Source organism: Bradyrhizobium sp. S3.2.6 (assembly GCF_040546885.1).
Classification (GTDB): domain Bacteria; phylum Pseudomonadota; class Alphaproteobacteria; order Rhizobiales; family Xanthobacteraceae; genus Bradyrhizobium; species Bradyrhizobium cytisi.
The window spans coordinates 1-54,886 of record NZ_JBEPOS010000017.1 but is presented as its reverse complement, the minus strand read 5'-3'; the positions used below and the strand labels follow the sequence as shown (position 1 = coordinate 54,886).

Genomic DNA, 54,886 nt, shown 5'->3' with positions numbered 1-54,886 from the left:
AACGGGCCGCTAATCTGGTGGCTCTATCCCGTCTTCGGTCACGCGGGCGCCAGCTATTTCCTTGGCGCTTCGGAGTGGACGTTTGGGACGCTGTTGCTCGCCGGCTTCTGGAACACGCGGCTCGGTGTCCTCGGCGCCCTCGGCTCGACCGGTACCTTCATCGCGACGGTCACGATCATTCCGTTCATGCCGGATGGCTGGGACGTCGCTGCGGGAGGATTCCCCGCGATGACCGGCAACGTCCCCTTCCTGATGATGGACGTCGTCCTGCTGGCGGTGTCGTTCTATCTGCTGAGGCAGGATGTGGTGCGGCTGATGCGGCAATAGGGTTTGGGATCTATCATTCGGTGGCGGCGGTCCGTTCGCTCGGCGGGCCTGCCGTCACGGTAGACACTGCGCCGCGGCTCGACAAATTTTTCAAGACTGGCGCCGTGTTCCGGATGAACATTCAGACACGCTTCGATCTCGAAACCGCAGAAGACGCGCTCGCACGGCGAATCAAGAAGATCGCGGCTTACGGTTGATCGGGAGATTCTCACTCCGCGAATCGGTGAACAGCGCTTATCATGCGGAGCAATATTCCGCCTCCGGAGAGTTCCATGGCGTTGCTCCACACTCAACGGCAATTAACGCTACCCTGGGGCGGCGAATGTCGCTCGACACGCGATGATCTTCTCGCCCGCTATCTTCACCTGCGGGAAATCTCGAAACGCCTTCATGGCGAGGTGTTCAAGTCGATATCTGATGACACGCTGCTGGATCGTGCACGTCGCCTGGGATTGGCGCAAGGGAGGACATTGGCTCTCGAAGACCCGGACGAGACCTATTATATCTATGACTTGGCGATCTACACCGCACCGGCCGATCGTTCCCGCGCGATCGATCGCTATGCGAAATCGGCCAGGTTCGAAGCGCAGTCTGACGAGCGGCGAATGCTGGAGGCGATGCGCGCCTCGCAATTTGCGATACTCATGGTCGAGCGACGTCACGACACGATAGGCCTGATCGCAACCGATATCCTTCGGAATTCCAAGGTATGGCTGATCGACGTCGGGCTCGAGCATTCGATCGACGACGGACAATTATTCGCGACCCGGCTGCTCACCGTCGAGACGTTCTCGATGACCGCCGGCGTCTACGTACCCTTCGAGATCAATATGCTCGAACCGATCTGCATGATGCTGCCGCGGCGCGTGGCCGACACCAAGCTGAGCCAGGTCGCCGACGACAGACGTTTTGCGGAAGCCGTATACAAGGTGGGGTTGGCCGACGGCGTCATGGATCGCCTGGCCTACGTCGAGCCCGGCTGAGCTGGTTGATTCATTCAATGGCCTCTAGTCGAAGAACTCGCTGATCTGAGGCTCTCGGTTCACCCGGCGGAGCGATATTGCGGGGTCGCTCGGGCAGGATGTGTGAAGGCGTGCTCCATGGTCAATCCTCAGAGAAGTGTCGGACGAAACGACCCCTGCCCCTGCGGCAGCGGCATGAAATTCAAGAAGTGCTGCCTCAATTCACAACGCCTGGACGAGCCGTCGTCCGGATTGCAGCGAGCTGATCCGCAAGCGCGCGACGTTTCCCGAACAGCGATCGAGCAAGAGAAAGGCGCGACCTGGCGATATGATCCATTCGTGGAGCCACCCCCGGATCGGTGGCTTGCGCTGGAAGAAGAAGAGCGGATCGATCTCGTACTGGCGTATCATCGACATGCTGGCATCCGCCTCCCGCGGGAGAAATTGCACGCTGTCATTCACGCCGTTGTCGAGAGCCAGATTGCGGATGCCGAGCTGCCGGTGCGAGGAACCGCGCAGCGATTGATGTCCGAAGGGCTCGATCGTCACGAAGCCATACATGCGATCGGCTCTGTGCTTGCCGGACACATCAACGATCTGATGCGCGGCATCAAATCGGACGGCGACGACCTGGACACCACGTCCGGCCACGATCCGAATGAGGGCTATTTCGCTGAGCTCGAAGCTTTGACCGCAGAAGGGTGGCGCCGGTCGACCTGATCGGCGCGTCAACGCCTCGAAATGGCGCGCCCTCGAGGAATCGACTTCGGTCCCAACCTTCAGGGGACGAGGTGAACAACGTGCAGCTCCCCAGGTTCTCCGCGCAGTCAAAAGCTCCGGGCCAAGGCCCGGAGGTCGCGGGTCGTCGCGACGAGGGAAAAATTGTCGCCCGGTTGTGAGGCGACAACCAACTACTGCGCCAATCTCCGCTCGGCGACGATCCGTACAGGCGGAAACGCAACGCAATCCACCACGTCGAACATCACTTCGATGCTGCGATCGAACGCCTGAGCAAAGGCAATCGCATCGTTGCGCCGTTCGTCGGCGATATGCATGCCGAGCGTGCAGTGCGGGGTCCATGTTCCCGGCCGGTAATGCGGACGGCAATGCGCCGGGTCGATTGCGGCGCTGATGGAGCTGTGGATGCGGGTTAGCGCCGCATTGGAGATCGGCTCCGCCCAGAGAACGAACGGCGAGCCTTCGAACCAACGAAGTCGTTTGAACTCGATGCGCAACTGCGCCTCGTCGGCGACAGCGGCCCGCATCGCGCCCCATGCGGTTTTCTCGTCGATCTCAGGCGCATCGTAGATCGCAAATGTAAGATGCGGCCGGTAGCCGAGCGCACGCATCGACGGCTCGGCTTCGAACGCAGCGACGTGATCCCACAGCCGCTCGATCTCCCCGGCTGAACCGTTGTCGGCTCGGATGTTGATCGCTAACGCCACCGGCTTACCCGACGGGCGAAGCGGGGACGCAGAGTGCTGCCGGCCATCAGCCGCCTCCGGCCGCGGGAGTTGGTCGGGCCGCATCCGCTGCGGCCTGGGGCTCGACCAGCAGCCCCTGTCGTTCGTAGCGGCGGCGGGTCTTGCTGAAGCGTACGACGACGGCATATCGGGTGCTCCTCGCCTTGGCGCGCCGCGTCAGCAGAGCCTCGCCCGCGGGAAGAAATTCGAGATCGTCGAGGCCAGCGCAGCGCAAGCATGCCGGGCCGGGCGTCTCCATCATCAGGAGATCGCCGGTGCCGCCGCACCGATGGCATGTCCAGTCCGCTTTCAACGGTTGAACAACGACCAGCTCCGGGGCACGGCTCACCTTTTCCGCCAGGCGCTCGCGCTTCTTCTCGGAAAGCTCCGGCGACACCCAATGTGTGCGGTACGACTCCTCGAGAGCCGGATCACCGCTGCGGCTGAATCGGAGCGGTTGGCGACGCGGCGTACGCGCGACATATTCCGTCGGGTTTGCGAGCAGTCCCTGCGCGGTCGCCCAAGACCGGAACAGCCGCATGGCTTCCGAGACGCGCGCCGGATCGGTCGGGATAGCCTCCTCAAGGCAGTCGACCTGGCCACGGCGCCAACGCTCCGCCGCTCCAGGGTCAAGCCATCCGATCCCGACGAGAATATCGATGGCACTTGCAAAGTGCCGGGCGGCAAGCGAGGCCTCAGCCGACCTGACGACGCGATCAGCAAGGGGAACCTTATTCTTCCGGCTCATGGTGACTCAACCAAATCCGCTGCAAACCACGACCAGCCCGCCATTCCGGGAAAAACGAGCTACGAAAGCCCTGCCACACGCCATCTTGCCGGGATTCAAAGGCTGATGATCGGGAGTTTCAAGTGGAAATTTTCCGAGCCGCTCGTATCTCGGTCAGCCACTACGAAGGATCGGTTTCGAACCCATGCAACCTGCCGTGAAGCTGCTCCGCCGTCTTCTCGCCCCCATTGTCATTCAGTGAGCTAGGCGGGGTGGCGCTACGGTGGGCAAAGTTCCAAAGGTTCCGTGTGATCGTCCGACGTATTCTGCAACGCGACTCCTGTCATTCCATTTCGCGCCGCGCGCTCCTCGGCGGAATTTTGTCGGCGGGAAGCGCCCTCGCGCTCGGCGGATGCGCCGGCCTGAGTGCGGCCGGCGCGCGCTTCGACGCGTCGTCCCTCTCGGCTGACCCCACATTGCTTGTCACCACCACGCGCAAGCCCGTGAACGGCGGTCGCACGAAACCCTGGTTCGGGCCGGAGCGCGCCACGACCATGACAGTCGCGCGGGCGAAGCTGGTGGCGCCGGACGAGGGCCGTCTTTCTCTCGCGTCGGTTGGAATTGGCGATTGGCGCCTTGACCGGGTCGAACCGGTGTCGGCCGACGTTGGCGATCTCGTTGCGCAGGCCGGCGGAGGAGACGTGCTGATCTATGTGCACGGCTTCAAGCAGACATTCGAGACGGCGGTGCTGGATGGCGCCCATCTCTCCGATGGGATCAAGTTTCGCGGCCGGACCATGGTGTTCTCCTGGCCCTCCAAGGCAGGACTATTCGACTACGCCTACGACCGCGACAGCGCGATGTGGTCCCGCGACGATTTCGAACGCGTGCTCTCTGCGCTGGTGTCGGCGCCAGGCGGCGGCCGCGTGCACATCGTTGCGCACAGCATGGGAACCATGCTGACGCTCGAAAGCCTGCGTCAGCTCTATGCGCGATACGGCGACACAGTCACGGGCAAGATCGGCGCGGTCGTGTTTGCCGCGCCTGATATCGACATGGATGTGTTCTCGTCGGCGATCCAGCGCATCGGTCCGCTTGCCGGAAAGATTACCGTGATCGCCGCGACGAACGATCGCGCGCTGGCACTGTCGGGACAGATCGCAGGCGGAATGACCAGGGTCGGCGCCGCCGAGAAGGCCGCCATCGCGCGGCTCGGTGTGCGCGTGGTCGATGCCTCGCAGGAAGGCTGGGGCATCATCAACCACGATCTGTTTCTGTCCAATGCGGAAGTGCAGCGGGTGATCCGCCGCTCGATCGACGGCACGACCGCGTAAGAGAGCGCCTGGACGGCGAAAGCTCGTGGGCACGCTGGTTGCGGCTACAAGCGGAAAAACGGCTGGGTTTCGGAATGCCCGGTCTCGTACGCAAATGGCGCGCCATTCAGAATAAAACTACGAACTCTTATGTAATTGAAATCGCTACATAACCTCGACGCAAACCCTGCATGCGATGCTCGCATGTGCTCAAAGGACAGCAGCCAGAGCCCGTCAACGAATTGCGGCTTGCCGATGAAAGACCTATGTTGGATTCATAGTCAGGCAGCCGCCCATCGCGTGGTGAGAGTCTGCTGGGATGACCCTCACGGTGGATGGTTTGCATTCCGCATCGGAGGTGATGTCATGGCCATTGCTCCCACGCTCCAGAAATACCTAGCCGCTGAAAACATCCAATACGAGGTGATACCGCACGAGCTCAGCATGACGTCCGCTCGGACGGCCGAGGCATGCCATATCTCGGGCGACCGCCTCGCCAAGGGCATCGTATTGCGGCGCGACGGCGGATACATGCTGGCCATCTTGGCCGCATCGCATCATCTCCGCCTGTCGGACTTGAGGACAAGTCTCGGCGACAATCTCCACATGGCCGATGAAACCGAGATCAATCGGCTGTTCAGCGACTGTGCACACGGTGCGGTTCCTGCCGTCGGCAAATGCTACGGATTGGATATCATCGTGGACGACAGCATCGAGGCACAGCCGGACATCTATATCGAAGCCGGCGATCACGAGACGCTGCTTCATATGGGTCATGCGCAGTTCGCGCGCCTGACGGCCAATGCGCCGCACGGGCGGTTCAGCGCGCACGATTGAGCATTTCGCACACTGCCTGTTACGGTCGTACAATTCGGAAGATGGGGTTGGGGGCGCCGCTGCATTGCTTCAATGCACCTGAAACCCACGAACGGAGGTTCGCCATGAAAGTCAAGGACGTGATGCACAAGGGTGTCGACTGGGTCAGCCCCAACACCCCAATCACCGAGCTCGCCAAGTTGATGCGGACGCATGACATCGGCTGCATTCCGATTGGCGAGGACGACAAGCTGGTCGGGATGGTGACCGACCGCGATATCGTCTGCAAAGGGCTCGCGAGCCACAGCTTCGACGCCGGCCGCGCGACGGCGCGCGACGTGATGACCGAGGGCATCCATTGCTGCCGGGAGGACGATGACCTCGCAAAGGCGATGCATCATATGGAGAAGCTACAGGTCCGCAGGCTGCCGGTGATCAACAAGAGCAAGCGGATGGTCGGCATCATCAGTCTGGGTGACGTCGGCCATTCCGCGGCAGGTGATTTGCTGACCGAGACCGTCAGGAGCGTTTCGGCGCACCACTGAAATACGGCCAGGGCTCCGCTCGCGATCGCCGCTCGACCAGGCGTCGAGCTGGGCTGGAGCTATGCCTTCAAGGAGCTATGCCTTCAACATGCAACCATCGCGCGGCACAAAGGCGCCGGCGCGAAGCGCTTTCCATTACGCCGGCTTGAACGCAAGGCGATGTGGGTGGACGTCGATCTGGAATATCGCGGATTTGGCGCTCCCTAGGGGAATTGAACCCCTGTTTCAGCCTTGAGAGGGCCGCGTCCTAACCGCTAGACGAAGGGAGCGTGAGGGCTAGCCAATAACCTCGAAATTTGTCCGCCGCAAGGACCCGAACGGGCCTTTTACGGCTCATTGGCAAATTTCAGCTTTCCGGCCGGCTTGAGCGTGTGGGCATCGAAGGTGCGGATCTCGATGACCCCACCGATATCCAGCGTGACCACGAGACGGTCGCCGGCGACCCCGGTGGAAACGATCTTGGCGCCCTTCGGCAGGGTGGCGGTGATGTCGCTCACGGGATCAGTCGCCCTTCCCTCCGACTTGAAAAGGCGGTAGCCCACCGCGATCAGGACGGCGCAGATGGCCAGCGCCGAGGTCAACCCCGCGATCAGCATCATCCGCCGCACCCGTGCAAACAGCGCGGCCTGCTCGGGGGTCGGTTCGGGAACAGCGGTATCAGACGTCGTCATGGATAGCTCAGGCTCAGCGCAAAGGTTGGAGGTCACGGTCGAAGGCGACGAGGGCTCGGCCCGGCTCGACCGCGTGCTGGCGGCGCGCCGTCCCGACCTGTCGCGATCAAGGCTCAAAACCCTGATTCTGGCGGGTGCCGTGAGCTTGAAGGCCACCGCGGTCCGCGACCCCGCTTATCACGTCGCATCCGGCGATACGATCATAATCGACGTGCCGGAGGCGGCCCCACCGGAGCCCAAGGGCGAGGATATCGCCCTCGATATCGTGTTCGAGGACGACGACATCATCGTCATCAACAAGCCTAGGGGGTTGGTGGTGCACCCCGCGGCCGGGCACGAGACCGGCACTTTGGTGAACGCGCTGATCGCCCATTGCGGCACCTCGCTATCGGGGATCGGCGGAGTGCGCCGGCCCGGCATCGTGCACCGGCTCGACAAGGACACGACCGGACTGATGGTGATCGCCAAGAACGACCTGGCGCACGCCTCGCTCACCGCCCAATTCGCCGACCATGGCCGCACCGGGCCGATGCGGCGCGGCTACATGGCGTTCGCCTGGGGGCTACCCGGCCGCCATCGCGGTACCGTCGACGCGCCAATCGACCGCCACCCGTATGCGCGGGAGAAGATGGCGGTGCGCCAGGGCGGCCGCGAGGCGGTGACGCATTGGGAGCTGCTCGAGAGTTTTACAGGGCGCGACGGCAAGCCGATCGCGGGGCTGCTGGCCTGCGAGCTCGAGACCGGACGTACTCACCAGATCCGCGTCCACCTCGCCCATATCGGCCACCCCCTGATGGGCGACGCGGTCTATGGCCCGCATTTCAAGACCAAGGCGAACCAGCTCGGACCGGAGTCGCAAGGCGCTTTGACGGCGCTTGGCCGTCAGGCCCTGCATGCTTATTTGCTGGTACTTGAGCACCCCCGGACCGGAGAACTTCTTCACTGGGAGGCCGGCCTGCCGGAGGATTTGCTTCTCCTGGAGCGCGCTTTAAAAGCGGCGCTATGACGCAGGGGTTTTGAGAAAACCGTTACCTTACAAAAAGTTATAGCTGCCACACGGGGACGTGACGTCAGCAATCCTTCCCTTTTTGACCCCCGATAGGGTATATTGCGCCTGCGTTGGAAATGACCAACGTGGAACATCGCAGCTACGACCGGCTTTAACCAAGCGGTCGTCTGCCTGGCCCGCCGCTATCGGGGGCCTGAACCTCTGGAGGGCTTCACAATGGCCCGTACCGCTGCTTTGCCGGTCCTCAATGGAGAATCCGGCCTCTCTCGCTACCTCGCCGAGATCCGCAAGTTCCCGATGCTGGAACCCCAGCAGGAATACATGCTCGCCAAACGTTGGCGCGAGCATGACGATCGCGACGCGGCGCACCAACTCGTGACCAGCCATCTCCGGCTCGTCGCCAAGATCGCCATGGGCTATCGCGGCTACGGCTTGCCGATCTCCGAGGTCGTCTCGGAAGGCAACGTCGGCCTGATGCAGGCGGTCAAGCGCTTCGAGCCCGAGAAGGGCTTCCGTCTCGCCACCTATGCGATGTGGTGGATCAAGGCGTCGATTCAAGAGTACATCCTGCGTTCCTGGTCGCTCGTGAAGATGGGCACCACCGCGAACCAGAAGAAGCTGTTCTTCAACCTTCGCAAGGCGAAGAGCAAGATCAACGCGCTGGACGAAGGCGATCTCCGCCCCGACCAGGTGAAGATCATCGCCAAGCGCCTCGGCGTCACCGATCAGGACGTGATCGACATGAACCGCCGCCTCGGTGGCGACGCGTCGCTCAACGCTCCGATCCGCGACGACGGCGAAGCCGGCGAATGGCAGGACTGGCTGGTCGACAATACGCCCAACCAGGAAGCCATGCTGGCCGAGCACGAGGAGTATGATCACCGCCGTGACGCGCTGAACGGCGCCATGGGCGTGCTCAACCCGCGCGAACGCCGCATCTTCGAGGCCCGTCGCCTCGCCGATGAGCCGATGACGCTGGAAGACCTTGCCGCCGAGTTCGGCGTGTCGCGCGAGCGCGTCCGCCAGATCGAGGTCCGCGCCTTCGAGAAGGTGCAGTCCGCGGTCAAGGGCACGATCGCAAGGGCCGAACAGGCCGCGCTGGAAGCCGCGCACTAAGCGCAGGCTTCCGCGACCCACGAATTGGCGGATCGAGACAAGACGAAAAGCCGGCGGCAACGCCGGCTTTTCTATTGTGTGTGAGCTGCAGCATGTTCGCGGGAGGCGCCGGCGGGGCATATTGAACGCACGCGACGGGTCAGACGACCAATATGACCGGGCCACATCCAGAGAACGGGCACACATCGTGTCGATCATCCTGCAATCCACCGTCGGCGGCTTCTCCGCCCAGTTCATGCGCAAGCTGCCGCTGGTCGAACAGGCCATGCGCGACCACGGGCTCGATCCATCGGAATTCGTGATCTCCAAGGACTATGCCTCGACCGCGACGATCCCGATCATCGGGCCGTTCTTCTTTAACTACAGCGTGTATTTCGGCGAGGAGACATTCACCGTCACTGAGCCGAATGACATGGTGTTCCTCGACTACTTCCTCAAGCGCGTGCTGGCCGCAGACGGGCCGCCGGAATTGCCGGAGCAGCCGGGACTGATCCGGCGCTTGTTCGGCTGGATGACGCAGCCGGTGTAGTCTCGACCGTCACTCCCCCCACGTCCGCGCCAGCGTCGCGAGCCAGCAACCTTCGCAATAGCGCGCGTCCTTGAAGTCGATCCAGTTGTGGGCATAGACGTGGTCGAGCGGGATGCCGTAACGCGCGCGCAGGACCTGGACCAGGATCTTCCAGGCAGCGACCTGCGCCGCCGTCGGACCGATCGTGACATCGGGATAATTGCCGGCGAACTCGACGCCGATCGAATTGTCGCGAACGACCTGATGATAGGTGGCCGTGTTATCGACGTACTTGTTGTCGTTGCGATTGGCGCCGTCGGTGTGGGTCGGCACCAGATTGTCCGCGACCGACCAGTATACCGTGCCGTCGGTCTCGACCCAGACCATCACGCCGCGCCGGGTGGGATTCTTCGACTGCGCCTCGGCGCCGCCGTGCGCTGACCCCGTTGGCCCTTCGGTCTGGTGCACGATGATGTTGCGCCAGGCATGAGCATCACGGACATCGCCCCATGGCGCGAGCCAGACGATCTTCAGCCCGGGAATGTCGGGCGTGCCGGAGCTGCGCGCGAGCTTTGTGAGCTCGGCGTCCATTGCGGCGGCGGGAGCGATCAGAAGCGCGGCGAGAATAGCCGCGACAAGGCGGGACAGCATATCGGGATCCAACAACGGACCCGAGCCTAGCAGGGTTCAAGCGAATTTGCGCGCGGCTTCGACCGGCTCGGGCGAGAGCGGCGGCGCCGGATCAAAGACCGCAAAGTCGTTCTTGCCGTTCTTCTTGGCGGCATAGAGGGCGTGGTCGGCATGGGCGATCAGCCGGTCCGGGAATTGGCCGATGCCGCGATCCCATTCCGCAACGCCGATCGAGATCGCGATCGGGATGTCGTTGCCGGAGCAGGCGGCGGCATCCTGGCGGCAGACCTCGAGCACGCGGCGGGCGATCAGCGCGCCTTCGCGCAAGGAGGAGGACGGCAGAACGACGCAGAACTCGTCGCCGCCGGTGCGGGCCAGCATGTCGCCAGGCCTCAAGCGCGTCTGCGCCATCAGGGTGAAGTGCTGGAGGCAGGCATCGCCCGCGGCATGGCCATGGGTATCGTTGATGGTCTTGAAGCCGTCGAGATCGATCACCAGCAGCGAGAACGGCTCGCCGCTGCGCTCCGAGCGGGCGCATTCTTCCGACAGCCGCTGCAACAGATGGCGGCGGTTGGCTACTCCGGTGAGATCGTCGAGCAGCGCGAGGTCGGCGACCTCGTTGCGCAAGCGGTCCATCGCCATCAGCAGGAAGCCGAAATTGAGCGTCATCGACAGGAACATGAGCCCCAGCACCATGATGGCATGGGACTGGCTGCCGGCGATCGACGAGAAGTCGCCCCCAAGCAGATTGCCGACCGTGCGCGCCACGAAGATCGCGATCATGGTGATGATGACGATGCCGGACAGCCGGGCCCCCGGGCTGGCGCGGCCTTCCGGCGGCGACAGCAGCAGATTGAGCGTCAGCAACAGCGGCAGGGCCTGACCGATCGTGTAGCAGAGCATGCGCAGCGGCATGTGGTCGAAGACGAACCTGAAGAACACGACGCCGCAGATGCTCAAGACACCGGTCGCGGCCATGACGCGCCAGGACACCGGCCGATCGTAGAAGCGCTGGATGCCCATCGCGGCGAAGCAGGTCGCCGCGATGATGCCGACGCCCCCGATCAGAAGCGGCAGAGGAGACATCACGAACAGGCGGACCAGCGCCGTCGACGCCCCCGCCGCGCCGACGAAGGCCGATGCCATCCAGAACCGCGCGGCCTCGAATTTGGGATAGGAGCGGATCACGTAGGCCCAGATCAGGCCCAGCGCCAGGAAGTTGACGACGAACACCGTCCAGAGTGTCGGCACGTTCAGCATGACGCCCGCGATACGCGCAGCGTCCCGCCCCCTGTCTCTGGCAGAAGTTCGTCCATGACCCGTCCCCGTGTTCTTGCGGAGGATCATGCGCGGGTGCGCTTAACGGAACCTCACTGCGATCGTCGAAAGCGCGCCCTTGGTTTTGGATTCATGAACGCCGCGTCTCGATTATCAGATCGTTAGGTACGTCACCGGCGCATCGCGCGATCAGTCGATCGCGCTTCGCGAAGCGGATTCGCGGACCAAAATCACCCAAAAATGCATCTGAGCTGTGGATAACGGGATGACACGGATGTGACAGCGCGAGGCAGCGCCCCGCGAATCTGCTGAGCTTGTCGTCGAGGATGTTGCGAGGCTGGCCCTCCGCCGAGCGTTCCTCGTGTCGCGTTTCACCATTAACCCTTAAGAGGATCCTATGGCTAAGAAAGCGAAGAAGGCGAAGAAGGCGACGAAGAAAAAGGCCAAGAAGGCGAAGAAGAAGTAACGCAGCTTCTTTTCATTTCGCCCGGGTGGAGCCTCGCTCCGCCCGGGCTCCGGGTGAGGCTGAAGGTAGCGGGCGCGAGGCCCGCTTTTTTATTGGCTACCGCTCGGCGAACGCGAGCTTGGCGCCCAACAGGGCAAAGCCAGCCGCAAAGGAGCGGCGCAGCCAGGCCATCACACCTGGACGGGAGATGACGCGCTCGCGCACCGACGCCGCGCAGAAGCCGTAGACGACGAACACCGCAAAGGTCATCGCCATGAACGCGCCGCTCAACTCCAGCATCCGCGCCAGCACGGAAGCCTCGTCCGCCGCAATGAATTGCGGCAGGAAGGCGAGGAAGAAGATCGAGAGCTTTGGGTTGAGGATGTTGACCATGAATCCGGTGACGATGATCCGGCCGCTGGAGCGCTCCTTGATCCCATCGTCGACGGCAAGCGCGCCGGTTTCGCGCAGCGCCTGCCAGGACATATAGAGCAGATAGGCCACGCCGCACCATTTCAGGGCGGCAAAGGCGAGCGCGCTGGTGTGCAGCAAGGCGGCGAGGCCAAGCATCGCCGCAATCATGTGCGGCACGATCCCCAGCGTGCAACCGAAGGCCGCCGCGACGCTGGCGCGCGAGCCGTGCGTGAGTGCGGCCGCCAGCGTGTAGAGCACGCCGGTGCCGGGCGAGGCGACAACGATGAGCGAGGTGAGCAGGAAGGACCAGGACATACCTCGTCCCTACCACCCCTGACGCTTGCCGAGAAGTCACGACACGGTCAGCAGCGCCGCCAGACAGGAAGCCAAAGCGCGAATGTGTCTCAGTTCAGCTGGGCGATCTCGGCTTCGCGCAGGACGTCGAGCGGCGCCCATGGCTTGGCCCAGAACTTTGCGCCGTCAGGCAGGGGCTGCATCAGGGGGCGGCCCGAAGTGACGACGACGTCGAGCTTCGGATTGCGGTCCTTGGCGACGTGCGCGAGCTCAACGCCGTTCATACGGCCGGCGAGCTGCACGTCGGTCAGCATCAGGCAGAGCGCACCGGCACTCTTGTCAAGCACAAGCTCGGCCGCTTCCGCGCTTTCGCATTGGATGACCTGGTACCCGCTTTCTTCCAGCAGGAGACAGAGCATCTCCCGCTGCATGGCGTCGTCCTCAACGATCAATGCGGTCGCTTGATATGGCTGGGCCTGTGCCATTTGGCTGCTCCATGCTCGCATCCGCTCTAACTAACCTGGGTTAAGAACGCGAGAGGCGATATGGTTCGGTTCCATACTGAAAATATGTACATTGAAGTTGCATCTGGGATTGCAGCGCTTCCGCCCGGGGACGCGCCGACCGCGCCACAAGCTCGTCATTGCGAGCGGAGCGAAGCAATCCAGACTGTCTCCGCGGAGGGATTCTGGATTGCTTCGCTGCGCTCGCAATGACGATGGTTAGCAGCGTGCCCGCCCTACTGCCCGACCAGCCGGTCCGCAAAGTACCCGATCGTCTTGCGGTAGATCACCGCCCTGTTCCACTCACGCATCGCGTCGAAATTGGCCGAGCCTTCGTCATAGGGCTGGCCCATCTTGAAGCCGCTGGTGTGCAGCAGGTTCGCGGTCGAGGCGAGCACGTCGGCGACGCTGTGGCGGAGGTCGACGTGGCCGTCGCCGTCGAAATCGACGCCGTACTTGATGTAGGACGACGGCAGGAACTGGGTCTGGCCGATCTCGCCGGCATAGGCGCCGATGAGGTCGCGCAGCGGCAGGTCGCCGCGCTGCACGATCTTGAGGGCTGCGAGCAGCTCCCCCTGGAACAGCTCGGTGCGTCGGCAATCATGCGCGAGCGTTGCAAGCGTGCGGATCACCGGCAGCTTGCCCATGTCGCCCTTGCCGAAATCGCTCTCCAGCCCCCAGATCGCGACCAGGATCTGCCGGGGCACACCGAACTGCTGCTCGATACGCGAGAGCAGCGCGGCATGACGCTGCAGCAGCGCGCGGCCGCCATTGATGCGGCCAGGGCCGACGCGGGTCGAAACATACTGCTCGAAGCTCTTGTTGAAGGTGTAGCGCTGGCGCCGGTCGAAGGCGAGCACGGCACCATCCTGGGTGATGCCGCCAAACGCCGCGCTGGTCACGCCCGCCGAGACGCCGGCTCCTTGCGCTTCCGCCGTCATGCCGGCGACAAAGCTGTTGAAGTCGCCACCACAACGCGCGGCCTCGGCCGGCCCGCCCGCCAGACAAACGATGGATGCGACGGCAAGAGCGTATCTCAACATGCGGGAAAATCCTTAGAAGCCATGCGCGGAAAGCGGCGGGCGATCATGCCCGGGAACTGGATTCGCGTCAAAGCGGACGCGGACCCGATCATATCGGTGCCCGCGATCAACTGCGCCGAAACAAAAATCGAAAAACAACCCCATGCACAGTAGGAGCAGAGCACCGATCGTCTACGATTTTTCCGAATCTGAGTTGACCCGTCGGGCAAAACAGGGGTATGGTGCCAGCATCGCAGACTCCAGACCTCGGCCCTTTCCCGCGCCGCGTCCGGAGAACGCAGTGCGATCCACCATCATGCCCGACAGCACGGACATCCCACTGCGCATGGTCGCAGGCCCCTGCAGCTCAATCCCGGCCACCGCGCGCGAGCTCGCTGCGTTGCGATAGCGCGGTGAGATGAACAAACTACTTTGGGGATCCACGCATGCGCTTTTCGAAACTGCAGGAACCCGTGATGCCATCAGCCGCATATCCGATGCGCTTGCTGCGACATCAGCGCGACGACAATTTATCTTGCCATCGCAGGGCGCAAGCTATAACGTTCTATCTCAGGTTGTTGCCCCGCCAGCCCCGGGCGACGCTGAAGACCAACAATAAGCGGCGGGCTTATCGGCCCGCCGTTTATTGAGGTGAAGGTCGCATCGGACCTTACGGGACGCCTGGCGCCCCGGTCGGGCAAACAGATCGCCAAGCGATTGCACAGAAAGCTGCTGGATTGATGCCGGCGGCCGTCAAAGTCATTTGACTGCGGCGCCCTGATCGACGAAAAGCCCGCCATGGCCAAAAAACCCGGAACCAATCCCAAAGGCGAATTCGCCTTTTTCAACGTCTTCTACGAAGACGGCTCCCAACGCTCCAACCGGCGCGTGCCCTCGGAGCTGCTCGGCGGCCTCGATGGCGATGAGCCCGCCCGCGCCTTCATCATGGAGCAGGACCGCGAGATCGCCGAAAAATCCGGCCGCCCGCCGCTCGAGATCAAGAGTCTCGATCGGGTCGGGGCGAAGAAGAAGTAGGCGCCGCGCGCGAGCGCACGAAGCGACAGCGCAAACAAAAACGGCGGGCTTTCGGCCCGCCACCTTTCGGAGCAACCCGACCGAGAATAAATGGACGGGCATTGCGGACAGCCGTTATTGAATACCGCTTTCAGCGACTGCTTCACACCAACCCAATTAGGGCCGATGAAAACTCCGCTTATTATTGAAGCTTATTGCACGCGGGACTCATCTGACGTCCTAATGTCCAAAGTCGGGCGCTCACGAGTAGAATAGTGACCTATCGTTAAGTTAGGAATCTCGAGCTCCGGAGCAATCATGGACGTCGCGAAAATCGCTTGATGTTCACAGAGTGCGGCTTGAGAGACCGCCACTAACATTCTCTGGAAGTTGTGGCTCCGATCAGGCTGCATTCCCTTATCCTCGATCGAGTCCAAAATACAAAGCCGAAGATGTCTAAACGATGGATCTTTGGTAGCAGCGCCGAACAGACCAACAAAAAAGCTGTTTCTTAGGATTACGCGCGAACTGGCGGAAAAATAAGACTGGTTGTTTACACCAAGCTTATTAGCAGCGAAGTCAAACTGGACTGAAGTTGCCTCAACGAACGCCTGCTCCCGCGGCAGATCACCGTGAAGGAGGGAAAGAATTTCGTTCTCGACCGCCGTATACGCGACGCTGAGCCGCTTGCCGAGCGCAAGCTTCAGTGCCTCATTGCGATCAGCGAGGCGGCTCATTTCAGCATTTAGCTCCGCCTTCCGCTCGATGAGTTTCTCAAGCGCGGCAGACAATTTTGCCTTGTTCTGAATGTCCTCCAATTCCCGATCTGCGTATCCGGCAGAACGCTGGAGAGTTCTGAGCCTTTGAAGCGCCTCGGAAGATGGAGCTTGCGTTGAGCGCTCAAGTATATCCGAAGCCCCCCGCCAGCGGGAGTTTAGCTCGACTAGCTGCTCGTTAAGCCGAGTGAATTCTTCCGTTCGATCCTTCTGCAAGGTACGCGACTGCCTCAATTGCCTGGACGTATCATTTATCAATGAAATCAATCGCGAGCGCGCACGCTCGCTGTCGAAGGGGGTCTTGCAAAGGTGACACGCGTGCTCAGGATGGTCTGCTTCAATTGCTGAGTAACATGCTGGGCAATACTGAAACGTGATTGCTCCGAACGCGTCCGATGTCGCCGAGGAGTCATTCAAAGCCCCAAGCTTTGATTCTAGATCCGAGATAAACTTCCCCGCATCGGCAATCTCGAACTTACTTGCATCAATCGCGGCGGTCACTCGACCCATCTCGACCTGAAGTTTCTGAACCGCTCCATACGCCTGCCGCTGCGCCTCCAACGACAGCGGCCCTGCGAGCCCAGACTCGTATATTGCTCTTTCTGCTTCAGCAATTTGACGCTCTATCGCCGAGCGCTCTTGTTGAATACGCCTGTATTCTGCCTCTATCCACGAAGGGGTGAGAATTTGCTCAGTTTCGCCCACCAACTTTGAAATTGCGTCAAGCTCAGAACTCACACTCGTAAACTGCTTCTCGAGTAGACGCAGGCGGAGTTCGTTTGCATAGAGCGCGTTCTCGTAGGCGCCAAATACAAGCCGGCCCACTGTGTCGCGCAATAAGGGTGGATCGAATTGTTCAAACTTGAACAGCGTACCTATTGGGCTAAGCTGGTCCGCATACATCAGCCTAAGCATTTGGTGAACAGTTACATTCCCACTCGCCTCGTTGCTGGCCTCGGGTATGTCAAGCAATCTAAACAAGATCTGAGAAAAGCTCTCACGAGATTCTGATCTCCGGTACGGATACCTTGCCCAAGCAGCTGTAGGAGCTGCAAGCGCGTCGTTCATATGTCCCCCGAAGACATCCATCGGCTGCCCCGATTTTGCTGCGATTTCGCGAGCAAGAGTCGCCACATTCCCATTCAGAGAAACCTGTACCAGCACTCGCGTGCAGAGAAGTGCGGTGTCACTCCAATCGCTGACGTCTCCTCCTATGCTGTAGTAGAGGAAGTTTAGAATGGTCGATTTTCCGGATGAATTATCCCCGCGGATGATGTTCACACCCTGATGAAAGACCTCATCATATGCCTTGTTTCCGAGTCTCTCGATGCGAAGTCGCTGGACTTCAAGGATCGGTTTAAACTTTGTCATAGCGGTGCTCTAACAAGGACGTGCGCCCCTTCAAACCATCAGAGCCCAGCAATGGGTAAGCGCTCAAAACATCGATGATCTTCATCGTGTCTGGCTCTTCTAGACTCTTCTCGGCAACTCGCTTCATAAGCTCTGCAGGAAGCGCAAAGGCATTAAACTTTACGACGCCATCTCGCAGGAGCATCGGATCTACGATCCCTTCACGAGCCATAGTTTGCAAAGCCGCAGTTTGTGACGGTCGCATTCGCTCCAAGAGCGCGTCGCCAGTTGGTAGTGTTGCATAATCCTGATGCTCCTCCAATCGTTTGGCAATTCGCCGTACCTCTAGATCTTTCTGCGCCAAGCGAATCGCAGACGCTCTCCAGGGAAAGAGGAGGTAGTAGTCGAGTATCCGGAGCTTATCGATCTCGATCTCCGAGATTCCAATTCGGATTGTTAGACGCAAAAAACGGAAGATCGCATGAAACGCATCAAAGGCAGGATGATATGAAAGATGAATCATGCATGCCACCGAACGTAGCACTGCTCAGCCAGCCAATACACCATACCTGCAGCGATTGCGGCGTTCAGACAGAAAACACCGGATTTTATTTCGGTTGCGCAGGGACCAACTACATACTGACCGAACAACTCATCGATCTCCCCGCCCGAACGGTTAGCGAGGTTTGGAAGAACATAGGAACGAAAATCTTGCTCCAACTTTGAGAGCAAATACGCAAAAATCTGTTGCGCAGATTCAAACATTGAATACTTCGCAAGAAGTCGCCTAAACAGCTCCTTCTTGCGAAGCGCAAGGGAGACTTCCGACTGCCTCCCTGAATGATGAAGCTTCGCCTCTAGGCCGTCGACACCATCATGGCTATGCTTCTCGTGATACATCTGAAGGGTATCAATGAAGTCGCTAGCTTGCTGATTGTGCTTTATCTCTTCTACCAAGAGCGCCATCCACGCCGCAATCGGCGACTTCTCATCACCAAAGCTGACGTTGAAAATCTGGTTGTTTGAATTCGTGTTATTGATGTCGCCGCCGGCGTTGTCACGACCTGCAGTAACGTTGCTTTGAGTAGTGGTGTCGCCAAACATCTGCGACGGCATCAATCGCTATTTGTTCGGTCGCCGCCAATGTTATCGCGACCAGCCGTAATGCCAGATTGACGGACGGTCCGATTTCGTTGGACAGAGGAGGATCGGACGATCTTGATCGTCACGAGCGAACCAATGGTCGCTCCGCTGAACAAGCCAGCACCAAAGCTTAACAATTGCGGCATCCAATCGTGCATCTTGCCCCCTTAGATTCTTTTTGTTCAATAACTCACCCTACAACAGAGGGTTGCAAGTTCAAGGCTTTTGAAAAGCTGCGTTGGATGGGTGCACCGACACTTTCGTCTTAGAAAGACGTCGAGACCAGCCGAGCCGATAAACGAAAGCGGCGGGCCTCAGCCCGCCGCTTTGATCGAATGCTACCCGGACCGAGGCCGAGCAGCCACCCAAGCTTAGTTATCCAAGAAGCTCCGCAGCTTCCTTGACCTTGACGGATGCTTCAGCTTCCGCAGCGCCTTCGCCTCGATCTGACGAATACGCTCTCTCGTCACGCTGAACTGCTGGCCGACTTCTTCCAGCGTGTGGTCGGTGTTCATGCCGATGCCGAAGCGCATGCGCAGCACGCGCTCTTCGCGCGGGGTGAGCGAGGCGAGCACGCGCGTGGTGGTCTCGCGCAGGTTCGACTGGATCGCGGCGTCGATGGGGAGGATCGCGTTCTTGTCCTCGATGAAATCGCCGAGATGTGAATCCTCTTCGTCACCGACCGGCGTTTCGAGCGAGAGCGGCTCCTTGGCGATCTTGAGGACCTTGCGGACCTTCTCCAAGGGCATGCCGAGCTTTTCGGCGAGCTCTTCCGGGGTCGGCTCGCGGCCGATCTCGTTGAGCATCTGGCGGCTCGTGCGCACGATCTTGTTGATCGTCTCGATCATGTGCACGGGGATGCGGATGGTGCGCGCCTGGTCGGCGATCGAGCGGGTGATCGCCTGCCGGATCCACCATGTGGCGTAGGTCGAGAACTTGTAGCCGCGGCGGTATTCGAACTTGTCGACGGCCTTCATCAGGCCGATGTTGCCTTCCTGGATCAGGTCGAGGAATTGCAGGCCGCGGTTGGTGTACTTCTTGGCGATCGAGATCACGAGACGGAGGTTGGCTTCCACCATCTCCTTCTTGGCCTGGCGGGCTTCGCGCTCGCCCTTCTGCACGGAGTGCACGATCTTGCGGAACTCGACGATCTCGAGTCCGGTCAGCGCCGCGAGCTGATGCACCTCATGGCGGAGGTCCTTGATGCGGTCCTTCTCGTGATGGACGAAATTCTTCCAGCCCTTGGCCGAAAGCTTCGAGACGCGGTTGAGCCAGCGCGGATCGAGCTCCGAGCCGGTGTAGTTGCGCAGGAAGTCCTCGCGCGCGACGCCGTGGCTGTCGGCGAGGCGCATCAGGCGGCCCTCATGCGAGACGAGGCGCTTGTTGATGTCGTAGAGCTGCTCGACCAGTGAATCGATACGGGCCTGGTTCAGGCGCAGCGACTTCACCTCGACGATGATCTCGTCCTTCAGCTTCTTGTACTTGCGCTCCTGGTGCGGCGAGAGCGACTCGTTCTGGAGCTGGTTCTGGATGTCCTGTTCCTGAAGCTTGCGCAGCTTCTTGTAGCTGTCGGCGATCTTGTCGAAGATCTCGACCACCTTCGGCTTGAGCTCGGCCTCGATCGCCGCAAGCGACATCTGGTTCTCGAACTCGTCGTCCTCGTCCATGTCGGCTTCGGCGGCGGACTCCGCAGGATCCTTCTCGGCCTCGCCGGCATTGCCGCCGGCTGGCGCGGCGCGGAACGGGGTCGGCGCCGGGGGAGCGGCGGGCGGCGCGACATGCGCGGGCGCACCCACGGCAGCGACGGGCTGGTCACCTTCGGCCGGCGCTTCGCCGTTGGGACCGGCGATCATCGCAGTGTTCATGCCGGCCTTGGCATCGGGCCCGGCATAGGTCGCCTCGAGATCGATGATGTCGCGAAGGAAGATCTTTCCTTCGTTGAGCTCGTCGCGCCAGATGATGATGGCCTGGAAGGTCAGCGGGCTTTCGCAGAGGCCCGCGATCATCGCCTCGCGGCCGGCCTCGATGCGCTTGGCGATCGCGATTTCGCCTTCGCGGGAGAGCAGCTCGACGGTGCCCATCTCGCGCAGATACATGCGCACGGGATCGTCGGTGCGCTCGCCCGGCTCGCTCTTCTTGACCTCGGTGACGGCCTTCTGCGTGACCTCGACGAGTTCGTTGTCGGTCTCGTCCTCGCCGCCCTCGTCCTTTTCTTCCTCGCCTTCGCTGTCGTCGGCTTCGGTGACGTTGATGCCCATGTCCGAGAGCATGGACATGATGTCCTCGATCTGCTCGGGCGAGGTCTGGTCGGACGGCAAAACTTCATTGAGCTGATCGAAGGTCACGAAGCCGCGCTTCTTGGCCTGCTTGATCATCTTCTTCACTGCCGCGTCGGACAGATCGAGCAACGGAGACGGCGCGTCCTGGGAGTCCTTCTCCGGCGCGTCCGCTGCCTTGTCGTCCTTTTCCTTATCCTTCGCCTGCAGCGTCTTTGCCTTGGTGGCCATCCATTGCTCCTAAACGCGTTTCATGCAGGCGTGCGCGCGCCCGCGTGAAATCACTTGAACCTGTTGCTCGACGCTCTCGCTTCGTCAGATCTCGACACGGAAAGGGCGGCGCGCACATTTCTCGCCACCCCGACCTTTCTCTCGCCGGATTTGCCTAACGCTTCGTGAGCCTCTTTGTCGCAGCGGATGCAGGTGAAGTGCCAACAGCTATTGCGCGGATTCATTCCTGACGCGTCTGTTCTGCCTGCGGCCGCCTGGGGGCCAAAGTGCTACAAGACCGTTAAGCCTCGATTAACCCTGTTTTTGCCGCCAAACCTTGGATTTGGCGAGTCTTTTAGCGGTGCCTAGCGCGGCCGTCCGCATGATTCTTTCATCACACGCTCTTCTGGAACCGGCCCGACAGCTCGCCAAAACCCTCAATCAGGGCCTCGGTGCCGTCGACCGCGGCCAGCCGGGCCTTGACGTCACGCAGCCACGCCATATTGGCCTCGCTGGGATCGTCCCCCAAGGCCAGCTCGGCGTCTTTCAGCTCTCTAAGTAGTGAATGGTACTGCCGATGCAAGGCAACGAGCTGGTGCCAGGTGGCAAGAACGTCGTCGCGGGCCGCGCCCTCGCGGGCGCCCCACACCGCCGCGGTGGTGATGCCACCCTCAACTCGTTGAAGAAGCTGCGCAAATCCACCCTTCTCGATGTCGGCCCGCATCTTCTCGGCCTGCTCGCCGGGGTCCGGCGAGTGATGATGATCGTTGGCGAAAGCAGCAATGATGCCGGCCCTGAGCTTGTGGGCCTCGGGGTGGGCGAACTCCAGGGCCGCGACTTCCTCGAGGTGCTCATGCAGCAGCCAAGGGTGGTTGATCAGGCTTTGCAGGATCAGGGCCTCGCGGCGGGAGATGGCGCTACGCTGCCCCCGCATGATCGGGCTCGCCGCCAGCTGGGGGCTCGCCGCCTGGTAGGGGCCGGAGGGGAGCGGGACCGGGCCGGCCGGGCCGCGGCGGCCTCCGCCAAATCCTTGGCCAGATCCTTGCCCAAACCCTTGGCCGAATCCCTGGCCACCGAATCGATTCGCCTGCCCGCCGCCGCGGGGCTGGAACGAGCGGCCACCGCCGCCCTGGCGGAAATTGCCCCTGCCAGCAAAGCCGCCGCGCCCGCCGTCGGGTGCAAACGTCCGCTGGAGCCGCTCGACGAACTCGTTGCGGTAGTAACGCCGGACCACCTCATCACGGATGCCGTTAGACAATTCCTTGATGCGCGCTTCCAGCGCCGCACGGCGCTCGGGCGTGGCAAAATTGCCGCCTTCGAGCTCGCGCGACCAGATCATGTCGGCAAGCGGACGCGCCGCCGCGATGACTTCCTCGATGGCGCCACGGCCGCCGGAGCGCGCGAGATCGTCGGGGTCCTGCCCTTCCGGCAGCAGCGCAAAGCGGAGGCTCTTGCCCGGCGCAAGAAATGGCAGTGCGAGGTCGGCGGCGCGATAGGCCGCCTTCTGTCCGGCGCGGTCGCCATCGAAGCAGAGGATCGGCTCGTCCGCCATCTTCCAGAGCAGCGCGAGCTGGTTTTCGGTCAGCGCAGTTCCGAGCGGCGCGACGGCGCCTGGGAAACCCGCCGTGACCATGGCGATGACGTCGACATAGCCCTCGACCACGATCAGTGCGCTGCCGTCGTGGGTGGCCTTGCGCGCGGTCTGGTGATTGTAGAGATTGTCGCCCTTGTGGAAGAGCGGCGTCTCCGGCGAGTTCAGGTACTTGGCCGGAACGTCCTTCTCCAGCGCGCGTCCGCCGAAGGCGATGACGCGGCCGCGCAAATCGGTGATCGGAAACATCACGCGATCACGGAAGCGATCGTAGGGCACGGGAATGTCGTTGCCGGCCACGAGCAGCCCGGTCTCGATCATGTCCTCGACGGACACGCCGAGCTTGCCGAGATGCTCTTTCAGCGCGAAACGCTCGGGCGGCGGCGGCGCATAGCCCAGCCGAAACTGCAATTGCGTCGCCGGCGAGATCGCACGATCGGCGAGATAGCCGCGCGCTTTCGCGCCGACGCGCGAGGCCAGCGTCTCCGCGAAGAATTTCGCGGCAAGCTCCATCACGTCATGCAGCGTGCGCCGCCGCTGCTCGTGCCGGGCGGCATCCGGCGTGACCGCCGGCAGCGGCAGGCCGGCCTGGCTTGCGAGCCGCTCGACGGCTTCGGCAAACGGCAGGCCGTCGGTCTCCATCACGAAGTTGATGATGTCGCCGTGCTTGCCGGAGGAGAAGTCGTGATAAAAGCCCTTCTGGTCGTTGACGTAGAAGGACGGCGTCTTTTCTTGCTGGAACGGCGACAGCCCCTTCCACTCCCGCCCCGCCTTCTTCAGCTTGACGCGCTTGCCCACGACCTCGGAGACCGAAAGCCGGGCACGAAGCTCGTCGAGGAATTGGGGCGTGAAGCGCACGGCCATGTGTAGCGCAATCCAGAGTGAGTCGGGCGAAGGATCAGGGATATAGGTGCGGCCAGCCCAGAAGTCAGGTTTGTCAGGGTTATGCGGGTTATTCGACCTATGCACAGGGCGGGAAATCTCTCGCGAAACGAAATCCCTACCCGGGGTTCCTAGACTACCCGCCCATGGAGCAATCAGTTTCGACCTTTCCCGGCGGGACCGGGATTGTTGACATACAACGATTACGTTTGTATATACACGCACACGATGAAGTCGCGGCTACGGCTTCAGACGTCATAGCAAACCTCATGCGCGGCAAAATGCGGTGTCATTTGGACAATTTGCCATGACGGAAGATTTGCAGTTGCTGTTCGCGAGCGTTCGCGACTTCGAATGGGATCCAAAGAAGCGCGCGACAAACCTGCGCATTCACGGCATCGACTTCCAAGACGCGCGCGGAATTCTCGACGGCCATACCTTCATCCGCCGGTCGGATCGCAATGACGAAGTCAGGTACCAAATCTTCGGTTACATCGACGGGCGGGAAGTCGCGGTCGCCTGTGCGATCCGCGGGACGGTCTGCCGGTTCATCTCGGTCCGGCGTGCGCGGGAAGACGAACGGCAGAAATACTACAATCGTTTCAAGGGACTCCCCGAGGAAGGGGAAGACTGACTGGGCTCGCGTCGACGCGCTGACCGACGAAGACATCGCCGAGGCTGTCGCCAACGACCCCGATGCGGTGCCGATCGATATCGACTGGTCGGATGCCGTGCTGGTGATGCCGCCGAAGAAGAAAGCAATCTCCATCCGGCTCGACGAGGATGTGCTCGATTTCTTCAAGCGCGAGGGCGAGGGCTATCAGCGGCGCATGAATGCGGTGCTGCGCTCCTACATGCAGCAGAAGTCGAAGCCGAAGAAGCGGGCTTGATCCGGGGCAAAACCTCCGAATGCTGGTGACGGAGCCCTTGAACCCAGCCCGGTTCCACGCTTCCATAGGCCATGTTCAGGACCTTTCGGGGTGGCCAGAGCGGGGGCTGGCGCGTGACCTCGATGTTACCGGTGACGGGCGAGCCCCTGCCCTTCATGCCGGCGCTGTCGGTCAACGACAGCGACGCCGTCTCGTTGCCGCTGGTGCCCTCGCGCAATGCCTGGCGCCTCGTTGGTGTGCCGAGCAGCCTGCGCTACACCGAGCGCGCCGAGAAGCAGCAGCTCGTGAGCATGCAGGCCGGCCTCGGCCGACCGGAGGCAACCAGCGCGGCGCTGATCCCGATCCGCAAATCGCAGGCCTGGTGGGAGCTGACGCAGGAAGAGCGGCGCAAGATCTTTGAAGACATATCGCACCACATCGCGAGCAGTCTTCGTTTTCTGCCCGCGATCGCGCGCCAGCTGTATCACTGCCGCGACCTCGGCGAGCCCTTCGATTTCCTGACCTGGTTCGAGTTCGCGCCCACCCACGCTTCGCTGTTCGAGGAGCTGGTCGGCATGCTCAGGCGGACCGAAGAATGGACCTATGTCGAGCGCGAGGTCGACATCCGCTTGGTAAAGGAAGTGCTGTCGGCCTAGTGGTCGAGAAAACGACCGGACTCGATGCGGGGCAGGTCCGTCACCGGCCAATTGTAGATGTAGGTCCAGGCCGGCGCAGTCGTGCCGTCCGCGCCGGTCACGTCGATCAGCTGGCGCAAATATTCCGTCGGCTCCGGAAAGCCCTCGCCACAGGCCTCGTACATGTCGAGCTCGCGCAGGAGCTCGTCGCCTGCGCGCAGTTGAAAAAGCTCACCGTGCGCAAGGTCGGACGGCGCGTCGGACAGCAGCAATCCCGGGTAATGCTTCACCAGCACGAGCCGGCCGCGGCAGCTCGCTTCGCCCAGAAAATCCGCATGCTGCGCCAGCAGCCGCGCCATCGGGTGGTCGAAGCCGCGCATCAGGGTGCCGTAGACGAAGAGACGATCGGAGGTCATGGGGCTCTATAAACTCTCCACGCTGTCATTGCGAGAAGCTCTTGCGACGAAGCAATCCAGACTATCGCCGTTGGAAAGACCCTGGATTGCTTCGCTTCGCTCGCAATGACGAAGGAGACAGCTGTATTTACAAGACCTCCGCTGCCAGCTCCGCGCCGCTGCGTTGCTCGTCCGAGACCACCTTGATGCTGACGTCCATGACGTCGAAGGCGTCCTGGGTGCCGATATAGATGCCGTGCAGCGGGATCGCCTGGCGCGGGTCGCGGGCGACCGCGACACGGATGAGGTCGCGGGTACCGACGATGCCGTTGGTCGGATCGAACTCGATCCAGCCTGCGCTCGGCAGATAGACCTGCACCCAGGCATGGGTCGAGCCGCCGCCAACATGGTGATGCGCGATGTCTTCGGGCACGAAGATGTAGCCGGAGACGAACCGCGCGGCGATGCCGAGCCGGCGCAGCGCCTCGATCATGAACAGCGCATAGTCGCGGCAGGTGCCGGTGCCCCACTGCAACGTATCGAACGGGGCTTGCGTGCCGGGCTCGTGACGCCTGCGGTATTTGAACTGCTTGCGGATGGCGTGCGTGATGCGGCTCAAGATCTTGAAGGTCGGCGACGGCGCGTCATCGTCGAGAAAGCCGCGCGCCCATGCCGCGATCTTGCCGTCGGGATCGGGATATTGCGGCGTCATGTACTGGACGAGATCGGGCAATTCCGCGTTATCGTATACGAAGGGATAGAAGTAAGCGGGATCGTCCGGCGTCAGCGCGAATTCCTCGGCCGGGGTGTGCTCGACGGTGACGTGCCAGTCGAAGATCAGACGGTCCGCGCGCTCGTCGAAATCAGCGATCGCGACCGAATTGCCGAACACGTCGTGGATCCAGCGCAGCGACAGCGGCTCCGGCGAGATTTCGAGCCTGGAGGCGAGCACGCGCAGATCATGGCCGTCGCTTGGACGCAGCATGAACCTGTGCTCACCGAAGGCCACCGGACGATTGTAGCGATATTCGGTCTTGTGATGAATCGTCAGCAGCGGCATCGTCGGGAGATCATGGTGATTTTGGGCAGACCCATCTATAGCGATTCGTTGCCCAATTTCCGGGGCGACTGCTTTTTCCATAGGCAATCAGGATGGCTTTAGACACAGCCGAGGCAACGGATCAACTCCTTGGCGAAGGCGATATTCCGCCAGTGCATGAGGTGAATGCAGCTGGCACATCACCCTTCCTGCTCACATCGGACCATTACGGCCGCATCCTGCCGCGCTCGCTCGGCGATCTCGGGGTCTCGGAAAGCGAGCTTGTCAGGCACATCGCCTGGGACATCGGCATTGCCGGCGTTGCCGAGCGGATGGCGGAGATGCTGGATGCCCATCTTGTCGCACAGCGATATTCGCGTCTCGTGATTGACTGCAACCGGCCGCCGGGCCTGGCGAGCTCGATCCCCGTGATATCGGAGGCGACGGCGATCCCGCGCAACGAGGGCATTCCGGACAGCGAGCGCGCGGCACGGCGGCGCGAGATCTTCGAGCCCTATCATCATCGCATCGACACGGTGATCAACAGCCGGATACACGCAAAGCGGCCCACCGTGCTGGTGTCGCTGCACAGCTTCACGCCTGTTTATGCCGGCGTCGCGCGGCCCTGGCACATTGGGGCGCTCTACAATCGTGACACCGTGCTGCCGAAGCTGCTGTTGAAACATCTGCGCGCAGAGGGCGATCTCGTCGTCGGCGATAATGAGCCCTATGCGGTGAGCGATCTAAGCGATTACACCATTCCCGTCCACGGCGAGGCCCGCGGCCTCGTCAACACCGGCATCGAGATCCGCCAGGATCTGATCGCGGATCAACCCGGCCAGCAGCAATGGGCGGAGCGGCTGGCAAGGATCTTTGCGGAGATCGAGATGGAGTTGAAGCCGGAGCTGTTTGTCGACTAGCCGCGCGTCGCGACGAAGAGCGCGAGCGCAGCAAAGATCGCGGCGATGCCCCACAGCACATAGGCGAAGCGACCGCCGCCGCGAACGTCCAGCGTGGCCTCGGCGGGGTTGTCGGGATTGACGTGGACCTCCACAGTCGCGCCGTCCTGATAGCGCGACATCAGCTTCTCCAGCAACTTGGTGGAGGCCTGTGGCGTGCCGGCCGCGACCCGCGCGCATTCATTGGTGTAGCGGACATTCTGGTAGCTGTAGGTATAGGTGACGCGTTTGCCGAACATCTCGACGCCACGGCTTTCGCCCGGCTCGCTCGCCTCGTGATATTCCTCCATCTCCGACAGCTTGACGGTGCCCGGCACCACTGGCCAACGCGTCGCCACCGCGGCCTGCCGCCGCACCGCCCAGCCCATCAGAGCGATGACGAGGCCGAACGCGCCGAAGCCCACGACCATCCCCGCAAGGTCGGGCCGGCCGATGTGACGCGCGAGCCAGGCATAGCTCTGGTTGAGGCCAAACGCCGAGCCTAAGATGATGGCGACGACGATGGCCGAGCCGATGCCGAGACAGCCCCACAGGCCCTTGGGCAGGTCGCGCTCCAGCACCGCCTGATCGGGATGGCGCGGATTGTAGTAGACCGTGACGATGCTGCCGGCCGGATATTTCGCGAGCTTCTCGGCGACCTGGAAATTGCCGAGGTCCTCTCCGATCGAGATGCGGTTGCAGCTCAGTTTCCGGCCGCTCACCGAATATTCGTAGGTCACATTGGCGAAGTTGCGGCTCTCCATGCGGTAGCCGTCCTCACGCTCGTCGTCGGACACCCTGACCTCGCGCACCTCGGCAACTGACGTGACGACCTTGCCTGACACCTGCGGCCAGCTCCTCGCCTCGCGCGCCTGCCAAGTCTTCACGATGGCGGCCATCAGGATCAGCGCGAGCGGCGCGAGCAGCATCGCGTAAACCAGCGGAGGCAAATTCGGCACGGCAAAAATCCTTCGTCAGCGGCAATGCTTCCTTGGACGCATCGCCGCCGACGAAGGTTCAACCGGGTTGTCAGCTCATTTGGCCCTGATCAACGCCAGCCAGATGCCGCCGCCGATCATGAAGCCGCCGGACACGCGGGACACCATGCGGGTGCGGCGCGCCGAGAAAAAGCCGCGGACCTGTCCGGCGAGCAGCGCGTAGATTCCGTCCGTCAAGCCGGCAAGCACCATGAAGGTGATTCCGAGCACCAGGACCTGCGACAGGTGATCCTTGCTCATGTCCATGAATTGCGGAATGAACGCCCCGAAGAACACCAGCAGCTTCGGGTTCGACAACGCCACGACAAAGCCCTGTAAAAGGAAGCCACCGCGAGGGGGTGGCGGCGGCGCGTCGGTGTCGACGCCCTCAACCGGAGAGCGGATCAGCTTGATGCCGAGCCAGACCAGATAGGCCGCGCCCGCAAAGCGCACCCAGTTGAACCAATAGCCCATCGTCGCCATGAGCGTGGTGAGGCCCACCGCAAGTATGCCGATCACGATCAGCAGCCCCACCTGCACGCCGAGAATGTTGGTCAGCGCCGCGCGCGTGCCGTGGCGCAGGCCGTTGGCAATGACGAGGGTGACGATCGGGCCCGGCAGCAACGCGAGCGCGATGCAGGCAGCGATGAAGGCGAGATAGGCTTGCATGGACATCATGATGAAGACTCAAGCTGGGGGCGTTTGCTTGTATTAATGCATGGCACTTAGTTTCCGTCCAGCGCCGCGACCAGCCACGCTTTCATCTCCTGCGTCTCCAGCAATGCGAGCGCCGCATGCTGCATCGCGTTGGCGTCGCCCCGCCCCTGCGCCGCCGCAACGAAGAGATCGCAGCGCCGCGAGACGGCGACGCCGACCGCGGCGTGGCTCGTACCGTCATATCTCGCGAGATCATAGCGCCGCGCACGACCGCGCATCTCGCCGACATGCACCACCTCGCCCGGCCCGGTCGCGGTAAAGCGCGGAGAGATCAGATCGATATCGGCAACACGATCGACCTCGTCGTCATCGGCGACGCCGCTATCGCAATTGCAGAAGCCGCGCTTGGCGCGGATATAGAGCTCGGCGCCGTCGCAGCCAGCGCCCTCGCAGCGAAACGCACGGCCCGCAGGCCAGCCGTCGCGCGGGAACGGCCAGGCGAGCTCGCGCCAATGCGCCGATGTCGGTGCAGGCTGCGGCGCAAGCCGATATACCCCGACGCCGGACACGACCCCGAGTGCGGCAAGGGCAAGCGCGATCGTCGCCGCGCGCCGCATCGTCAGTTCTTCGGCAGGCCGGCGACGGCGCGTGCCGGCCCGGTCAGCTCGAGAATGTGCAGGCCAGTGTTGGCGCGGTCGACGATGTAGATGTAGCCGCGGTCGTCAGTCTCGACATTGTTGGTCTGGATCGCGACCTTGCAGCGCTCGCCGCCTTCGACCGGAATGCAGCGCTTGTCGGTCGCCTGCGTGATCGCAGGAATGAAATAACCGACTTCCCTGGGATGATAGGGATCGCGGATGTCGAGCGCGCGCACGCCGGCATTGAAGAAGGCGATGAAGGCCATCTTCTTGTAGTAGACCGGCGCCATGCTCTCGTTCGAGGAATGCGAGCCGAAGCGGCCACCGCGCTGGCAGAACTGCCCGCTCGCCTCCGGCACGGTGTAGCTCGAGATCATCATCGGCCGCGTTTCGGTGGTGACGTCGGCGAACCACACCATCTGACGCGCCTCGCCGCATTCGTTCAAAATCGCCTCGTCGACGATCATGACGATGTCGCGGGTCTTGCCGTCCTTGTCCTCGGCGAATTCCGCAACCGGCATGTCGAGCATCGGAAACGTGGTGTGCGCGCCGTTGAACGCCGACATCGGCAGCCGCGAGATCTCGGGAAGGCGCAGATTGTCCGGCGTCGGCTCCTTCGGCCCGTTCAGAAGCTTCTCGCGATCGACGATCTGCAAAATGCCGCCCTTGTTGGTGCCGTAACCGAAATAGACGCGGTTGCCATTCGGCCCGGTCGAGATCGGCCCATGCAGCTCGGTCGGCACCGCGCCGCTCGATCCGGGCTCCTGGCCGGGCAGGCCGAAGTCGCGGATTTTTTGTGGATGGGCGGGATCAGAGAGATCATAGATCTGCGTCATGCGCCGTGTGCGCCAGTCCGGCGCGCCCGAGACGAGATAGGCAATGCCGGTGTCGCATTCCCACCAGCTCTTGTGCGTGTCCTTCAAGCCGCCGATGCGCGTGATCAGCGCGGGATTGGCGGGATCGGCAACGTTCCAAATCTCATGCGCCTCGCTGCCGAAGGTGCGCAGCATGTAGACCGCGTTCGGATCTCCCTTCGGCAAGCTCTTGCCGTCGCAGACCCGCACCATCTGCGCGCCGCCGGATTCATACTTGCCCTCCTGCCCAGGCAAATGCCTGAGATATTTGGGATGCGCGGGATCGGTGACATCGACGATCGAGGTGCCGTTCGGCTCCGCCTGGCCCGTCATCGGATTGACGGGCGCCGGCACGTCGTCAGTGCCGCCGTGGTGTCCGATATAGGCGATCCAGCGGTCGCCCTGGTGATGGATGGTCGGCTGATAGGCGCTGCGTGCCTGCAAATCATTGGCGCCCACCAGCTTCATGTTGGACGCCTCGGGCGGCGCACCGATGGTCTGCTTCTGGGCGTGAACAAACGTGCTGCCGGCGAAAAGGACGAGGGCGGCAGCAGTCAAGACGCAACGGAACATCAAAGTCCTCCCGGAACCAATCTGCGCTGGCTGGGATTCAAGGCTAGCACAGCCAATTGCGGACGCCAAAGACACCATCGCTGACGCGTCGCCCCGGAATGACGGAGCTCTTGACATGCAACCATTTGGTTGCCTATTATTGTCGCCATGGATGAGGTCTTCAAAGCGCTCGCCGATGCGTCACGACGGTCGCTGCTGGACGGGCTTCACGCCAGGAACGGCCAGACCTTGAACGAGCTTTGCGAAGGCCTCGCGATGACGCGTCAGGCCGTGACAAAGCACCTTGTCATTCTGGAAGAAGCCAACCTGGTCACGACCATCAGGCATGGCCGCGAGAAGCTGCACTATCTCAACCCGGTGCCGATCCATCAGATCGGCGAACGCTGGATCAGGAAATTCGAGCGCGGCAAGCTCGCCGCGCTCAGCGAGTTGAAACGTCAGTTGGAGAAACGCGATGAGTAAGCCGCAATTCGTCTACGTGACCTATATCGAAACCACGCCGGAGAAGTTGTGGAAGGCGCTGACGTCGAGCGAGTTCACCAGGCAATACTGGTTCGGCGCCGAGGTACGGTCGGACTGGAAGGTCGGCTCGCCTTTCGCGCTTCTGCTGGACGGCGAAATCACCGATTCCGGCGAGATTTTGGAGGCCGATGCGCCGCGGCGCCTGTCCTACAGCTTCAAGCACCAGAAGTTCGAAGAGCTGCGCGGCGAACCAGTTACGCGAGTGCTCTTTACGCTCGAGCCCTTCGATTCAGTCACGCGGCTGACGGTGCTGCATGACGGCTTCATCGAGGGCGGCAAATATCTCGGTGCTGTCTCCAGCGGCTGGCCCGCGATCCTGTCCCAGCTCAAGACCCTGCTGGAGACCGGCAAGCTGCTCAACGTCACGCGCGCGGCGCTCAACAAGGGATTCGATGCAAAATGAATCTCGATCAGTTCAAGCCGCTGACGGTCTATACCATCTACATCGCCTCCACGCCGGAGAAGGTGTGGGAGGCGCTGACCTCGGCCGAGTTCAGCCGGCAGTATTTCTTCGGCAATGCCGTGGAGGTCGAGCCGCGGCTCGGCGGGGCGTTCATCGTGCGCACGCCCGACGGCGCCCTGCACATCAGCGGCGAGGTGCTCGCATATGACCCGCCGAGAAAACTCTCGGTCACGTTCAACGTGAACTGGCCCGATCTGATCGAGAAGCTCGGGCCAACCCTCGTCACCTACGACATCGAAGAGGTCGGTGACGCGGTGCGGCTCACCATGAGCGAGGGCCATGATCGGCCGCTCAGCGACGACATTCTTGCTGGTGGCCGCTCGGGCTGGCCCGCGATCCTGTCCAGCCTCAAGAGCATGCTCGAGACCGGCACGCCGCTCGTGGTCAAGATGGGGCCGCCGCAACGGATGCTGGATGCGTTGAAGGCGATGGGGATCAAGACGCCGTAGGAGATGTTTGGCGACGACTCGCGGTTTGCCAGTCGAGCGTGACAACTTCTCCCTGGGGATATGGGCCCCCGCCTTCGCGGGGGTCAGCATGGCTCAGCGCACCGTCGCAAAGAATTTTCTGACATCGCGCACGAACAGCTCCGGCTGCTCGAACGCAGCGAAATGCCCGCCCTTCTCCATCTCGCTCCAATGCGTGATGTCTGGAAAGTTCGGCTCCATCCAACGCCGCACCGGCGTGATGATCTCCTTGGGAAACACCGCCACACCGGTCGGCACGGTCACTTTGGGCGTCGTCCGGCGCTTGCCAAAGCTCTCCCAATAGAGCCGTGCGGACGACGTCGCCGTCTCGGTCGTCCAATAGAGCATGACGTTGTCGAGCAGCTCGTCCTTGTCAAAAATGTTTTCGGGGTGGCCGTCGCAATCAGTCCAGGCCCAGAATTTTTCCAGGATCCAGGCCGCCTGCCCGCTCGGCGAGTCCGTCAGGCCGTAGCCGAGCGTCTGCGGTCGCGTCGATTGCTGCTTGGAATAGCCGGAATCGAGATCGACATAGTGCTTGAGCCCCGCAAGCGCACGCTTCTCTTCCGCCGTCGGCTCGCCCTCGACCTTCGGCGCCGCGTTGAAGGCGAGCGTGATGTGGATGCCGGCGCAATGCTCCGCGTCCTGCCCGCCGAGCGAGGTCGTGACCGCCGAGCCCCAGTCGCCGCCTTGCGCGCCGTAACGCGCGTAACCCAACCGGTCCATCAATTTGGCCCAGGTCGCGGCGATGCGGTCGACACCCCAGCCGGTGGCGGTCGGCTTGCCCGAGAAGCCAAAGCCCGGCAGCGACGGGCAGATCACGTGAAATGCATCGGCAGGATTGCCGCCATGCGCGACCGGATCGACCAACGGCGCGATCACCTTATGGAATTCGACGATCGAGCCGGGCCAGCCATGGGTGATGATCAGCGGCAGCGCGGACGGCTCCTTGGAGCGCACATGCAGGAAGTGGATGTCGAGCCCGTCGATCTCGGTGGTGAACTGATCGAAGCGGTTGAGTTTTGCTTCACGCGCGCGCCAGTCGTAGCCGTCAGCCCAATAGGCGCAGATCTCCCGGATCCATTTCAGCGGCGCGCCCTGGCTCCAGTCATCGACCAGCTCCGCCTCCGGCCAGCGCGTGCGTGCGAGGCGTGATTTGAGGTCGGCGAGGATGTCGTCACTGATGGCGATGCGGAACGGCTTGATCGCGGCGGTCATCGGTTGCCTCCCTTGTCGGCGCGCCTCTTGGCGCGAGCCCGGAATCCACTGATCAACGGAATCGGCGGCCCGATGGATTCCGGGCTCGCGCTTACGCGCGCCCCGGAATGACGGTCTCAGCCCGTCAGCGCCGCCTTCACCAGGCCGCTGGCCTTGCCGAAATCCATTTGCCCGGCGTACTTCGCCCGCAACGCCGCGATCACCTTGCCCATGTCCTTCATGCTGGCGGCACCGGTCTCGGTGATGGCGTCCGAGATCGCCTTCTTCACCTCGTCGTCCGACATCTGCTTCGGCAAGTAGGCCGAGATCACCGCGATCTCCTCGCGCTCCTGTGCGGCGAGCTCGGCGCGACCGCCCTTGTCGTAGAGCTCGACCGATTCCTGGCGCTGCTTGATCATCTTCTGGAAGACGCCGAGCAGGTCGGCATCCGACAGCGGCGGCTTGCCGTGCCCGCGCGCCTCGATGTCGGCGTTCTTGATGGTCGAGTTGACCATGCGCAGCGTGGAGAGCTTGCGCTCGTCCTTGGCCCTCATGGCCTCCTTGACCGCATTGTTGATATCGTCGCGCAGCATGATCGTGATCCCTTCAATCCGTTGCGCCTGATCTAGGCCGTTTGCGGGAAAGAGGCCATACCGGCCCACGGTTCATTGTTCCCGAACCGGCTGCCGAAACTGCGCAAAAATTACCCGTTCCAGCTTTGAGTACCTGAGGGGACCTGTCAAATATGCAAAAACGCATGTGAATCCGCCGTTTCCCGCTTTGACGGGCGCGCGCGGGGGGCTTATGAAGCGGGCTCATGACACAACATGAAAACGATACCGCCTGGCCGGACCATAAACCGACCGCGCTCCTTGTGCTCGCCGATGGCACGGTGCTCGAAGGCTTTGGTCTCGGCGCCGAAGGCCACGCCGTCGGTGAGGTCTGCTTCAACACCGCGATGACCGGCTATGAAGAGATCCTCACCGATCCCTCCTATGCCGGCCAGCTCATCACCTTCACCTTCCCGCATATCGGCAACGTCGGTACCAACGAGGAAGACATCGAGACGGTGAACATGGCCGCGACGCCCGGCGCGCGCGGCGTGATCCTGCGCACCGCGATCACCGACCCCTCGAATTACCGCGCCACCAAGCATCTCGACCAGTGGCTGAAGGCGCGCGGCATCATCGGCCTTTCCGGCATCGACACCCGCGCGTTGACTGCGCTGATCCGCTCGAAGGGCATGCCTAACGCCGTGATCGCACATGCCAGGAACGGCGAGTTCGATCTGCATGGGCTGAAGGAAGAAGCGCGCGAATGGCCCGGCCTCGAGGGCATGGACCTCGTGCCGATGGTCACCTCCGGCCAGCGCTTCACCTGGGACGAGACGCCCTGGCTGTGGGACAAGGGTTTTGGCCGCCAGGACAAGCCCGAGTTCAACGTCGTCGCCATCGACTACGGCATCAAACGCAACATTTTGCGCCTGCTCGCCGGCGTCGGCTGCCAGGTGACGGTGGTGCCGGCAACGACTTCATCTGAAGACATTCTGGCGATGAAGCCGGACGGCGTGTTCCTGTCGAATGGTCCGGGTGATCCGGCCGCGACCGGCAAATACGCCGTGCCTGTGATCCAGGACGTGATCAAGTCGGGCACGCCGACCTTCGGAATCTGCCTCGGCCACCAGATGCTCGGCCTCGCCGTCGGCGCGAAGACCAGGAAGATGCATCAGGGCCATCACGGCGCCAATCATCCCGTGAAGGACGAGACCACCGGCAAGGTCGAGATCACCTCGATGAACCACGGTTTTGCGGTGGACGAGAACACGCTGCCGAAGGGTGCAACGCAGACCCACATCTCGCTGTTCGACGGATCCAATTGCGGCATCCAGCTCGACGGCAGGCCGGTGTTCTCGGTGCAGTACCATCCCGAGGCTTCGCCGGGTCCGCGCGACTCGCACTACCTCTTCCAGCGCTTTGCCGATCTGATGCGGCAGAAGAAGAGCGCATAGGCGCGCTCTCGTGCCCCGGGCGCAGTGCAGCGCGCCGCTCTCGGCGGCGTGATGCACTGCTGAACCGGGGCCCATAATCTCGGCACTTTGGGTCCCGGCTCTGCGACGCACCGCTTCGCGCTGCATCGCGTCCGGGACACGAGACCTTTGGAGGAACGCCTCCTCCCGCTTCAATGTTGTCACGGCACCTTCGTGTAGCAGGAGCCCTGCCATGTCCGTCGTCCGCGACTCTGCCGAACCGCTCGCCATCGTGTTCGAGGATGACGGGCTGGTGCCGAACAACATCCTCCCGTTCCTGGTCTACCAGGGCGCGGTGACGCTCGATCCGAAGCGCCCCGAGGAGACCATCGAAAACCTGTTCGAAACCAACGATTGGGGCGGCACGTGGCGCAACGGCGTCTACGATTACCTGCACTACCACGCGACGGTGCATGAGGTGCTCGGTGTCGCGCGCGGCCATGCCCGCGTTCGCTTCGGTGGCGATCACGGCCAGGAGCTCGATATCAAGGCCGGCGATGTCGCGATCCTGCCGGCCGGCACCGGACATCAGTGCATCAACGCGAGCGGTGATTTCTGCGTGATCGGCGCCTATCCGCCGGGCTCACAGATGGAGGTCACGCGGGCCACGCCGGAGAATCACGCTAAGGCGCTGAAGACGATTCCAAACGTCGCGCAGCCGCCGGCCGATCCCGTGACGGGCAAGCACGGCGCATTGATGCGGCTGTGGCGGTAGCCACAACAATGGTGCGGTAGGGTGGGCAAAGCGAAGCGTGCCCACCAATCAATGTATGCCGCACGGATAGACGGTGGGCACGGCGCGCGAAGAGCGCGCCTTTGCCCAGCCTACGCAGCGTGCCCTTCGCCTACGCCTCGTTGCCGCCTTCCTGGCGGGTGGCTTCGAACAGGAACCAGGTGCGGCGCTCGGTCTCGTCGATGAAGACTTCGAGGATGCTGGCGCTGGCGACGTCGCCAGCGTCGTCGCAGACCTCGTGCGCTTTGCGCATCGCAGCCGCGACATGCTTGTTGTCCTGCATCAGCTCGCGCAGCATCTCGCGAGGCGGGACGTAGTCCTCGTTGTTGTCCTTGATGGTCTGTAGCTTTGCGATCTGGCCGATCGACTTCACCGTGGCGCCGCCGATCTTGCGGACGCGCTCGGCGAGCTGGTCCGTGGTGGCAAAAATCTGGTCCGAGTGCTCGTCGAGCAGCAGATGATAATCGCGGAAGTGCCGGCCACTGATGTGCCAGTGGAAATTCTTGGTCTTGAGGTACAGCGCGAACGCATCGGCCAGAAGCACGTTGAGCGCCTCCGAGACCTTGTTGACCGCCTGGGGCGACAGATCAGTGGGGGTGTCGAGGTCGGGAGAAACCTTGCTGGGGACTTTGCTCACGGGAAACCTTCCTGTTAGGACGCGGACATTGACGGCGCGCCGTCGCACCCCTAACGCAAGGCGAGTAGCGCGGTTCCTGGACAGGAACCGCTGGGCGGGACACCATGGACGATTGGATCGATTATTACGACTCGACGCATACGATCTATGTCAGCAAGCTGCATCGCGATTTGCACTTCCAGATCATCGCGCGGGACATCATCGGCTACATCACCTCGCCCGAGGCGACCGTGCTGGACTATGCCTGCGGCGAGGCGCTGTCGGCGGGCCAGGTGGCGGCTGCCTGCGGCCAGCTGATCCTGGCCGAGCCCGCGCCCGGCGTGCGCGGCCGGCTGATCGCGCGGTTTGCGCCGAACACCAAGATCCGCGTCCGCTCGCTCGACGACGTCCGCAAGATGCCGGACCAGTCCATCGACCTCGTCGTGATGAACTCGGTCGCGCAATACATGACGGCCGAGGAGCTCGATGCCGCGCTCCTCAATGTCAGGCGCATCCTGAAACCGTCCGGAAAGCTGGTGCTCGGCGATATCCTCCAGCCGCATGTCGGCATGGGGCGAGACGTGGCGGCACTGCTGTCCTTCGGCCTGCGTCACGGCTTCCTCAAGGACGCGCTGGTCGGGTTGGTCAGCACCGCGCTGTCAGATTACCGTCATCTGCGCGCGCGCGTCGGGCTCAAGCGCTACAGCGAGGACGAGATCGCGGCCAGGCTGAAGGCGGCGGGCTTCGCCAGCCAGCGTGCCAGCGCCAATATCGGCCACAACCGCTGGCGCATGACGTTTATCGCGCGGCCGCCTTTGGTGCGTTAAGCTTCCCGGGTGCGTTAAGCATAACGATCACCTGAGGTGGCTTGTCGTAACTCGATCGGCAATGATCGCCGCGGCCCGGTGGCGGAAGCGTCTACGCGAGAGCAGTGCATCGCTCTTCATCCTGGTTCAAATCCAGGCCGGGCCTCCAGCCTTCGCTGGCTCCGCCAGCTTCGGCTAGGCAAGCCCTATCGCGGCGAAGGCTGCCGCGGAGAAGCCCGAAGGGCGAAGCCGGACATGGCGCGACGGACAAATCGCGCGCTTCCGCCCAAAACCTCAATCCGCCTTGACCTCGTCGCACTCTGCGACAAGCTGAAGCCTGTCCGCGTCCTTGGCCGCCGAGCTGAGTACGGCGTCGAGCAGGCCGGGAAAGCGTGCCTCGAGATCCTCGCGACGCAGCCGTACGAAGCGGTTCGTGCCCGCCACGCGCGTCCGCATCAGCCCGCAATCGCGCAGCTTTGCGAAGTGATAGGTGAGGTTCGACTTGCCGGAGAGGCCGTTGAAGTCGCCGCAGCAAAGCTCGCTGCTGACAGCTTCTTGCTGGGCGAGCTGATACACGATCGCCAACCGGATCGGATCGCTCAGACAATCCAGAACCAGGGGCAGCTCGATCTGCTCGCGGGTGGGGTGGGGAGGCGTGCGGCTCATGGTCCGGGAATCATAGCGATACTGGCGGAATGTTCAATAGTTCTTGAACCAATTGACTCTCACACCGTCATCTTCGATTGTTCAATAAACATTGAACATAAGGATTGTTTGCAATGAGCGTGTTCTGGTTGGCCCTGGGGGCTTTTGCGATCGGCACTGAAGGCTTTGTCATTGCTGGACTTTTGCCGTCGATCGCCAGCGACCTCTCGATTTCGGTTTCTGCCGCCGGCCAACTGGTCACCGCCTACGCGCTCACCTATGCCGTGGGGTCGCCGATCCTGACGGTGACGCTGAACAATATCGACCGCCGCACCGTGCTGGCGCTCGCGCTCTCGACCTTCATCGCTGGCAACCTCGCGGCGATGGTGGCATCCAACTACGGCTTACTGCTGGCCTCGCGCATGCTGATGGCGTTGGGCTCAGGACTTTGCATGCCGACGGCGCTCGCGGTCTCGGTCGCCGTCGCCTCGCCGGAACGGCGCGGTCGCGCTGTTGCGCTGGTCACCTCCGGCCTCACGGTAGCGACCGTCATCGGCGTGCCCCTCGGCAATCTCGTCGGCAGCCTGCTCGGCTGGCGCGCGACCTTCGCCATGGTCGCAATGATCGGCGCTGTTGCGCTCGCCGGCCTCCTGTTCGGCCTGCCTCGCGGCCTGCCGCGCAACACGGCCTCGCTTAGCGAAAGGCTCGCGGTGGCACGTCACAGCAATGTATTGATCGCGCTTGTGATCACGATTTTATGGGCGCTGGGCGGCTTCACCGTGTTCACCTATTTCGCGGTCCCGCTGCGCGGCCTCGGCTTCGGCGCTTCGCAGATCAGTCTTGCGCTGCTGGTGTTCGGCGGCGCGGCTGCGATCGGCAACATGCTCGGCGGCATCCTGGCCGACCGGCTCGGCACGCTCGCGACCGCAGCCCTCGGTCTCGCCGGCATGGCGAGCGCGCTGATCCTGCATTCGCTGGTCCTGAAACTGATGCCCGGACAGGCGCATTACGCGGTGCTGGGCGCGATCTTCCTCTGGGGTCTTTCGGGCTGGGCGTTCTATCCGGCCCAGATCGCCAGCATCATCCGGGTCGAGCCGCAGGCCTCGATGATCGCACTCTCGCTCAACGCTTCCGCCATGTATCTGGGCTTCGCCATCGGCGGGGCCCTGGGCGGCGCCGTGCTGGCCACCCTCTCGCCAAACGACCTCGGCTGGATCGGCGGAATGAGCGTTGCGGCCTCGCTTCTGGTGCATCTCGCCCGCGGCTGGCAGGCGCGGCCGAAACCCGTCAAAATTGCCGGTTGATGGGGCGTTTTTCGGGGTTTCGCCGCCCCGAAAACTGGTCTAAGACCCACCCGCGCGCGAGGGAAGACCCCGCGCTCTCGCACAAGGGGACGCGCGGCAAGCGCGCCCTTTTTTTGTGCCCGAATTCCAGCCCGCGAGCGGTGATGCCTAAACGAACCGACATCTCGACCATCCTGATCATCGGCGCCGGTCCCATCGTGATCGGCCAGGCCTGTGAGTTCGATTATTCGGGCACGCAGGCGGTGAAGACGCTGAAGGAAGAGGGCTATCGCATCGTTCTCGTCAATTCCAATCCGGCCACGATCATGACCGATCCGGAATTGGCGGATGCGACCTATATCGAGCCGATCACGCCCGAGATCGTCGCAAAAATCATCGAGAAGGAACGTCACGTCATCCCCGGTGGCTTCGCGTTGCTGCCGACCATGGGCGGGCAGACCGCGCTGAACTGCGCGCTGTCGCTGCGCCGGCAGGGCACGCTGGACAAGTTCGACATCGAGATGATCGGCGCGACCGCTGATGCCATCGACAAGGCGGAGGACCGCCAGCTGTTCCGCGAAGCCATGACCAAGATCGGGCTGGAGACGCCGAAATCGCGCCTCGCCAATGCGTCCGAGCTGAAGAAGTCGTTCCGCGACAAGTACCACGCCGAACGCGAGAAGCTGTCGGGCGCGGCGCTCGAAGAACTCGAGCGGCAGTGGACGCTCGGTGAAGGCGACCGCCGCAAGCGCTACCAGGAATATGCGCTCGGACAGGCGCTGATGGCACTGTCCGAGATCGGCCTGCCCGCGATCATCCGTCCCTCCTTCACCATGGGCGGCACCGGCGGCGGCATCGCCTACAACAAGGAAGAGTTCCTCGACATCATCGAGCGCGGCCTTGACGCGTCCCCCACCAACGAAGTCCTGATCGAGGAATCCGTCCTCGGCTGGAAAGAGTTCGAGATGGAGGTGGTGCGCGACAAGAAGGACAATTGCATCATCGTCTGCTCGATCGAGAATTTCGATCCGATGGGCGTGCACACCGGCGACTCCATCACGGTCGCTCCGGCGCTGACGCTGACGGACAAGGAATACCAGATCATGCGCGACGCCTCGCTGGCGGTGCTGCGCGAGATCGGCGTCGAGACCGGCGGCTCCAACGTGCAGTTCGGCGTCAATCCCGAAGACGGACGCATGGTTGTGATCGAGATGAATCCGCGCGTATCGCGGTCGTCGGCGCTGGCCTCCAAGGCCACCGGCTTCCCGATCGCCAAAGTCGCGGCCAAGCTCGCGATCGGCTACACGCTCGACGAAATCGCCAACGACATCACCGGCGGCGCGACGCCGGCCTCGTTCGAGCCGACGATCGATTACGTGGTGACCAAGATCCCGCGTTTCGCCTTCGAAAAATTCCCCGGTGCCTCCTCCACGTTGACGACCTCAATGAAGTCGGTCGGCGAGGTCATGGCGATCGGCCGCACCTTCCAGGAGAGCCTGCAGAAGGCGCTGCGCGGGCTCGAGACCGGGTTGACCGGCCTCGACGAGATCGAGATCGAAGGTCTCGGTCGTGACGACGACAAGAATGCGATCCGCGCCGCGCTCGGCACGCCGACGCCGAACCGCATTCTCCAGGTCGCGCAGGCCATGCGGCTCGGCTGGTCGAACGAGGACATCTTCAACTCCTGCAAGATCGATCCGTGGTTCCTCGGCGAGATGCGCGGCATCGTCGATATGGAGCAGAAGGTCAGGAAGCACGGCCTGCCCGGCAATGCCTTCGGCATGCGTACGCTCAAGGCGATGGGCTTTTCAGACGCGCGTCTTGCGGTGCTCGCCGAGACGACGGAGGCCGAGCTCACGGCGAAGCGTCACGCACTCGGAGTCCGTCCGGTCTACAAGCGCATCGACACGTGCGCGGCCGAATTCGCCTCGCCCACCGCCTACATGTACTCGACCTACGAGTCGCCGTTTGCAGGCAGCGTTGCCGACGAGAGCACCCCATCGGACAAGAAGAAGGTCATCATTCTCGGCGGCGGCCCGAACCGCATCGGCCAGGGCATCGAGTTCGACTATTGCTGCTGTCACGCCTGCTTCGCGCTGCATGACGCCGGCTACGAATCCATCATGGTCAACTGCAACCCGGAAACGGTGTCGACCGACTACGACACCGCCGACCGGCTCTACTTCGAGCCGCTAACCGCCGAGGACGTGCTGGAGATCATCGCGAAGGAGCGCAGCAACGGCACGCTGCACGGCGTGATCGTGCAGTTCGGCGGCCAGACCCCGCTCAAGCTCGCGCGGGCGCTGGAAGCCGCCGAAGTGCCGATCCTCGGCACCTCGCCCGACGCCATCGATCTTGCCGAAGACCGCGACCGCTTCAAGCGCGTGCTCGACAAGCTGCGGCTCAAGCAGCCGAAGAACGGTATCGCCTATTCGGTCGAGCAGGCCCGCCTCGTCGCGACCGATCTCGGCCTGCCGCTGGTGGTGCGCCCGTCCTACGTGCTCGGCGGCCGCGCGATGCAGATCATCCGCGAGGACAACCAGCTCAGCGACTACCTGCTCGGCACGCTGCCGGAGCTGGTGCCGGCCGACGTCAAGGCGCGCTACCCGAACGACAAGACCGGGCAGATCAACACCGTGCTCGGCAAGAACCCGCTGCTGTTCGACCGCTATCTGTCCGATGCCACCGAGATCGACGTCGACTGCCTCTGCGACGGCAAGGACACCTTCATCGTCGGCATCATGGAGCATATCGAGGAAGCCGGCATCCATTCCGGCGATAGTGCCTGCTCGCTGCCGCCGCACTCGCTCGACGCCAAGATGATCGGGGAACTGGAGCGGCAGACCCGCGAACTCGCGCTTGGCCTCGACGTCATCGGCCTGATGAACGTGCAATACGCGATCAAGGACAGCGAGATCTACGTGCTCGAAGTCAATCCGCGCGCTTCGCGCACGGTGCCGTTCGTCGCCAAGGTGGTCGGCACGCCGGTCGCGAAGATCGCCGCGCGCATCATGGCCGGCGAGAAGCTCGCCGACTTCAAGCTGAAGAAGGCCGACTTCAAGCATGTCGGCGTGAAGGAATCGGTATTTCCGTTCGCCCGCTTCCCCGGCGTCGACACCGTGCTCGGTCCGGAGATGCGCTCGACCGGCGAGGTCATGGGCATCGACCGCTCCTTCGCGGTGGCATTCGCCAAGAGCCAGCTCGGCGGCGGCACACGGGTGCCGCGCAAGGGCACGGTGTTCGTCTCGGTGCGCGAGAGCGACAAGACGCGCATCGCCGATGCCGTTCGCGAATTGCATTCGCTCGGCTTCAAGGTGCTGGCGACCTCGGGCACGGCACGCTTCCTGACCGATGAGGGCATCCCGACCGAAAAGGTGAACAAGGTGCTGGAGGGGCGGCCGCACATCGTCGACGCCATCACCAATGGCGATGTCCAGCTCGTCTTCAACACCACCGAGGGCCCGCAGGCGCTCGCCGACAGCCGATCGCTGCGGCGCGCGGCCCTCTTGCATAAAGTGCCGTATTACACCACTCTTTCCGGGGCCGTGGCGGCTGCGCAGGGCATCCGCGCCTACCTTGGCGGAGACCTTGAGGTTCGTACCCTGCAGAGCTACTTTTCGGAAACCTGATCGCGAGCGAGAGGGCCAAGCCTCTCGCTAAGTGATTGGCGATGAAGCCACAATGGCCGGGGGAACTGTCCGGCCATGTGGTTGTTCTGTTCCGGCGCCAGACCCACATAACGTTCCGGCGGCGGCGTTTTCAGCCCCGGAAATACCGACGAATCAAGGTTGCCGCGCCCACCGTTCTTGTGGGGCGCGGGTCCGAAGAACGAGAGAAGAGATGGAAAAGGTTCCGATGACTGCGGGCGGCTTTGCCGCGCTCGGGGAAGAATTGAAGAAGCGCCAGTCCGAGGACCGTCCGCGCATCATCGAGCATATCGCGGAAGCGCGCTCGCATGGCGACCTGTCGGAGAACGCGGAATATCATGCCGCGAAGGAAGAGCAGTCCCACAATGAGGGCCGCATCGCCGAGCTTGAGGACAAGCTCGCTCGCGCCGACATCATCGATATCTCGAAGCTGTCCGGCGACACCATCAAGTTCGGCGCCACCGTGACGCTAGTCGACGAGGACACCGAGAAGAAGGCGGTGTGGCAGATCGTCGGCGAGGTCGAGGCCGACGCCAAGAAGGGCCGCATCTCCATTACCTCGCCGCTGGCGCGCGCGCTGATCGGCAAGAAGAAGGGCTCGACCGTCGAGGTCAATGCCCCCGGCGGCGCCAAGGCGTATGAGATCACCAAGGTGGAGTGGCGGTAAGATCTGCCGTTGCGTGCACTACGTTTCGAAAAGGTCGCGCGATTTGCGCGGCCTTTTTGTTTCGTCGTGTTGCGGTTGTGAGGCAGGCTCGCCCGCTCCACACGCGTCGTTGCGGGGGAGGCGCTACCGTCTTCCCTTCACGTCCAGCGGCACGGCCGCCTCGTATTTCGAATTATGCAGCACCAGCGACGTCCGCACGTTGCGAACATGGGGCGCGGCTGTCAGGTGCGTCACGAAATCCTGGAAGGTCGCCATGTCCGGAGCCACGCATTTCAGGATGAAATCGACCTCGCCCGACAGCATCCAGCACTCCCGCACCAGCGGCTCGGCGCGCACGAATTCCTCGAAAGCGCGCAAATCGGCTTCCGCCTGGCTGGAGAGGTGCACGGCGGCAAACACCGTGACGTCGAAGCCGAGCTTTTGTGCATCCAGCAGCCCGCGGTAGCCGTGGATATAGCCCTCCTCCTCCAGCGCCCGGACCCGGCGCAGGCAGGGCGGGGGCGAAATGCCGACCCGTTTGGCGAGCTCGACATTGGTGATTCGACCGTCGGCCTGGATCTCGGCGAGAATTTTGAGGTCGATCTCGTCTAGGTTCCGCGACACGTGACTGGAACTCCTGGGCTTTATGGCGGTATCGGGTGGGTCTGATGGCCATCCTCATAGCCGAGTCCCGCCCGTTTGCGCAATTTTATTGCGCGTTCACCCAACCGACTTTTGTTCCTTGTTGGAAAAATCCGCCGATTGGGAATGCAATTCTTGCATAGCTCATCAGAAGGCTTAGATTAGCTCTGATATTTCAGCGCCTCCGCGAGGCCTCCCGGCACGTTCCGCGCCCGCGCTGCAATCCCCCGGTGAAAGGCGTCCGTGAATATGTCCGCCCCTGTCCATGCAAAGGTCGTCATCATTGGCTCCGGCCCCGCCGGCTACACCGCCGCGATCTACGCCGCGCGCGCGATGCTCGAGCCGATCCTGATCCAGGGCATCCAGCCGGGCGGCCAGCTCACCATCACCACCGATGTCGAGAACTATCCGGGCTTCGCCGATGTGATCCAGGGCCCCTGGCTGATGGAACAGATGGAGAAGCAGGCAGTCCATGTCGGCACCAGGATCGTCACCGACCTCGTCACCAAACTGGAGACCGGGCAGCGGCCGTTTCGCCTGACCTGCGACTCGGGCGACGTCTATTTCGCCGAATCCGTGATCCTCGCCACCGGCGCGCAAGCGCGCTGGCTCGGGCTGCCCTCCGAGGCGAAATTCCAGGGCGGCGGTGTGTCGGCCTGCGCCACCTGCGACGGCTTCTTCTACCGCAACAAGGACGTTGTGGTGGTCGGCGGCGGCAATACCGCGGTCGAGGAGGCCCTATACCTGACCAACCATGCCTCGCAGGTCACCATCGTGCACCGCCGCGATCACTTCCGCGCCGAGCGCATCCTGCAGGAGCGCCTGTTCAAGCACCCGAAGATCAAGGTGATCTGGGACTCCGCCGTCGACGAGATCTGCGGCACCGAGAACCCGTACAAGGTCACCCATGTGCGCCTGAAGAACGTCAAGACCGGCGCGCTTTCGGACGTGAAGACCGACGGCGTCTTCATCGCCATCGGTCACGCGCCGGCGACGGAGCTCGTGAAAGGCCAGATCAAGCTGAAACCGTCAGGCTATGTCGAGGTGGCCCCGAACTCGACCGCGACCTCTGTGCCCGGCCTGTTCGCCGCCGGCGACGTCGCTGACGAAACCTATCGCCAGGCCGTGACGGCCGCCGGCCTCGGCTGCATGGCAGCTCTCGAGGCCGAACGTTTCTTGGCCCTGCGCGCCAGCGAGCGCGCGGCAGCGGAATAACGATCATGGCTCGAACACGCGACGGATTTACGGACATGGACTGGGACAAGCTGAAGGTGTTTCACGCGGCGGCGGAAGCGGGCAGCTTCACGCATGCGGGCGAGCAGCTCGGCCTGTCGCAATCGGCGGTGTCACGCCAGGTCTCGGCGCTGGAGCAGGAGCTCTCGGTCTCGCTGTTCCACCGCCACGCCCGCGGCCTGATCCTGACCGAGCAGGGCGACCTCCTGTTCCGCACCGCGCATGACGTGTTCATGCAGCTGCAGGCGGCGCGCGCGAAACTGACCGACAGCCGCGAGCGGCCGAGCGGCGATCTCAAGATCACCACCACCCCCGGCGTCGGCATCAACTGGCTGATCCCGCGGCTCGGCGAATTCACCGCGCTCTATCCGGAGATCCGGATCTCGCTGATCGTCACCGACGAGGAGCTGGATCTGTCGATGCGCGAGGCCGACGTCGCGATCCGCACCCGCAAGCCGACGCAGCCGGATCTCATCCAGCGCAAGCTTTTCGCGATGGGCTTCCACGCCTATTGCTCGCCGGATTACATCAAGCGCTTCGGCACGCCGCGGACGCTGGAGGAGCTCGACTCCCATCGCATCATCACGCTGTCAGACGGCAACTTCGCGCCGCATCTGCAGAACCGCAACTGGCTGGTCGAAGCCGGGCGCAACGGCTCGGGTCCGCGCGAGGCCTATTTCAGGGTCAACAACATCCTCGGCCTGGTGCGCGCCTGTCAGCAGGGCCTCGGTATCGCGGCGCTGCCGGATTACCTGATCGAAGAACAGAGCCGCCTCGTACAGCTGTTCGGCGAATCGGATTCGATCCAGCTCGATACGTATTTCGTCTATCCGGAAGAGCTGAAGACGGTCGCGCGCGTGCAGGTGTTCCGCGACTTCGTGGTGAGCAAGGCGCAGCGCTGGCCGTCCTGATTTCCGCATGTCTGACATGCGGCTCCGGCTGTTGCTGCATACCGCTCGTCGAGCCCATACTGCCTAGACGCTGAGCCTTCGCGTTGCGCATTTGTCCCCCTCCTCCAGTGGCGCGGGAGTTCAGTAATCCCTCTTGGAAGGTGATTGTGTCGGCCTCACGTGGCCAATACCTAAGCCGGGCCTTCGGGTCCGGCTTTTTTTCTGCCCAATTCGGCTTTCGCCTTCCGCGTGCATTGACAGTTTTAGGCATACCCCGCATCATTTCCAAATGATCACGAAGTCGTGCGCAATCGTCTCGAAAAAAGGCCCCCATTCGGGGACCTCGGATTTTTGCGCGCGCTAGGCTGACTTCGTCATCGCGAGCCAAATCCCGAAAACCCCGCCGCCTGGACGGGGTTTTTTCATGTGCCCTCCGTCTCAGGTTTTTCCCGAGAAGGAGAGAAGAACATGACCGATTTGCGAACCCATATGCATGGACTCTGGCTGCCGCTGGTGACGCCGTTTCGGAACAGTCGCCTCGACGAGACATCGCTGCGGCGGCTGACGCGGCACTACTGCACGCAGGCGATCGATGGCATCATCCTGGGCGCGACCTCGGGCGAAGGCATGACGCTGCGCGACGCCGAGCTCGAGCGCCTCGTCGCCGTCGTGCGCGACGAGATGGCGGCCGGCCGCCGGACGTTGCCGATTGGCCTTGGCCTTTCGGGCGCGGACACCTCGCGGATGAAGGAGCGGCTGGATGAGACCGCGGACTGGCCGATCGATTTCTATCTGATCGCGAGCCCCTATTACGTGCGGCCGTCGCAGCGCGGCATCCTCGCGCATTTCGAGGCGCTGGCCGATCACGCCGCCTGGCCGCTCGCGCTCTACAACATTCCGTATCGCTGCGCCGTCGGCATCAACAACCAGACGCTGCTGCGGCTCGCCGAGCATCCGAACATCATCGGGCTGAAGGATTGCGGCGCAAGCCGCGAGCAGTCGATCGCGCTGCTGCGCGACAGGCCGAAGGGCTTTCGCGTGCTGACCGGCGAGGACGCGAACTATTTTGAGGCGCTCAGCGACGGCGCCGATGGCGGCATCTTGCTGTCAGCCCATATCGAGACCGCAACCTTCGCAGCCGTGCATGCCGAGCTGAAGCTTGGCAACGCGGATGCGGCAGAGGCGCGCTGGCAGGAGGTAGCCGAGCTGACGCGGCTGCTCTTCACCGAACCGAGCCCGGCGCCGGCGAAGTACTGGCTGTGGCGAAGCGGCCTGATCGACAGCCCCGAGGTCCGCCTGCCGATGGTGGAGGTGAGCAGCGAGCTCGCCGCCCAACTCGATCGCGAGATCGAGCGGCGGATGAAAGTCGCGGCGCGAGAGAGCACCGCCTGTGGTTAACCGCGCACCAACTCCCTTCGCAGCTGCGGCATGGCGCATCCACGCCTCGTTTACGCAATGCCGCCTATCGTTCCCCCGCAAAGTCTTCAAACAGGGGGAATGACCATGGGGCAACGCGTTCGCCCGACCGCGGCGGAAATCTTCGCGCCTGCCGATCTTTTGCAGGGAATTTTGGTGGTGTCGTCGTTCGGCTTCTGGGCGGTGATGCTCGGCCTGATGCCGGTGCTGCTGTTTCGGGTCTGGCTCGCCTGATCACGAGAGACCGCTTGCATGGTTAAGCCGAGGTCACAAATGCGCTCAAAATGCGAGCGCGGCTGCGAGCCGGAATCTTAAAACATCCTGCGTATCGTTCGGCCCATAAGCGAAGAAATCGCGGGGGCGATCTTGAACAATCAGAATGATGCGGCGTCGCATTACGGCGCCGGACAGCAGGGCTTTTCCACCGAGGACATCATCTGGGCCGTCGGCATCTGGTCGGTGATCCTGACGCTGTCGCCGGTCATCGTGTTCTACATGCTGATGGTGGCTTAGCCTTCATCCTCACCCCACGAACGCAAAACGCGCGGAGCGCCGCGCGTTTGTCGTCCGGGGAAATGATTGATGAAATTATGCCGCCTGCTTGTGCATTGCGCCGGACGCCGACGCCGTGCCGCGAATGGCTTTCACTGAACGCTCGATCGCCGCCCACAGCCTTGCAATTTCCTGAGCTGCACGGCTCTCGGCCTGATACTCACGCGCGCCTTCGCCGTGGCTGAGTGCCATCAACAAATCCGAACGATTGGTGATCTGGCCGCCCCACACCGGAGCACGGAACTTTGCCAGCGCCTCGCGGGCGATGGTGACGATCGGGCTCTCGGACTCGTCGCGACGCGCCGGAGCGCCGTTGAGCACGACCGCGTAGGGCTTGCGCGCCGCGCGGCACATCTGGATGGTTTCCTGCACCGCGTTGACGTCGAACACACCGGGACGTGCCGGGATGACCACCATCGTCGCGTTCTTGATCGCGTCGTCGACCACGGCCGAGAGGTTCGGCGGCGTGTCGATCAACACCCACTCATAGCCGTCGCGCTTGGCAGCGGAGACGATGCCGCTGACCGAGTTCACGGCCGCCTTGATCGGCGGCTCGTTGGTGCCACGCAGCTTGTGCCACAGCGTGAGCGAGCCTTGCGGATCCGCGTCCACAAGCATCACCTGCTTGCTCTGCTTGATCTGCGCAGCGAGATGTGCGGCCAGGGTACTCTTGCCCGAGCCGCCTTTACGCGATGCAAAAACAATAACGTTCATACCTCTGGCCTCCAGATTGACCCCAGGCCACGAAAATGAATCACCGCGCTGATTCGTGAAAGAAAAATTTATCGGGAGTGGCGTCGCCGCCACGAAATAACAAGACGTGTTGGCTTTTGAGTCACACTGCTGTGTGCGACGACAGACACGAACCGTCACGAATGGCTGTTCACGCTGGCAACCGCATGTTTTCCAGGCAATCGCGCGGGAAAAACAGGACTACAACTTTGCCGCGCAAATCCTCGCGCGGCTTTTGTTTCATCGCGCGCGGCCGCGATCGCTGCAGGCTCCCACGCACGCCACGCGAACAAAACGAGTCCGGTGGCTGTCGCGAAGCTGGCGCACGCCTAGCCGTCGGCGGTCTTTTTCTTCTTGGCCTTCGGCTTGGTCTTCCTCGCCACGACGGGCTTGATGTTGGTAGGCTGACCGGCGCGGACCTCGCCCGGCTCGGGGCCACGGCGGAAGAACACCGCGCATTGCGGCGACAGCTGGGACTTCTTCCGGATCATGCAGGCGGTGATGGCATCGACGTTCGGGATGAACTCGCCGCACAGGTTCATTGCATCGGGCGTGCAGGCCTGCTGCTGCTCCGGCGTGTAGGCGAAGCCTGTGCCCGGCTGGGCCAGAACGCCGAGCGCGAGAGCGAAGGTTGCAGCAGCCAAGGAAGTCCTGAAGCGAGATTCCGGCATCTATCCCCCCAAAATGTCGAGTCAGGGAGATAGTGGGTGAACGGGCGTTGGTTGGCAACGAGGCGCGAGGCGAAACCCGGGCGCTGTGCGCTCTCGGCAACAGGGAGGCCTCGGGCCATCTTCTCCGCTGTCATCGCCCGGCCTCATGCGCAATTGCGCATCAGGACCCGGCGATCCAGTATTCCAGAGACGCCCGACGTTCCCTGAGAGGGCGCGGCGTACTGGATCCCCCGCCTTCGCGGGGGACGACAGTTGTGTGCGAGGCGGCGTCCGGCCAAACCGCAAAACAACCCCATGCACAGTAGCCAGGGCCCTGGGCCACCTTGCGAATTTTCGCGCCTTGCGGATTTTACGAATTTCCTTTGACACGTCGGGCAAAACACCGGCATGATGGCAGGATCGAGAGCTGCGTGGGGTGGTCGGCCTAATCTCCCCGTGAGGGGGAGGACCGCATGGCCACCGTGTTGATCGTCGCGCCGGTGTTTGCGCTGATCGCGGCCGGCTATGCGTCGGTGCTGTTTCGCTTCGTCTCCGAGGGCGCGCACAAGGGCATCTCCGAATTCGCCTTCAGCATCGCGATCCCCGCGCTGCTGTTTCGCACCATCGTCGTCTCGGAATTCCCCGATGTCAGCCCCTGGCGGATGTGGGGCGCCTATTACGGCGCGCTCGCCCTCACCTGGGTCGCGGCGCTCCTGATCTCAGTGCTGCGGCGCGAGGACCGCGAGGACGGCGTCGTGTTCGCGATCGGCTCGGTCTACGGCAACATCGTGATGCTCGGCATTCCGCTCGTGCTCTCGGCGCTGGGCAACGAAGCCGCAGGCCCGATGTCGCTGATCCTGTCGGTGAACACGCCGCTGCTCTGGCTCTGCGGGATCTTGCAGATGGAGCTTGTCAGCCGCAAGCGGACGGGCTCGCCCTTCGCGATCATCTGGCCCGTGCTGGCGGATCTTGCGCGCAATCCGCTGATGCTGGGGATCGGCTTCGGCGTGGTCTGGCGTTTCACCGGCCTCGGCCTCAACCCCGTTGTCGACAAGACGATCGAGCTGCTCGCGCAGGCGGGATCGCCGGCCGCGCTGATCGCGCTCGGCATCAACCTGTTCCGGTTCGAGGTAAAAGGCGAGATGCCGAGCGTCGTCGCGATGAGCGCGCTCAAGCTGCTGGCGATGCCGGCGGCGGCATTCGTGCTGGCAAACCTGCTCAACCTGCCGCCGGTCGTGACCGGCGTCGTCGTGCTGTTCGCGGCGATGCCGACCGGCGCGAACGCGTATATTTTTGCGGTCCAGTATCAGCGGCTGGTGAACCCGGTGTCGGGCGCGGTGGCGCTGGGGACGCTGCTGGCGGCGGTGACGTTGCCGGTGGTGGTGATGATGGTGGCGGGGGTGAGGTAGGGGTTCGCTGCGCCTACCCGGCGACCTCGTACCGGAATACCACGAAAATGGCCCGTTTTAGCGGGCTTTCGAGAGCGTCGCTCAAAGTCGTATACTTAAATATACCCAAATTTTAGCATTTGGATATAGATTGATATACAGATTGTTGTCATCTGGATATATATAAGTATCCAAGTTAGACATCCATGTAGCTCGATGGGTCGACAAATGGGCGTCAAAACTATCGTTCAGCAGCAGTATCGCAACATCGTCGACAGCGCGGCCGCAAGCGCGGCCGGCCTGAAAGCGCCGCCCGAAGGCTGGCTGCGCACGGTCCGCAGCGCGCTCGGCATGTCGGGTGCCGACGTCGCAAAGAAAATGGGCGTCACCCGCGCACGCGTTCCCGCGGCAGAGCGCGCCGAACTCGCAGGCGGCGTCACCCTGAAATCAATGCAGGCGGCAGCCGAGGCGATGGGGTGTCGCTTCGTCTATGCGATCGTTCCGGCATCGGGACATGTCGAGGATATCATCACCGCCCAAGCTCGAAAAAAAGCCATGGCCATCGTTGGCACAGCCAGCACGCACATGGCCCTCGAAAACCAGAAACTGCCGGATGACAAAATTGATCAGGAAGTCGAACGTCTCACCCGTGAGATCGCGCAGGAAATGCCTCCGAATTTCTGGAGCGATCAATGATCGGGGATCTCCAGTATCCCGACGCAGCGACGCCGCTCGACCCAAACGAGCTTGACGGGCTGAAGCATAAACACATCACGACGCAAGGCGAGCTCGATCAACTGGAACAGGCCAACATCGGGTCCGGCTTGCGCTGGCTCGGTCGGCAGAGAGCCCACGTTCTGACCGACGACTTCGTCATCACCTTGCACAAGCGCTTGTTCGGCGACGTCTGGAACTGGGCGGGAACGTTCCGAAAGACTGGAAAGAACATCGGCATCGATCCCGTCCACATCCCTGTGGAGCTTCGAACCCTCATGGGTGACGCCCAGTATTGGGCTGACAACAAAATCTACCCGCCTTCCGAAGCTGCCATTCGCTTGCACCATCGCCTCGTCAAAATTCATCCGTTTCCCAATGGCAACGGCAGGCACGCCCGCATCATGGCGGATGCTGTCCTGGACCGCGTCTACAGCGCGAAGCCAATCGATTGGGCAGGCGGACACGATCTTCAAAAGATGAATGAGCGGCGGACTGCTTACATCGCGGCCCTTAAGGCTGCGGACCAGGATGACATGGGCCCCTTGATCAAGTTCGTTGGTCCGCGAAGTGATCTGTAAAGCGCGACGGCCGGCGGCGGCGCCGTGCTGTTCGCGGCCATGCCGACCGGCGCGAACGCGGATATTTTTGCGGTCCAGTATCAGCGGCTGGTGAACCCGGTGTCGGGCGCGGTGGCGCTAGGGACGCGGCTGGCGGCGGTGACGTTGCCGGTGGTGGTGATGATGGTGAGGTAGCGCCGCGCCGCTCAGGCAGCCCAGTCCACAATCGCGTCAATGAAAGTCCGAGCCTGGCGGATCGCATCCAGCCTCGTGGCGCAGACCCCGACCGACACGGTTCGGCCCTTTCCGACAGTCCACTGCCAACCGGATAAATAGCTCATTCTAGCGACCGAGAAGCTTACGCCGCGATGTTCCACGGAGGACCTCCGCTGACATGTTGCTGTGTCCAAAAGCTTACTCCAAATGCTGAATATGATCCAGCCGAACGCAGCCAGCAGGCCTCATGTCCGGGCGTTTGCAACAACGGTCAGCAGCACGGCATCACAACTTGTCGCCGCGGAGAAGTCGCGGCAAGCGCCTCTTGACCGGGGAAGAGTGGATGATCGACGTGTTGGTCATCGCATAGGGGATGACTTGGTCGATCAGTTTCTCCAGGTCGTCGACAGATTGGACATGGGCTCGCGCGATAAAACAATCCTCGCCGGTAATTCGATCACACTCCACGATCTCCCGCAGTCCGCGCAGGACGTCCGCGACTTTCTGCAGTTGTCCGGGAATAGGCCTGATGCGCAACCAAGCCGCGATTGGCAGGCCCAAGGCCTTTGGATTGATCGTCAGCGTGTAGCCCTCGATCACACCGACTTCCTCGAGGCGCTTGATTCTTTCGGACACGCTCGGCGACGATAGACCGACTGAACGGGCCAGATCGGCGATGCTCATCCGGGCGTCGTCGGCCAGGGCATCCAGAATGCGGACATCGGTTACGTCCAGATCGCCATTTTCATATCGAAGGCGTTTCACGTCGTTCACCTTTGATCAATGGAGGATTGCCGCAGTCTAGTCTTCCGGATGGCATTTTAAAGAGCCGCTGCGGCTCTCATACTTAGGTGTGAGGAACCGCATGCCCAATCTCAGCCTGACATTCACCAAGGTCGCTCATTCCGCCCCACCGCATGCCTGGTTCGGCGTGAGCGCCATATTCCATTACCTGGGCCCGTCCTTTGCCGTCCTGCTTTTCCCGGCAGTCGGCGTCCTTGGCGTCGCCTGGATGCGGATCGCGTCCGCTGCGGTCATCTTTGCGACGTGGACCAAGCCATGGAGGACGATCAAGCGCGCCGACCCGCGAACGCGATTTATGCTCATCAGCCTCGGCGGCTGTCTCGCGATAATGAACACGTCGTTCTATCTGGCGCTCGATCGACTGCCCATGAGCCTGGTTGCGGCGATGGAGTTTGTTGGGACGATAGGCGTTGCGTTGTACGGACTCCGGACGGCTCGCAATTTTGCGGCGCTAGCGCTCGCGGCGCTCGGTGTGTTTCTGCTGATCGACGTGAAATGGTCAACCGACCCGCTCGGGCTGTTCTGGGCGTTTCTGAACAGCGCACTGTTCGTCGGCTATATCATACTGGGACACAAGATATCCGAGGGCGGCGCGAGCGGCGGCGTTGAGCGGCTCGGAGCGGCGATGGCAATAGCGTTCTTCTTCATCATGCCGATTGGGTTCGTCCAAGCCGCAAAGGCCTTCGCGACGCCCGTGCTGGTCCTCGCGGGTGTCGCCGTGGGTGCCTGCTCATCCGTCATACCCTATGTCTGCGATCAGTTGGCGATGTCCCGCCTGCCGCGGGCGAGTTTCGCCCTGATGCTCGCGCTGCTGCCAGCGACGGCCACCCTGCTCGGCCTCATGGTCCTGGCGCAAATCCCCAGCGGGCAGGACATGATCGGCGTATTGCTCGTCATGTCAGGGGTCGCAATCCACAAGCCCGCGGCGCCGGAAGCGCCTATTCCGAAGTTGGCATCCACGGCGCCGTGAGCTTCTTGTTGCCGATCGCCTAGCGAACGATGGCGCGGGATCGGGGAGTTACGGAGTTGCGGTGCACGAGATTGCGCATTGCGGACAGCGAGCACGCTGTGGGATCGGGAGTTTTATGCACTGAAGATCATCTAGCCGGCCTTCGCGACCAAGAAGGCGGTGGAGCTAAAGTGAGTTCGAAGTGATCGAATCACTTTTGGGCCACGAGGAG

At 62.5% G+C, this 54,886-nt stretch carries 61 protein-coding genes, 1 tRNA gene and 1 pseudogene (1 of these 63 cut by a window edge); 35 read left to right on the top strand and 28 right to left on the bottom strand.

From position 1 onward, the window contains the following. The 5 genes and pseudogenes from ABID58_RS25915 to ABID58_RS37405 form a co-directional block, all read left to right on the top strand. Positions 1–327, top strand: the 3' portion of a protein-coding gene (locus tag ABID58_RS25915; RefSeq protein ID WP_354035562.1) for a YkgB family protein. The gene continues 180 nt to the left of window position 1, outside the view; 327 of the gene's 507 nt are visible here — the last part of the coding sequence; its start codon lies off the left edge, out of view; it ends in the stop codon at positions 325–327. 20 nt (positions 328–347) lie between these two features. Then, the gene (locus ABID58_RS25910) at positions 348–524 is read left to right on the top strand and encodes a hypothetical protein (protein ID WP_354035560.1); all 177 of its coding nucleotides are present in this window, start codon (positions 348–350) and stop codon (positions 522–524) included. Between the two features lie 42 nt (positions 525–566). Beyond that, complete coding sequence (locus ABID58_RS25905) at positions 567–1,310, top strand: DUF7986 domain-containing protein (RefSeq protein ID WP_502916432.1); 744 nt, start codon at positions 567–569, stop codon at positions 1,308–1,310. Between the two features lie 123 nt (positions 1,311–1,433). Continuing rightward, a pseudogene (locus tag ABID58_RS25900) lies at positions 1,434–1,512 on the top strand (SEC-C metal-binding domain-containing protein); the annotation flags it as partial. Beyond that, entirely contained in the window at positions 1,485–2,009 is a 525-nt protein-coding gene (locus ABID58_RS37405; RefSeq protein WP_502916434.1) for a hypothetical protein, read from the top strand. The pseudogene ABID58_RS25900 and the gene ABID58_RS37405, both read left to right, overlap by 28 nt. 191 nt (positions 2,010–2,200) lie before the next feature. Here ABID58_RS37405 and ABID58_RS25895 read toward each other — a convergent pair whose 3' ends face one another. Beyond that, complete coding sequence (locus ABID58_RS25895; protein ID WP_354035557.1) at positions 2,201–2,734, bottom strand: 2'-5' RNA ligase family protein; 534 nt, start codon at positions 2,732–2,734, stop codon at positions 2,201–2,203. Positions 2,735–2,780: 46 nt separating this feature from the next. Beyond that, on the bottom strand, positions 2,781–3,500 hold the full coding sequence (locus tag ABID58_RS25890) for a hypothetical protein (protein ID WP_354035556.1): 720 nt from the start codon (positions 3,498–3,500) through the stop codon (positions 2,781–2,783). Positions 3,501–3,787: 287 nt separating this feature from the next. On the opposite strand from ABID58_RS25890, the gene ABID58_RS25885 reads away from it, so the two are divergent. From ABID58_RS25885 to ABID58_RS25875, 3 genes are all read left to right on the top strand, one after another. After that, positions 3,788–4,813 (top strand): alpha/beta hydrolase, encoded by a 1,026-nt coding sequence (locus ABID58_RS25885; protein ID WP_148755806.1) that lies wholly within the window; start codon positions 3,788–3,790, stop codon positions 4,811–4,813. A 345-nt stretch (positions 4,814–5,158) separates the two neighbouring features. Beyond that, the gene (locus ABID58_RS25880) at positions 5,159–5,629 is read left to right on the top strand and encodes an aminoacyl-tRNA deacylase (protein ID WP_354035553.1); all 471 of its coding nucleotides are present in this window, start codon (positions 5,159–5,161) and stop codon (positions 5,627–5,629) included. A gap of 104 nt (positions 5,630–5,733) precedes the next feature. After that, entirely contained in the window at positions 5,734–6,153 is a 420-nt protein-coding gene (locus ABID58_RS25875; RefSeq protein ID WP_148755808.1) for a CBS domain-containing protein, read from the top strand. A 194-nt stretch (positions 6,154–6,347) separates the two neighbouring features. Here the strand turns inward: ABID58_RS25875 and ABID58_RS25870 are convergent. Together ABID58_RS25870 and ABID58_RS25865 are read right to left on the bottom strand one after the other, a co-directional pair. After that, positions 6,348–6,422: transfer RNA gene (locus tag ABID58_RS25870), tRNA-Glu, on the bottom strand. A 57-nt stretch (positions 6,423–6,479) separates the two neighbouring features. Continuing rightward, positions 6,480–6,824 carry a hypothetical protein gene (locus tag ABID58_RS25865; protein ID WP_354035552.1) on the bottom strand — a complete coding sequence of 115 codons (345 nt, stop codon included), beginning with the start codon at positions 6,822–6,824 and terminating at the stop codon, positions 6,480–6,482. On the opposite strand from ABID58_RS25865, the gene ABID58_RS25860 reads away from it, so the two are divergent. The 3 genes from ABID58_RS25860 (at position 6,823) to ABID58_RS25850 (ending at position 9,478) form a co-directional block, all read left to right on the top strand. Then, on the top strand, positions 6,823–7,830 hold the full coding sequence (locus ABID58_RS25860; protein ID WP_354035551.1) for an RluA family pseudouridine synthase: 1,008 nt from the start codon (positions 6,823–6,825) through the stop codon (positions 7,828–7,830). The genes ABID58_RS25865 and ABID58_RS25860 overlap by 2 nt on opposite strands. 219 nt (positions 7,831–8,049) lie before the next feature. Further along, a complete protein-coding gene (gene rpoH, locus ABID58_RS25855; RefSeq protein ID WP_148755811.1) occupies positions 8,050–8,949 on the top strand; it encodes an RNA polymerase sigma factor RpoH in 900 nt (299 codons plus the stop codon). Positions 8,950–9,136: 187 nt separating this feature from the next. Then, positions 9,137–9,478, top strand: coding sequence for a hypothetical protein (locus ABID58_RS25850; RefSeq protein ID WP_354035550.1), 342 nt, complete (start codon positions 9,137–9,139; stop codon positions 9,476–9,478). A 9-nt stretch (positions 9,479–9,487) separates the two neighbouring features. Here ABID58_RS25850 and ABID58_RS25845 read toward each other — a convergent pair whose 3' ends face one another. From ABID58_RS25845 to ABID58_RS25825, 5 genes are all read right to left on the bottom strand, one after another. Next, positions 9,488–10,108, bottom strand: a complete 621-nt coding sequence (locus ABID58_RS25845; protein WP_354035549.1) for a peptidoglycan recognition protein family protein — start codon at positions 10,106–10,108, stop codon at positions 9,488–9,490. A 36-nt stretch (positions 10,109–10,144) separates the two neighbouring features. Then, on the bottom strand, positions 10,145–11,347 hold the full coding sequence (locus ABID58_RS25840) for a GGDEF domain-containing protein (RefSeq protein WP_354035548.1): 1,203 nt from the start codon (positions 11,345–11,347) through the stop codon (positions 10,145–10,147). 580 nt (positions 11,348–11,927) lie between these two features. Continuing rightward, positions 11,928–12,539, bottom strand: coding sequence for a LysE family translocator (locus tag ABID58_RS25835; protein ID WP_354035547.1), 612 nt, complete (start codon positions 12,537–12,539; stop codon positions 11,928–11,930). A gap of 89 nt (positions 12,540–12,628) precedes the next feature. Continuing rightward, a complete protein-coding gene (locus tag ABID58_RS25830) occupies positions 12,629–13,003 on the bottom strand; it encodes a response regulator (protein ID WP_148755816.1) in 375 nt (124 codons plus the stop codon). A 254-nt stretch (positions 13,004–13,257) separates the two neighbouring features. Then, positions 13,258–14,064, bottom strand: a complete 807-nt coding sequence (locus ABID58_RS25825; RefSeq protein ID WP_354035546.1) for a lytic murein transglycosylase — start codon at positions 14,062–14,064, stop codon at positions 13,258–13,260. Positions 14,065–14,841: 777 nt separating this feature from the next. Here ABID58_RS25825 and ABID58_RS25820 point away from each other — a divergent pair. Next, entirely contained in the window at positions 14,842–15,078 is a 237-nt protein-coding gene (locus tag ABID58_RS25820) for a hypothetical protein (protein ID WP_027534326.1), read from the top strand. Positions 15,079–15,269: 191 nt separating this feature from the next. On the opposite strand, the gene ABID58_RS25815 is transcribed toward ABID58_RS25820, so the two are convergent. From ABID58_RS25815 to dnaG, 5 genes are all read right to left on the bottom strand, one after another. Beyond that, on the bottom strand, positions 15,270–17,204 hold the full coding sequence (locus tag ABID58_RS25815; RefSeq protein ID WP_354035545.1) for an AAA family ATPase: 1,935 nt from the start codon (positions 17,202–17,204) through the stop codon (positions 15,270–15,272). Beyond that, positions 17,191–17,706, bottom strand: coding sequence for an ABC-three component system middle component 5 (locus tag ABID58_RS25810; protein ID WP_354035544.1), 516 nt, complete (start codon positions 17,704–17,706; stop codon positions 17,191–17,193). Before ABID58_RS25810 ends, ABID58_RS25815 begins: the two co-directional genes overlap by 14 nt. Beyond that, positions 17,703–18,287 carry an ABC-three component system protein gene (locus ABID58_RS25805; RefSeq protein ID WP_354035543.1) on the bottom strand — a complete coding sequence of 195 codons (585 nt, stop codon included), beginning with the start codon at positions 18,285–18,287 and terminating at the stop codon, positions 17,703–17,705. The genes ABID58_RS25810 and ABID58_RS25805 overlap by 4 nt, the downstream gene beginning before the upstream one ends. Before the next feature lie 410 nt (positions 18,288–18,697). Then, positions 18,698–20,833, bottom strand: a complete 2,136-nt coding sequence (rpoD, locus tag ABID58_RS25800; protein ID WP_148751576.1) for an RNA polymerase sigma factor RpoD — start codon at positions 20,831–20,833, stop codon at positions 18,698–18,700. A 373-nt stretch (positions 20,834–21,206) separates the two neighbouring features. Next, entirely contained in the window at positions 21,207–23,261 is a 2,055-nt protein-coding gene (gene dnaG / locus ABID58_RS25795) for a DNA primase (protein ID WP_354035691.1), read from the bottom strand. A gap of 331 nt (positions 23,262–23,592) precedes the next feature. Between dnaG and ABID58_RS25790 the strand changes: the two genes are divergently transcribed. The 3 genes from ABID58_RS25790 (at position 23,593) to ABID58_RS25780 (ending at position 24,810) form a co-directional block, all read left to right on the top strand. Beyond that, complete coding sequence (locus ABID58_RS25790; protein ID WP_354035542.1) at positions 23,593–23,919, top strand: BrnT family toxin; 327 nt, start codon at positions 23,593–23,595, stop codon at positions 23,917–23,919. Between the two features lie 67 nt (positions 23,920–23,986). Beyond that, complete coding sequence (locus tag ABID58_RS25785) at positions 23,987–24,175, top strand: BrnA antitoxin family protein (RefSeq protein ID WP_354035541.1); 189 nt, start codon at positions 23,987–23,989, stop codon at positions 24,173–24,175. 71 nt (positions 24,176–24,246) lie between these two features. After that, positions 24,247–24,810 (top strand): chlorite dismutase family protein, encoded by a 564-nt coding sequence (locus tag ABID58_RS25780; RefSeq protein WP_354035540.1) that lies wholly within the window; start codon positions 24,247–24,249, stop codon positions 24,808–24,810. Here ABID58_RS25780 and ABID58_RS25775 read toward each other — a convergent pair. Together ABID58_RS25775 and ABID58_RS25770 are read right to left on the bottom strand one after the other, a co-directional pair. Further along, positions 24,807–25,205, bottom strand: a complete 399-nt coding sequence (locus ABID58_RS25775; protein WP_354035539.1) for a gamma-glutamylcyclotransferase family protein — start codon at positions 25,203–25,205, stop codon at positions 24,807–24,809. The genes ABID58_RS25780 and ABID58_RS25775 overlap by 4 nt on opposite strands. Before the next feature lie 127 nt (positions 25,206–25,332). Further along, on the bottom strand, positions 25,333–26,244 hold the full coding sequence (locus tag ABID58_RS25770) for a transglutaminase family protein (RefSeq protein ID WP_354035538.1): 912 nt from the start codon (positions 26,242–26,244) through the stop codon (positions 25,333–25,335). A 92-nt stretch (positions 26,245–26,336) separates the two neighbouring features. On the opposite strand from ABID58_RS25770, the gene ABID58_RS25765 reads away from it, so the two are divergent. After that, the gene (locus ABID58_RS25765) at positions 26,337–27,143 is read left to right on the top strand and encodes an N-formylglutamate amidohydrolase (protein ID WP_354035537.1); all 807 of its coding nucleotides are present in this window, start codon (positions 26,337–26,339) and stop codon (positions 27,141–27,143) included. Here the strand turns inward: ABID58_RS25765 and ABID58_RS25760 are convergent. From ABID58_RS25760 to ABID58_RS25745, 4 genes are all read right to left on the bottom strand, one after another. Beyond that, positions 27,140–28,120: a DUF3592 domain-containing protein gene (locus ABID58_RS25760; RefSeq protein WP_354035536.1), complete on the bottom strand. Its 981-nt coding sequence runs from the start codon at positions 28,118–28,120 to the stop codon at positions 27,140–27,142. The two genes, ABID58_RS25765 and ABID58_RS25760, sit on opposite strands and share 4 nt — an antisense overlap. 75 nt (positions 28,121–28,195) lie before the next feature. Further along, positions 28,196–28,813: a LysE family translocator gene (locus ABID58_RS25755; RefSeq protein WP_354035689.1), complete on the bottom strand. Its 618-nt coding sequence runs from the start codon at positions 28,811–28,813 to the stop codon at positions 28,196–28,198. A gap of 50 nt (positions 28,814–28,863) precedes the next feature. Continuing rightward, positions 28,864–29,412 (bottom strand): hypothetical protein, encoded by a 549-nt coding sequence (locus ABID58_RS25750; RefSeq protein WP_354035534.1) that lies wholly within the window; start codon positions 29,410–29,412, stop codon positions 28,864–28,866. 2 nt (positions 29,413–29,414) lie between these two features. After that, positions 29,415–30,860: an LVIVD repeat-containing protein gene (locus tag ABID58_RS25745; RefSeq protein WP_354035533.1), complete on the bottom strand. Its 1,446-nt coding sequence runs from the start codon at positions 30,858–30,860 to the stop codon at positions 29,415–29,417. 147 nt (positions 30,861–31,007) lie between these two features. Here ABID58_RS25745 and ABID58_RS25740 point away from each other — a divergent pair, with 147 nt between their 5' ends. Genes ABID58_RS25740 through ABID58_RS25730 form a run of 3 tightly spaced genes read left to right on the top strand, consistent with a single transcriptional unit; the run spans position 31,008 to position 32,294 of the window. Continuing rightward, a complete protein-coding gene (locus ABID58_RS25740) occupies positions 31,008–31,322 on the top strand; it encodes an ArsR/SmtB family transcription factor (RefSeq protein ID WP_354035531.1) in 315 nt (104 codons plus the stop codon). Next, a complete protein-coding gene (locus tag ABID58_RS25735) occupies positions 31,315–31,785 on the top strand; it encodes an SRPBCC family protein (protein WP_354035530.1) in 471 nt (156 codons plus the stop codon). Before ABID58_RS25740 ends, ABID58_RS25735 begins: the two co-directional genes overlap by 8 nt. Further along, entirely contained in the window at positions 31,782–32,294 is a 513-nt protein-coding gene (locus ABID58_RS25730) for an SRPBCC family protein (RefSeq protein WP_354035528.1), read from the top strand. The genes ABID58_RS25735 and ABID58_RS25730 overlap by 4 nt, the downstream gene beginning before the upstream one ends. A gap of 93 nt (positions 32,295–32,387) precedes the next feature. Here ABID58_RS25730 and ABID58_RS25725 read toward each other — a convergent pair whose 3' ends face one another. Continuing rightward, positions 32,388–33,527 carry an epoxide hydrolase family protein gene (locus ABID58_RS25725; RefSeq protein ID WP_354035526.1) on the bottom strand — a complete coding sequence of 380 codons (1,140 nt, stop codon included), beginning with the start codon at positions 33,525–33,527 and terminating at the stop codon, positions 32,388–32,390. Positions 33,528–33,643: 116 nt separating this feature from the next. Then, a complete protein-coding gene (locus ABID58_RS25720) occupies positions 33,644–34,099 on the bottom strand; it encodes a GatB/YqeY domain-containing protein (protein WP_354035524.1) in 456 nt (151 codons plus the stop codon). A gap of 224 nt (positions 34,100–34,323) precedes the next feature. Between ABID58_RS25720 and carA the strand changes: the two genes are divergently transcribed. Both carA and ABID58_RS25710 read left to right on the top strand, forming a co-directional pair. Further along, on the top strand, positions 34,324–35,514 hold the full coding sequence (gene carA, locus ABID58_RS25715) for a glutamine-hydrolyzing carbamoyl-phosphate synthase small subunit (protein ID WP_354035522.1): 1,191 nt from the start codon (positions 34,324–34,326) through the stop codon (positions 35,512–35,514). 211 nt (positions 35,515–35,725) lie between these two features. Then, positions 35,726–36,247 carry a cupin domain-containing protein gene (locus tag ABID58_RS25710; protein WP_354035521.1) on the top strand — a complete coding sequence of 174 codons (522 nt, stop codon included), beginning with the start codon at positions 35,726–35,728 and terminating at the stop codon, positions 36,245–36,247. A 130-nt stretch (positions 36,248–36,377) separates the two neighbouring features. On the opposite strand, the gene ABID58_RS25705 is transcribed toward ABID58_RS25710, so the two are convergent. Continuing rightward, positions 36,378–36,902: a Dps family protein gene (locus tag ABID58_RS25705; RefSeq protein ID WP_354035519.1), complete on the bottom strand. Its 525-nt coding sequence runs from the start codon at positions 36,900–36,902 to the stop codon at positions 36,378–36,380. A gap of 104 nt (positions 36,903–37,006) precedes the next feature. Between ABID58_RS25705 and ABID58_RS25700 the strand changes: the two genes are divergently transcribed. Then, positions 37,007–37,708, top strand: coding sequence for a class I SAM-dependent methyltransferase (locus ABID58_RS25700; RefSeq protein WP_354035518.1), 702 nt, complete (start codon positions 37,007–37,009; stop codon positions 37,706–37,708). A gap of 273 nt (positions 37,709–37,981) precedes the next feature. Here the strand turns inward: ABID58_RS25700 and ABID58_RS25695 are convergent, their stop codons facing one another. Then, positions 37,982–38,353 (bottom strand): ArsR/SmtB family transcription factor, encoded by a 372-nt coding sequence (locus ABID58_RS25695; RefSeq protein ID WP_354035517.1) that lies wholly within the window; start codon positions 38,351–38,353, stop codon positions 37,982–37,984. A 113-nt stretch (positions 38,354–38,466) separates the two neighbouring features. Between ABID58_RS25695 and ABID58_RS25690 the strand changes: the two genes are divergently transcribed. The 3 genes from ABID58_RS25690 to greA all read left to right on the top strand — a co-directional run bounded on the left by ABID58_RS25690 (position 38,467) and on the right by greA (position 43,929). Beyond that, complete coding sequence (locus ABID58_RS25690; protein ID WP_354035515.1) at positions 38,467–39,636, top strand: MFS transporter; 1,170 nt, start codon at positions 38,467–38,469, stop codon at positions 39,634–39,636. 143 nt (positions 39,637–39,779) lie between these two features. Beyond that, on the top strand, positions 39,780–43,244 hold the full coding sequence (gene carB / locus ABID58_RS25685; RefSeq protein ID WP_354035514.1) for a carbamoyl-phosphate synthase large subunit: 3,465 nt from the start codon (positions 39,780–39,782) through the stop codon (positions 43,242–43,244). Positions 43,245–43,455: 211 nt separating this feature from the next. Beyond that, on the top strand, positions 43,456–43,929 hold the full coding sequence (greA, locus tag ABID58_RS25680; protein ID WP_027534300.1) for a transcription elongation factor GreA: 474 nt from the start codon (positions 43,456–43,458) through the stop codon (positions 43,927–43,929). Positions 43,930–44,052: 123 nt separating this feature from the next. Here the strand turns inward: greA and ABID58_RS25675 are convergent, their stop codons facing one another. After that, positions 44,053–44,532 (bottom strand): Lrp/AsnC family transcriptional regulator, encoded by a 480-nt coding sequence (locus tag ABID58_RS25675; protein WP_148751598.1) that lies wholly within the window; start codon positions 44,530–44,532, stop codon positions 44,053–44,055. Positions 44,533–44,799: 267 nt separating this feature from the next. Here ABID58_RS25675 and trxB point away from each other — a divergent pair, with 267 nt between their 5' ends. The 5 genes from trxB (at position 44,800) to ABID58_RS25650 (ending at position 48,602) form a co-directional block, all read left to right on the top strand. Beyond that, positions 44,800–45,765, top strand: coding sequence for a thioredoxin-disulfide reductase (gene trxB / locus ABID58_RS25670; RefSeq protein ID WP_148751599.1), 966 nt, complete (start codon positions 44,800–44,802; stop codon positions 45,763–45,765). A 5-nt stretch (positions 45,766–45,770) separates the two neighbouring features. After that, positions 45,771–46,694: a LysR family transcriptional regulator gene (locus ABID58_RS25665; RefSeq protein WP_007614700.1), complete on the top strand. Its 924-nt coding sequence runs from the start codon at positions 45,771–45,773 to the stop codon at positions 46,692–46,694. Positions 46,695–47,141: 447 nt separating this feature from the next. After that, entirely contained in the window at positions 47,142–48,071 is a 930-nt protein-coding gene (locus ABID58_RS25660; protein WP_354035513.1) for a 4-hydroxy-tetrahydrodipicolinate synthase family protein, read from the top strand. 105 nt (positions 48,072–48,176) lie between these two features. Continuing rightward, a complete protein-coding gene (locus tag ABID58_RS25655; RefSeq protein WP_187434883.1) occupies positions 48,177–48,323 on the top strand; it encodes a hypothetical protein in 147 nt (48 codons plus the stop codon). Positions 48,324–48,455: 132 nt separating this feature from the next. Continuing rightward, the gene (locus ABID58_RS25650) at positions 48,456–48,602 is read left to right on the top strand and encodes a hypothetical protein (RefSeq protein ID WP_187434884.1); all 147 of its coding nucleotides are present in this window, start codon (positions 48,456–48,458) and stop codon (positions 48,600–48,602) included. Positions 48,603–48,677: 75 nt separating this feature from the next. On the opposite strand, the gene ABID58_RS25645 is transcribed toward ABID58_RS25650, so the two are convergent. Beyond that, positions 48,678–49,355, bottom strand: coding sequence for an AAA family ATPase (locus tag ABID58_RS25645; protein WP_148751612.1), 678 nt, complete (start codon positions 49,353–49,355; stop codon positions 48,678–48,680). 347 nt (positions 49,356–49,702) lie between these two features. Then, positions 49,703–50,044 (bottom strand): hypothetical protein, encoded by a 342-nt coding sequence (locus ABID58_RS25640; protein WP_148751602.1) that lies wholly within the window; start codon positions 50,042–50,044, stop codon positions 49,703–49,705. A 452-nt stretch (positions 50,045–50,496) separates the two neighbouring features. On the opposite strand from ABID58_RS25640, the gene ABID58_RS25635 reads away from it, so the two are divergent. The 4 genes from ABID58_RS25635 (at position 50,497) to ABID58_RS25620 (ending at position 52,880) form a co-directional block, all read left to right on the top strand. Beyond that, the gene (locus ABID58_RS25635; protein WP_354035511.1) at positions 50,497–51,432 is read left to right on the top strand and encodes an AEC family transporter; all 936 of its coding nucleotides are present in this window, start codon (positions 50,497–50,499) and stop codon (positions 51,430–51,432) included. Between the two features lie 207 nt (positions 51,433–51,639). Beyond that, positions 51,640–52,107 carry a mobile mystery protein A gene (locus tag ABID58_RS25630; protein WP_354035509.1) on the top strand — a complete coding sequence of 156 codons (468 nt, stop codon included), beginning with the start codon at positions 51,640–51,642 and terminating at the stop codon, positions 52,105–52,107. After that, entirely contained in the window at positions 52,104–52,706 is a 603-nt protein-coding gene (locus tag ABID58_RS25625) for a mobile mystery protein B (protein WP_354035508.1), read from the top strand. The genes ABID58_RS25630 and ABID58_RS25625 overlap by 4 nt, the downstream gene beginning before the upstream one ends. A gap of 24 nt (positions 52,707–52,730) precedes the next feature. Beyond that, on the top strand, positions 52,731–52,880 hold the full coding sequence (locus tag ABID58_RS25620; RefSeq protein WP_354035506.1) for a hypothetical protein: 150 nt from the start codon (positions 52,731–52,733) through the stop codon (positions 52,878–52,880). Between the two features lie 306 nt (positions 52,881–53,186). Here the strand turns inward: ABID58_RS25620 and ABID58_RS25615 are convergent, their stop codons facing one another. Further along, complete coding sequence (locus ABID58_RS25615) at positions 53,187–53,666, bottom strand: Lrp/AsnC family transcriptional regulator (RefSeq protein WP_354035688.1); 480 nt, start codon at positions 53,664–53,666, stop codon at positions 53,187–53,189. 100 nt (positions 53,667–53,766) lie between these two features. Between ABID58_RS25615 and ABID58_RS25610 the strand changes: the two genes are divergently transcribed. Continuing rightward, the gene (locus tag ABID58_RS25610) at positions 53,767–54,675 is read left to right on the top strand and encodes an EamA family transporter (RefSeq protein ID WP_354035504.1); all 909 of its coding nucleotides are present in this window, start codon (positions 53,767–53,769) and stop codon (positions 54,673–54,675) included. The last annotated feature ends 211 nt before the right edge of the window (positions 54,676–54,886 follow it).

Coding starts and splice junctions, on each gene's coding strand:
- ABID58_RS25905 (WP_502916432.1), top strand. CDS start 567: ATGCGGAGCAATATTCCGCCTCCGGAGAGTTCCATGGCGTTGCTCCAC.
- ABID58_RS37405 (WP_502916434.1), top strand. CDS start 1,485: ATGAAATTCAAGAAGTGCTGCCTCAATTCACAACGCCTGGACGAGCCG.
- ABID58_RS25890 (WP_354035556.1), bottom strand. CDS start 3,500: ATGAGCCGGAAGAATAAGGTTCCCCTTGCTGATCGCGTCGTCAGGTCG.
- ABID58_RS25880 (WP_354035553.1), top strand. CDS start 5,159: ATGGCCATTGCTCCCACGCTCCAGAAATACCTAGCCGCTGAAAACATC.
- ABID58_RS25875 (WP_148755808.1), top strand. CDS start 5,734: ATGAAAGTCAAGGACGTGATGCACAAGGGTGTCGACTGGGTCAGCCCC.
- ABID58_RS25860 (WP_354035551.1), top strand. CDS start 6,823: ATGGATAGCTCAGGCTCAGCGCAAAGGTTGGAGGTCACGGTCGAAGGC.
- ABID58_RS25865 (WP_354035552.1), bottom strand. CDS start 6,824: ATGACGACGTCTGATACCGCTGTTCCCGAACCGACCCCCGAGCAGGCC.
- rpoH (WP_148755811.1), top strand. CDS start 8,050: ATGGCCCGTACCGCTGCTTTGCCGGTCCTCAATGGAGAATCCGGCCTC.
- ABID58_RS25845 (WP_354035549.1), bottom strand. CDS start 10,108: ATGCTGTCCCGCCTTGTCGCGGCTATTCTCGCCGCGCTTCTGATCGCT.
- ABID58_RS25840 (WP_354035548.1), bottom strand. CDS start 11,347: ATGCTGAACGTGCCGACACTCTGGACGGTGTTCGTCGTCAACTTCCTG.
- ABID58_RS25835 (WP_354035547.1), bottom strand. CDS start 12,539: ATGTCCTGGTCCTTCCTGCTCACCTCGCTCATCGTTGTCGCCTCGCCC.
- ABID58_RS25830 (WP_148755816.1), bottom strand. CDS start 13,003: ATGGCACAGGCCCAGCCATATCAAGCGACCGCATTGATCGTTGAGGAC.
- ABID58_RS25825 (WP_354035546.1), bottom strand. CDS start 14,064: ATGTTGAGATACGCTCTTGCCGTCGCATCCATCGTTTGTCTGGCGGGC.
- ABID58_RS25820 (WP_027534326.1), top strand. CDS start 14,842: ATGGCCAAAAAACCCGGAACCAATCCCAAAGGCGAATTCGCCTTTTTC.
- ABID58_RS25815 (WP_354035545.1), bottom strand. CDS start 17,204: ATGACAAAGTTTAAACCGATCCTTGAAGTCCAGCGACTTCGCATCGAG.
- ABID58_RS25810 (WP_354035544.1), bottom strand. CDS start 17,706: ATGATTCATCTTTCATATCATCCTGCCTTTGATGCGTTTCATGCGATC.
- ABID58_RS25805 (WP_354035543.1), bottom strand. CDS start 18,287: ATGTTTGGCGACACCACTACTCAAAGCAACGTTACTGCAGGTCGTGAC.
- rpoD (WP_148751576.1), bottom strand. CDS start 20,833: ATGGCCACCAAGGCAAAGACGCTGCAGGCGAAGGATAAGGAAAAGGAC.
- ABID58_RS25790 (WP_354035542.1), top strand. CDS start 23,593: ATGACGGAAGATTTGCAGTTGCTGTTCGCGAGCGTTCGCGACTTCGAA.
- ABID58_RS25780 (WP_354035540.1), top strand. CDS start 24,247: ATGTTCAGGACCTTTCGGGGTGGCCAGAGCGGGGGCTGGCGCGTGACC.
- ABID58_RS25775 (WP_354035539.1), bottom strand. CDS start 25,205: ATGACCTCCGATCGTCTCTTCGTCTACGGCACCCTGATGCGCGGCTTC.
- ABID58_RS25770 (WP_354035538.1), bottom strand. CDS start 26,244: ATGCCGCTGCTGACGATTCATCACAAGACCGAATATCGCTACAATCGT.
- ABID58_RS25765 (WP_354035537.1), top strand. CDS start 26,337: ATGGCTTTAGACACAGCCGAGGCAACGGATCAACTCCTTGGCGAAGGC.
- ABID58_RS25755 (WP_354035689.1), bottom strand. CDS start 28,813: ATGTCCATGCAAGCCTATCTCGCCTTCATCGCTGCCTGCATCGCGCTC.
- ABID58_RS25750 (WP_354035534.1), bottom strand. CDS start 29,412: ATGCGGCGCGCGGCGACGATCGCGCTTGCCCTTGCCGCACTCGGGGTC.
- ABID58_RS25745 (WP_354035533.1), bottom strand. CDS start 30,860: ATGTTCCGTTGCGTCTTGACTGCTGCCGCCCTCGTCCTTTTCGCCGGC.
- ABID58_RS25740 (WP_354035531.1), top strand. CDS start 31,008: ATGGATGAGGTCTTCAAAGCGCTCGCCGATGCGTCACGACGGTCGCTG.
- ABID58_RS25735 (WP_354035530.1), top strand. CDS start 31,315: ATGAGTAAGCCGCAATTCGTCTACGTGACCTATATCGAAACCACGCCG.
- ABID58_RS25730 (WP_354035528.1), top strand. CDS start 31,782: ATGAATCTCGATCAGTTCAAGCCGCTGACGGTCTATACCATCTACATC.
- ABID58_RS25725 (WP_354035526.1), bottom strand. CDS start 33,527: ATGACCGCCGCGATCAAGCCGTTCCGCATCGCCATCAGTGACGACATC.
- ABID58_RS25720 (WP_354035524.1), bottom strand. CDS start 34,099: ATGCTGCGCGACGATATCAACAATGCGGTCAAGGAGGCCATGAGGGCC.
- carA (WP_354035522.1), top strand. CDS start 34,324: ATGACACAACATGAAAACGATACCGCCTGGCCGGACCATAAACCGACC.
- ABID58_RS25710 (WP_354035521.1), top strand. CDS start 35,726: ATGTCCGTCGTCCGCGACTCTGCCGAACCGCTCGCCATCGTGTTCGAG.
- ABID58_RS25700 (WP_354035518.1), top strand. CDS start 37,007: ATGGACGATTGGATCGATTATTACGACTCGACGCATACGATCTATGTC.
- ABID58_RS25695 (WP_354035517.1), bottom strand. CDS start 38,353: ATGAGCCGCACGCCTCCCCACCCCACCCGCGAGCAGATCGAGCTGCCC.
- ABID58_RS25690 (WP_354035515.1), top strand. CDS start 38,467: ATGAGCGTGTTCTGGTTGGCCCTGGGGGCTTTTGCGATCGGCACTGAA.
- carB (WP_354035514.1), top strand. CDS start 39,780: ATGCCTAAACGAACCGACATCTCGACCATCCTGATCATCGGCGCCGGT.
- greA (WP_027534300.1), top strand. CDS start 43,456: ATGGAAAAGGTTCCGATGACTGCGGGCGGCTTTGCCGCGCTCGGGGAA.
- trxB (WP_148751599.1), top strand. CDS start 44,800: ATGTCCGCCCCTGTCCATGCAAAGGTCGTCATCATTGGCTCCGGCCCC.
- ABID58_RS25665 (WP_007614700.1), top strand. CDS start 45,771: ATGGCTCGAACACGCGACGGATTTACGGACATGGACTGGGACAAGCTG.
- ABID58_RS25660 (WP_354035513.1), top strand. CDS start 47,142: ATGACCGATTTGCGAACCCATATGCATGGACTCTGGCTGCCGCTGGTG.
- ABID58_RS25655 (WP_187434883.1), top strand. CDS start 48,177: ATGGGGCAACGCGTTCGCCCGACCGCGGCGGAAATCTTCGCGCCTGCC.
- ABID58_RS25645 (WP_148751612.1), bottom strand. CDS start 49,355: ATGAACGTTATTGTTTTTGCATCGCGTAAAGGCGGCTCGGGCAAGAGT.
- ABID58_RS25640 (WP_148751602.1), bottom strand. CDS start 50,044: ATGCCGGAATCTCGCTTCAGGACTTCCTTGGCTGCTGCAACCTTCGCT.
- ABID58_RS25635 (WP_354035511.1), top strand. CDS start 50,497: ATGGCCACCGTGTTGATCGTCGCGCCGGTGTTTGCGCTGATCGCGGCC.
- ABID58_RS25630 (WP_354035509.1), top strand. CDS start 51,640: ATGGGCGTCAAAACTATCGTTCAGCAGCAGTATCGCAACATCGTCGAC.
- ABID58_RS25625 (WP_354035508.1), top strand. CDS start 52,104: ATGATCGGGGATCTCCAGTATCCCGACGCAGCGACGCCGCTCGACCCA.
- ABID58_RS25610 (WP_354035504.1), top strand. CDS start 53,767: ATGCCCAATCTCAGCCTGACATTCACCAAGGTCGCTCATTCCGCCCCA.